We start from the raw sequence: 56998 nt of genomic DNA on the forward strand, positions 1-56998 counted from the left end.
GCGGGACGGCGAACACGCCACGAGTCAACGCGCTGGGGGCGGGTGGCCGCCCAGGCGGGTGGTCAGGGCGGCGGCGGTGGTCCGTACGGCTGCGGCCAGCGCCGGCCAGGTCTCCTGGGGGCGGCTCTCGCGGCGGAACGTCACCGTGATCGCCGCCGTCGGATGGCCGGTGTGGTCGAACGAGCAGGCCGCGATGCTGGCGAGGCCCTCGGTGATGTGGCCGTCCTCGGACGACCAGCCGCGCCGGGCGTCCTCGGCCAGGACCCGCCGCAACTCGCGCAGTGATGCCGGGCCCTGTCCCGTACGGTCCACGAAGGGCCCGGGGAACAGGGCCCGTACCTGTGCCGCGGGCAGGAACGCCAGCATGGAACGGCCGCTGGCGGTGAGCTGCGCCGGCATCCGTACGCCCACGTCCGTCACCAGCGTCGCGTGCCGCGGCGGCTGCTCCTTCAGCAGGTAGAGGGTCTCGGCCCCGTGCAGGACGCCGAGCTGGGCGATCTCGCCCACCCGGTCGACCAGCCGGCGCAGCAGCGGCCGGGCGAGGCGTTCGAGCGGGCCGTGCCGCAGGTAGGCCGAGCCGATCTCGAACGCCGCGACGCCCAGCCCCCAGCGCCGTTCCTCCGGTACGTACGCGACGAAGCCGTCCTCGGCCATCGCGGTCAGCAGGTGGTACGTGCTCGACCTGGGCAGTTCCAGGGAGCGCGCGATCGCCGAGGCGGGCAACGGCCCGGCCGAGGCCGCCAGCAGCCGCAGCACCGCCAGCGCCCGCCGCGCGGCCGGTACCTGTCCCATCGAGCCCATCCTCGCATTGTCTCGTATGTGAGACACAACGGCGTCGCAGGCCCTCCTTTCCGGGGGCGCTTGCCGTTGGAATGGTGGGTATGGCCTTTGCATGGGACGGACGGGGCGGCATGGCTGAGTCGGGTAGTGAGTCGGGCAGCAGTGAGCCGGGCGGCATGGGGGAGACGCACGTCGAGGTCGGGCCGGAGCCGCTGACCTTCGGCCGGGTCATGGCGGTGGCACGGAACGGCGCACCGATCGCGCTGACCCACGAAGCGGTCAAGCTGATGGCGGCGTCGCGGGCGCACATCGAGGAGCTGTCGGCGCGCCCCACGCCGGTGTACGGGGTGTCGACAGGCTTCGGGGCACTCGCGACCCGGCACATCGCTCCCGACCTGCGGGCGCAGCTCCAGCTCAACATCGTCCGCTCGCACGCGGCCGGGTCGGGCCCGGAGGTGGAACGGGAGGTCGTCCGGGCGCTGATGCTGCTGCGCCTGCGTACCCTCGCCACCGGCCGTACGGGCGTCCAGCCGGTCACGGCCCAGACGCTGGCCGCGATGCTGAACGCGGGGATCACGCCGATCGTGCACGAGTACGGCAGCCTGGGCTGTTCCGGGGACCTCGCGCCGCTGGCACATGTGGCGCTGGCACTGATCGGCGAGGGTCCGGTACGGGACGCGTCCGGCGAGCTGAAGCCCGCCGCCGAGGCCCTCGCCGCCGCCGGGATCGAGCCGGTCACGCTCGGCGCGAAGGAAGGGCTCGCGCTCCTGAACGGCACGGACGGGATGCTCGGCATGCTCGTCCTGGCCATCGGGGACCTGCGCCGGCTGCTGACCGCCGCCGATGTCGCCGCCGCGATGACCGTCGAGGCGCTGCTGGGCACCGACCGCGTCTTCGCCGCCGACCTGCAGGACCTGCGGCCGCATCCCGGGCAGTCCGCTTCGGCCGCCAACCTGCGCAAGCTGCTGGCCGCCTCGGAGATCATGGAGTCGCACCGGGGGCCGGACTGCACCCGTGTCCAGGACGCCTACTCGCTGCGCTGCTCCCCGCAGGTGAACGGGGCGGCCCGGGACACGCTCGCGCACGCCGAGCTGGTCGCGTCCCGCGAGCTGGCCTCGGCCGTCGACAACCCGGTGGTCCTGGCGGACGGCCGGGTGGAGTCCAACGGCAACTTCCACGGCGCGCCCGTCGGGTACGTCCTGGACTTCCTGGCCATTCCGGCCGCCGATCTGGCCTCGATGTCCGAACGGCGTACCGACCGGATGCTCGACCGGAACCGCTCGTCCGGACTGCCGGCGTTCCTGGCCGACGACCCGGGGGTGGACTCGGGGCACATGATCGCCCAGTACACGCAGGCGTCGATCGTCTCCGAGCTGAAGCGGCTGGCCGCGCCCGCCAGCGCCGACTCCATCCCCAGTTCGGCGATGCAGGAGGACCACGTCTCGATGGGCTGGAACGCCGCCCGCCAGCTGCGCCGGTCGGTGGACGGGCTCGCCCAGGTGATCGGGATCGAGATCCTCACGGCCGCCCGAGCGCTCGACCTGCGCCGCCCGCTGCGTCCCGGGCCGGCCACCGGCGCCGTCGTCGCGGCGCTGCGCGAGCACGTCCAGGGCCCCGGGCCCGACCGGCATCTGTCGCCGGAGATCGCGCTCGCCACCGATCTCGTCCGCGACGGGACGCTCGTCGCCGCCGCCGAGTCCGTCACCGGTCCCTTGTCTTAGAAGCACAGTCGTAAAGCCCTCTGTCCTAGAAGGAGGAGTCATCATGTCCGGACCCCGTCCCGTACGCGCGCCGCGCGGCCTGGCGCCGACCGCGACCAAGGGGTGGCCGCAGGAGGCCGCGCTGCGCATGCTGATGAACAACCTCGACCCCGAGGTGGCCGAGCACCCGGACGAGCTGATCGTGTACGGGGGTTCCGGCAAGGCGGCCCGCAGCTGGGACGCCTTCGACGGGATCGTCCGTTCGCTGGGCGGCCTGGAGGGGGACGAGACGCTGCTCGTCCAGTCCGGCAAGCCCGTCGGGATCTTCCGTACGCACGAGTGGGCGCCGCGCGTGCTCATCGCGAACTCCAACCTCGTCCCGCAGTGGGCGACCTGGGAGGAGTTCCGGCGGCTGGAGTCGCTGGGGCTGACGATGTTCGGGCAGATGACCGCCGGGTCGTGGATCTACATCGGGACGCAGGGCATCCTGCAGGGTACGTACGAGACGTTCGCCGCCGTGGCCGAGAAGCTCAGCCGGCAAGGCTCGGGCAACGGCCTGCAGGGCAGCGCGTCCCTGGCCGGGACGATCACGCTGACCGCGGGCCTGGGCGGGATGGGCGGCGCGCAGCCGCTCGCCGTCACGATGAACGGCGGCGTCGTGATCTGCATCGAGTGCGACCCGTCCCGCATCGAGCGCCGGGTCGCGCACGGCTACTGCGACCGGACGGCCGGCTCGCTGGACGAGGCGCTCCGGCTGGCCGAGGAGGCCAAGGCCAAGCGGGTGCCGCTGTCCATCGCCGTACTCGGCAACGCCGCCGACGTCGTACCGGAACTGCTGCGCCGCCACGCGCCGATCGACATCGTCACGGACCAGACCAGCGCGCACGACCCCCTGATGTACCTGCCGCGCGGCGTCGCGTTCGAGGACTGGGCCGCCGAGCGCGACAAGGACCCCGAGGGGTTCATCGCGAAGGCGCGCCAGTCGATGGCCGTGCACGTGGAGGCGATGGTCGCCTTCCAGGACGCGGGCGCCGAGGTCTTCGACTACGGCAACTCCATCCGGGGCGAGGCGCAGCTGGCGGGGTACGAGCGGGCGTTCGCGTTCCCCGGCTTCGTGCCCGCCTACATCCGCCCGCTGTTCTGCGAGGGCAAGGGCCCGTTCCGGTGGGCCGCCCTGTCCGGTGACCCCAAGGACATCGCGCGTACCGACAAGGCGATCCTCGACCTGTTCCCCGACAACGAGCCGCTGACCCGCTGGATCAAGATGGCGGGGGAGCGGGTGCGGTTCCAGGGCCTGCCGTCCCGGATCTGCTGGCTCGGGTACGGCGAGCGCGACAAGGCCGGGGCCGTCTTCAACGACCTGGTCGCCCGGGGCGAGATCAGCGCGCCGATCGTGCTGGGCCGCGACCATCTCGACTGCGGCTCGGTCGCCTCCCCGTACCGGGAGACCGAGGGCATGGCGGACGGATCGGACGCGATCGCCGACTGGCCGCTGCTGAACGCGATGCTCAACACGGCCTCGGGCGCCACCTGGGTCTCGATCCACCACGGCGGCGGCGTCGGCATGGGCCGTTCCATCCACGCCGGCCAGGTCTGCGTCGCCGACGGGACGGACCTGGCCGCGCAGAAGCTGGAACGCGTCCTGACCAACGACCCGGGCACCGGCGTGATGCGGCACGTCGACGCCGGCTACGACAGGGCCGTCGAGGTCGCCACCGAACGAGGCGTACGCGTCCCGTCACTAGAGCACTCCCACGAGCACGCCCCGGAGACAGGCGCGGCGGAGTCGTGAGCTTCGAGGAGATGTGGGCGGACCTGCTGCCCATCGGCCGTGACCCGGATTCCGGCGGTTACCACCGCTTCGCGTGGACGCCGCCCGAGCTGGAGTGCCGTGCCTGGTTCGTGGACGAGGCGCGCAAGCGTGACCTCGAGATCGAGACCGACGCGAACGGCAATCTGTTCGCCTGGTGGCTTCCCGCGGACAGCAGCCGCGGCGACGCCGTCCTGACCGGAAGCCATCTGGACTCGGTGCCCGGCGGCGGCGCGTACGACGGGCCGCTCGGGATCGTGTCGGCGTTCGCCGCGATCGATCTCCTGCGGGAGCGCCGCGTCCAGCTCGCGCGCCCCATCGGTGTCGCCGCCTTCGCCGAGGAGGAAGGAGCCCGCTTCGGCGTCGCCTGCCTGGGCTCCCGCCTTCTCAGCGGCGCGATCGCCCCGTACCGGGCCCGGGGCCTGCGCGACCGCGACGGCCACGCGTTCGCCGACGTCCTGACCCGCCACGGCCTGGACCCGGAACGGATCGGTCCCGACGACGACCTGCTCGGCCGCATCGGCTGCCACGTCGAACTGCACATCGAGCAGGGCCGCGCGCTCGACGTGCCGGTCGGCGTCGCGAGCGCGATCGTCCCGCACGGCCGCTGGCGGTTCGGCTTCACCGGCGAGGGCAACCACGCGGGAACCACGCACCTGAAGGACCGTCGCGACCCCATGCTGCCGTTCGCCCACCTCGTCCTGGCCGCCCGCCAGGCCGCCGAGCGCCACGGCACCCTCACGACCGTGGGCAAGGTCGAGGTGACCCCGAACGGCGTGAACGCGATCGCCTCCTCCGTCACCGCCTGGCTGGACGGCCGGGGCCCGGCCGACGACGCCGTACGGCGTACCGTCGCGGAGATCCATGAGGCGGCCCAGAAGGCCGCCCGCGAGCACGGCGTCACCGTCGACCTGGCCGAGGAGTCGTACTCCGAGGTCGTCGGCTTCGACACGACCCTCCGCGACCGCCTGGCCGAAACCCTCGCCCGGTCGGAGAACGCGGCGCAGCCCTCGGGGCCCGAGCCGTCCGGAGGCCCCGGGAGCGTCCGCGTCCTTCCCACAGGCGCCGGCCACGACGCCGGGATCCTGGCGTCCCGGCTGCCCACGGCGATGCTCTTCGTCCGCAACCCGACCGGGATCTCGCATGCTCCGGCCGAGCACGCGGACAGGGATGACTGTCTGGCCGGAGTGGAGGCTCTCACCATCGCGCTCGAAGAACTGGCAGGAGGGCTCGAAGAGCCCGCAGCCGGGCTCAAAGCGCCGGCAGCCGGGTAAAGAGTCCGATATGCAATGGCATGCCGAGTTTGCCTGGCTTGGTGACCAGGTGGCCGCCGATGTGCTCATCGAGGCCGACGGCGAGCGCTTCACCACCGTCACTCGTGGCGTCCCGGCCCCGCCGGGCGCGCTCCGCCTCGCCGGGCTCACCCTCCCCGGCCTGGCCAACGCCCACTCCCACGCCTTCCACCGCGCCCTGCGCGGCCGCGCTCAGGGAGGCGGCGCCCAAGCGAGCAAGATCCCCGCGGAGACCGGCCAGGGCGGGAGCGGGACGTTCTGGACGTGGCGCGACCAGATGTACAGGATCGCCGACCGTCTCGATCCCGACACCTATCGCGCCCTGGCGAGGGCCGTCTTCGCCGAGATGGCCATGGCGGGCATCAGTTGCGTGGGCGAGTTCCACTACCTGCATCACCGGCCGGGCGGCGCCCCGTACGGCAACCCCAACGCGATGGGCGAGGCACTGATCGCCGCCGCGGACGACGCGGGCATCAGGATCACGCTTCTCGACACCTGCTACCTCGCGGGTGGGATCGGGCAGCCGCTGACGGGCCCGCAGTTGCGCTTCAACGACGGCAGTGCGGGCAATTGGGCGCGCCGTGTCGACAGCCTGTACGAGCAGACCGACAAGGCGGGGCGCCTGCATGCCCGCGTCGGTGCCGCGATCCATTCCGTACGCGCCGTACCGCGCGAGCAGATCAGCGCCGTCGCGGGCTGGGCCAAGGACCACCAGGCGCCCCTCCACGTCCACCTCTCCGAGCAGCCCGCGGAGAACGAGGAGTGCCTGGAGGCGTACGGGATGACCCCGTCCCGGCTGCTGGCCGAGTGCGGCGCGCTCGGCGCCCGTACCGTCGCCGTCCACGCCACCCACCTCGCCCCCGAGGACATCGACCTGCTCGGGACCACGATGACCGGCGTCTGCATGTGCCCGACCACCGAACGCGACCTCGCCGACGGCATCGGTCCCGCCCGCGACCTGGCCCGTGCCGGCGCCCCGATCTGCCTCGGCTCCGACCAGCACGCGGTGATCGACCTGTTCGAGGAGGCCCGCGCGGTCGAGCTGAACGAGCGGCTGCGTACCCGCGAGCGCGGCCACTGGTCCGCCGGTGAACTCCTCGCCGCCGCCACCTGGAACGGCCACTACGCCTTGGGCTGGCCCGAGGCCGGGCGGCTGGAACCGGGCGCGTACGCCGACCTGGTCACCGTCGCGCTCGACTCCGTCCGTACGGCGGGCACGGTGGTTCCGGAGGGCTCGGCTCCCGGCACCGCGGCCGTCTTCGCCGCAGAGGCCGCCGTCTTCGCCGCCACCGCCGCCGATGTCCGTACGGTCGTGGTCTCCGGCCGGGAGATCGTCCGCGACGGCCGCCACCTGCTCGTGAACGACGTCCCGTCCGCCCTCCAGGAGGCCATCGCCAGCGTGACCGCGGAGCCCTCCGAGGACTGACCTCGGGCCGCTCCGGTGATGCGGTGATCAGGCCTGGGGATGCGGAGAGTGATATCGCCGTTTTCCCGCGCGGATGCCCCTGAATGTGGTTCTTTGCATGGTCGGGAATATTGGTTTGCACGGGGACGTGGGGCATGTTGCGACGTTTGATGCTATTTGTCGGTATTTTTATGACGGTGTTCGCCATGGTCGGGCCGGCACCGGCAATGGCGCAGGGCCCCGCTCTGGTGATCGACATGGCCGGCGTGCTGCGGACCTCCGAGGTGCGCCCCCATGCCGCGGCGCTGCCGGGTCCGGTACGGATCTACACCGCTCGGCAGCCGTCCACCCAGACCGCGTTCGGGACCTGGGTGACGAGCAAGCGGACCTCGTCGGACATGGTGGTGTTCGGGTACAACCCGACACTCGACTACCTCTACTACAGTGCCGGCCCGGCGTCGGGCGTCACCCGTTCGGACATGACGACGGCCACCGGAGAGTTCAACCGCACGGCCCGCTCCACGAGCGATCTGACCCTCAGCTTCACCGCGATGCTGAGATCGCTGCGCGCGACCGCGACGACGTCCTCGCCGACCTCACCGGAGCCCGGCCCTTCGAGCACCTACACAGGGGTGCCGGACACCGATATCGACACCGACGTCACCACCGGCGGGCGGCGCCGCGGCGGCGGTATCGGCAAGCTGATCATCTTCGGCGTGATCGCCCTGATCGTGCTGGCGGTCGGCGGCGTGGCCAAGCTCGCCAAGGGCGGTAGCAAGCCGGCGCCCCCGTACGGTCCGGGCATGCAGCCTATGGGCGGCCCCCAGCCTCCGATGCCCGGCGCTTCGTACCCGCCCCAGCCCGGTCAGGCGTACCCGCCCCAGCAGGGCGGGTACCCGCCGCAGCAGGGCGCCCCGTACCCGCCCCAGCCCGGCGCGCAGCAGCCGCCCCCACCCCAGCAAGGCGGTCAGGGCTGGCCTCCCCAGCAGCCCGCTCAGCCGGTCGGGCAGGGCTACCCGCCCGCGCCGCCCGCGGCTCCGGGGGGATACGGGCCTCCGCCCGCGCCGCCCGGGTCCGGCTACCCGCCGCCCCAGCCGCCGAGCCACGGAGGGCCTCCGCAGCAGGGCTGGTGAACTCCGCTTCGACCCCGCGCCGTTGAACGGCCGGGGTCGAAGTCGCTCAGGCCCCACGCGCGCCCGGAAACGTCTCGCATTTCAGACGATCATGGGCCCTGGATGCGGTGAAAGTAGCCCGTCCAGTGCGATGCTGGGCCGATGAGCGTGGTCATCAGGAACGTGGGGGAACTGGTCACCAACGAGCCCGGACTCGGGGACGGGCCGCTCGGGCTCGTACGGGACGCGGCGCTCGTCCTGGACGGGAACGAGGTCGCCTGGGTAGGGCCGTCGTCAGAGGCGCCCGAGGCCGACGAGGCGTACGACGCGGCCGGGCGCGCGGTGATGCCGGGCTTCGTGGACTCGCACGCGCACCTCGTCTTCGCGGGGGAACGGGCCGAGGAGTTCGCGGCACGGATGAGCGGCCGCCCGTACGCCGCCGGCGGCATCAGGACGACCGTCGCGAAGACACGGGCCGCCACCGACGAGGACCTGCGCGCCAACCTGCGGCGCCTGGTGAACGAGATGGCGCGCCAGGGGACGACCACGGTCGAGTGCAAGTCCGGCTACGGCCTCTCCGTGGAGCAGGAGGAACGGGCCGTACGGATCGCGTCCGAAGTCGTCGACGAGGTCACGTTCCTCGGGGCCCACGTCGTACCGTCCGAGTACGCCGACGACGCCGCCGGGTACACGCACCTCGTCGCGACCGAGATGCTGGCCGCGTGCGCTCCGCATGCGCGCTGGATCGATGTCTTCTGCGAGACCGGGGCGTTCGATGCGGACCAGGCCCGGGAAGTGCTGGAAGCGGGAATCAAGGCCGGGCTGATGCCTCGCATGCACGCCAACCAGCTGCGTCCCGGCCCCGGCGTACGCCTCGCGGTCGAACTGGGAGCGGCCTCCGCCGACCACTGCACCTTCCTCACGGATGAGGACGTGGATGCCCTCGCGGGCTCGGAAACAGTGGCGACGCTCCTCCCGGGAGTCGAGTTCTCGACCCGCCAGCCGTACCCCGACGCCCGCCGCATCATCGACGCCGGAGCCACGGTCGCGCTGGCCACCGACTGCAACCCGGGCTCCTGCTACAGCTCGAGCATGGCGTTCTGTATCGCGGTCGCCGTACGGGACATGCACATGACCCCCGCCGAAGCGGTCTGGGCCGCCACAGCGGGGGGCGCGCGGGCGCTGCGCCGTACCGACGTCGGACACCTGGCGGTGGGAGCCCGCGCGGATGTCCTGATGCTGGACGCACCCTCGTACATCCATCTCGCCTACCGCCCAGGCGTCCCCCAAGTCGCCGCCGTATGGCAGAACGGCCGGCAAACCGCGTAGCTAAAACACCGTGTAGCTAAAACACCGGTTTGTCGGCGGCGATCAGCGTGACGGTGGTGAGCGGGATCGGGAGCGCGATCGGTTCGATGTGGTCAAGGCGCAGCCCGGCTTGGTACAGGGCATGGCGCAGGCCGGCCGATGGTCTGGCGCTCTTGCGGAGGTGACCGGGCCACCGGCCTCGCAGGCGCGGCGCGGGGTGCCGGCGGGGGCGGCCGGGCCGGAGGGTGACCGTGGGCGGGGCCAGCGCGTCGCTGAGCGCGGCGTCGGCGATCACGATGGTGCCGCCGGGCGCGGTGACGCGGCCGATCTCGATCAGGCCCTGGGGCGGGTCGCGCCAGTGCCGCAGCGACAGGGTGCTGACGACCAGGTCGAAGACGCCGTCGCGGAAGGGCAGCGCTTCGGCGCGGGACCGGAGCCATACCGCTGCTGGAGCGCCCTGGCGATCGGAGGCCGCCCGCGTGAGCATTTCGGTGCAGGGGTCGATGCCGATCGTCGGCACGTCCGGGTAGTAGCGGGCGCAGGCGCTGGTCAGGCGCCCGGTGCCGCAGCCGACGTCCAGGATCTGAGTGGGACAGGGCATGTGGCGGCGGGCGTGGCCGAGTACCTGGTGGTGCACCGGCTCATACAGCACCCGCTGCAGTTGGCTGGTGTCGTAGCCGCAGGCCCACCGGGCAAAACTCGCCGGACGGCCCGGCGAGCCGCGCGCATCGGGCAGATCGGCCGGGTCGGACAGGGACGTCACCCGTTCAGCGTCTCACCGCCCGCCGTCCGGTCAACCCCCTGGAGAGGGCCGGCCTGCGTGGACGAGCGGCCGCAATGTTGTTTCTGGCCCTTGCCGGTGGGGTCCAGGCGCATCAGCGCGAGGTAGATGCACTCGAGGGCGGCCTGCTCGTTGGGGAAGTGGCCGCGGGCGCGGACGGCCTTGCGGATGCGGGCTGTCAATCCTGGCCCGACGTGGGTTTCTCAGAGGGCGATGGAGCGATGGCTGAGGGCTCGGTCGACGATGTCGGCGGGCGATGCCTCGGTCAGCTCGGGAGGCGGGTGGTAGATCAGGTCGTGAACGCCGGGATAGGTGACATTGGCTTGGAGGAGCCGCAGGTAGTAGTCGGAATCCGAGTCGGCGGCCAAGACCCTGCGGACGGTCTCGATGAGCTCGTCGCGGGTGATGTCAGGGACTCGTGGATATGCGGGTCGAGCGGCTTCCAGAGCGAAGTCTTCGAGGTCGCGCCAGCCGTGGTACTCCGCGAAGTCGGACCGGCCGTACTGATGGCCGGTCGAACTGTTGAAGGACGTGATCGCCTCGTCGGCGGGCCGGCCGGTGGCCAGGAGGTCGGAGATCCGTTCTATCTCCCGGCTGAGGTGTTCGAGGTGTTGCTGGTCCGCCGGAGGCGGCAGCAACTCGGGACGCAGATCCATGCCAGGAATTATGGGCCTTGCCGGACTTCGACGATCGGCGAGAGTGCCGCTGTGGCCGGAACGCCAATCTGGCCGGGCGTCGGTGGTCGAGGTCGCATACCGGCGCTCGACCCACTCCGCCCAGGCGGGCGAGGTCCCTTCGATCGCGAACGGGCCGGGGCCGTGAACGGGTGAGGGCGGCGGGTCGGCGAAGCCGAGAGCGGCCGGGGCCCGATGCACTCCGTGCAGAGCGCCCTGCTGACCGCCATCGCCTGGTCGGCCCGCAGCCACAGCAACATGCCGGCGGACAGATCTTGCGGCGACGTGGCCCGCGCCTATCCCGGCCCACGTGTGAAACGCGTGGGCCGGGTAGGGCCTATCCGTGCTGAGCGAGGCACCGAACGGGAGGCAAGGAATGGCGGATTTCCTGACCGATGTCAAGACCCTGCGGGACCGGGCCCGGCAGGAGATCGAGAAAGGGCCGATCACCGAGGCGTACGGCGCGGACCGCGACCGGGTGATCCAGGTCTGCAACGAGGCGCTGGCCACCGAGATCGTGTGCACGCTGCGTTACAAGCGCCACTACTTCACCGCGACCGGCATCCACGCCGAGTCGGTGGCGTCGGAATTCCTCGAGCACGCCAACGAGGAGCAGGAGCACGCCGACATGCTCGCCACCCGTATCGTCCAGCTGGGCGGCGACCCGGACTTCGCACCCGACACCCTCACCACCCGCTCGCACGCCGAGTACGGAGCCAGCCTCGACCTGGTCACGATGATCAAGGAGGACCTGGTCGCCGAACGCGTCGCGATCATGTCGTACACCGAGATCGTCCAGTGGCTCGGCAACGACGACCCCACCACCAAGCGCGTCTTCGAGCGCATCCTGGCGCAAGAGGAAGAGCACGCCGACGACCTCCGCGGCCTCCTGGAACGCCTCCCCAAGGACATCGCCTGAGCAGGGCCTGCGGCCGGTAGCCGGCGGATGCCGAGGACACGCACGACCGCGTCCTCGGCATGCGTGCTCAGCGTGGATGGCAGTCGTCGGCGGTGCCGACCAGGGCCAGGTGCAGGTGTACGGACGCGCCGAGCCAGAAACCCCAGCAGAGGTCGTTCCCGCACCGCAGTTCGTAGAGGGCCAGCCCGAAGCGGGTCTGCTCCGGGATCCGTACGGCCTCCTGGCCGGCCTGCGCTTTGATCGGCTCCCATTGCCGGTGTAGCCAGCCCACGGCGTCCTCCGGAGTGGTGGTCACCTGCCGAAGGCTCCGGGCGGGCTTGCGGAGCCAGTCGCGCACCGACTGGGGAGCGAGGTCGGTCATCAGGTCGCGCCGGGCCGCCTCGTCGGCGAACGCGCCGCCGTCCATCCGGGACACGTACGCGTGCCAGTGCAGGCCCAGACGCCGCCAGTCGTCCCGGCTCTCGTCGCGCCAGTACTCGTAGTCGAAGGGCATGTTCAGCGCTTTCGGCCCGGAGGGGCCCACCGCAGGGAGGCTGGGCGGGCCCCGGCTTCGGATGTCGTCAGATCTGGAAGTCGATGTCGAACTGTCCCGCCTTCGCCCCGGCGATGAAGCCCGCCCACTCGTGAGGCGTGAACTCCAGGGTCCCGCCCGTCTTCGTGTCCCGCACCGCGATCACTTCGGCATGGTTGGTCGCCACCTCGACGCACCTGCACCCGGAATCCTCCCCGTTGCACAGGGTCGACTTCCGAAAGTGGAACTGGCTGGACATTTCCGTGTACCTCCTGATTTCTTGTGGGTTTACCCGGCCAGCCGCATTCGAGTCAGGCCGGAAGGGGTAGGCGGCCTTCAGGGCTTGAGGCGAGCCCAGAGCCATTTGCCGCCTTTGGGATCGATCGTGTAGCCGGACTGCGCGGAGAGCGTGGCCACGAGCGTGAGCCCCCAGCCGCCGTTGTCGTCCCAGTTCTCGGGACTCAGATCGAGAGTGTCGAGCGTCAGCTCGGCAGGCGGCTTGCACGTCGGGACGCGGTCGCTGGGATCCCAGACCGCGAGGACGACCTCGCCCATGTGCTGGCTGACCTGGTACCTGATCTGCCTGCCGGCCGCCACCGCCACGGCGTTGTTGATCAGCTCGGACGCCACCAGGAATGCATCGTCCGAAATGTTTGAATAGCCCCACTTTTGAAGTCGGGCATGGGTGAGCGTTCTGGCCAAACCGGCGGCCGCTTTGGATGCCAGCATGGAGATCAGAAGGCAGTCGGACTTTGCTGTCATCACCTTGCCCCTCAGAGAGTGTTTCCTGTTTTCTCTCCCAAGGATGGCCCTCTGTGGTTAACCTCTTGTGTTGCTGTGAAAATCGGAAACACTGGAGGGGAAATGGTCAACGTTCGGGAGCCGCTCGACCCCAAGATTTCGCTCTGGCACTTCCTCGCGTACGTGCTGAGGTGCGAACGTGAGCGGCATGGCCTTTCGCTCACCCAGTGCGGGCAGATCATCGGGGCAGCCCGTTCGACTGTTTCTAATATCGAGGCGGCACGTCTCAAGATCGACGTACGCCAGGCCCAGAAGCTCGACGAGCGCTACGGGCTCCCGCGCCTGTGCGAGACGCTGCTGTGGTTCGCCCAGATGGGGCACGATCCGATGTGGTTCCAGCAGTACACGCAGTACGAGTCGCGGGCGGACGTCATCCGGGTCTATCAAGGCCAGGTCATCCCCGTCCCGCTCCAGACGGAGGACTACGCCCGTGCGTTCGTCGAACTCGGGGACAGCGCGGACGTGGAGGCGGCCATCGCGGCGCGCATGGCAAGGCAGAAGGCGCTGCTGACCCCCTCGAAGGGACCGATGCTCATCGTCCTTCTAGACGAGAACGCGCTGCATCGGCCCGTCGGTGGCCCGCAGGTCATGGCGGCGCAACTCCAACGACTCCTGGAGTTGGGTAGGCGCTCGAGAGTGATCATTCGAGTGATCCCAAGGAGTGTCGGCGCCTACGATGGTCTTGACGGGTCATTTCAGATCATGAGCCTGGAGAGCCGAGATATCGCTTATATCGGCGCATTGCGCGGTGGGCGTCTGGTGGAAGTCCCCTCCGAGGTTCGGGAGTTGGGCATGGACTTCGAGCGCATCGGGGCTATAGCTCTCTCCAGAGAGGAGTCTCGGGCTCTGATCGCGAAAGTGATGGAGGAATACCTTGATCCACAAATGGCGTAAGAGTTCGTACAGCGGAGGCTCGACCGACGAGGCATGTGTCGAGTTGGCCGGGTTGGCGGGCGGCGTAGGGGTGCGGGACTCGAAGGATCCGGACGGGGATCGGCTTGCGGTGAGCGGGTCCGCGTTCGGGCGGCTGGTGGAGCAGATCAAGCAGGGTCGGCTCGACCTGCGGTGAGCGTACGGAGCTGAGTAGTAGTGGGCCGCCGGTGGCTGCGTACCGGCGGCCCTGCGTACGAGAGGAGCAGATCCGTGATCTGGCGAAAGAGCTCTCACAGCGGAGGCGCCAACGATGCGACATGTGTCGAGTTGGCCGGGTTGCCGGGTGGCGTAGGGGTGCGGGACTCCAAAGACCCAGACGGGGACCGGCTCGCGGTGAGCGGGTTCGTGTTCGGGCGGCTGGTGGAGCAGGTCAAGCAGGGTCGGCTCGACCTGCGGTGAGCGGCGGCGTTGTCCTCCCCCGCGTCCGAGTCGCGGCTGACCTGCACAGACTGGTTGGGGAACAGGTGCCTAGGACACCCCGTATGGGCGATTCAGTCGGCGTACGGGTTGACGAAGAGATGGATGTGCTTGCGGCTGTCGCCGAAGTCGTTCACGGCGGACATCAGGGCTCGCCAGCCGTCCGGCGTCGCGGGGTACCGGTCGTCGACGAACGAGAATTCGGCTTCGCCCCTGCTGTTCACGGACGCGTCGAAGTACGCGCCTATGCCGTGCTCGTCGCGGACGTCCCAGTGGTACCCGGGGGTTTCCCGCACCTCGTACGACATATCGTCGTCGAACCGGCGGTGCAGTTCGGTGTAAAGGCGGTCCCGAGACGTACTGATGAACGCGGGCTTCGGCAGTTCACCGCCGGGGATCCTCGGTACGGCACCGGCGTCGCGGAGGGCTGCGGCCAGCCGGGCGTCGGCGTCTCCCCCGGGGTCGGGGACGCGGCCTCGTTCCCATTCCTGGATGGAGTACGGCACGGGACCGAGATCACGGCCTACGCGGAGGTCGTACAGCGTGCTCATCAGCAGGTCGATCGAGCGCAGCTTCGGATCGTTCGCGCGGTCCCGCCGGAGTGCCGCCAGCCGTTCGGCCGCCCGGGGGTCTCCTCCGGCGGCGCGGACGCGGAGGAGGGCGAGCGCCCTGTCGATGTCGCCGGCGTCGATGGTCCGGTCGACCATGGCGGCGGCCTCGTCGGGGGATGCGCGGACGATCTCGATGCGGTCCGGCCGGGACTCGAGGTCGGCGAGGTGCTCCGCCGCCCACCGTTCGGGACGGCGGCGCAGGACGGACAGGGCGTCCAGCGCGCTGCCCGAGACGATCATCAGCTCGACCAGGCAGGACGTGGTGAACCGGTCGGCCGCGTTGGGGTGGTCCCGGAGGACGCGCATGGCGTCGTCCATCCGGCCGTTCTTCAGAAACAGGCCGATCAGGGGGCGTGCGTTGTAGTCGTTCAGGGTCCCGGACTGCAGGCGGTACGCCTCGGCGGCCCCGGCGGCGTCACCCTGTTTGCGGCAGAGGTCCAGGAGCCGCTGCGCCGCGCCGGGGCTCCGCTCGGCGAAGGCGCGAAGCAAAGGGATCGCCTCTCGGTAGCGGCCCTGACGTTCCATCTCCGCGACCAGGGGTTCGGCCGAGGCGTAGCCGACCTGTTCCGGATGTCTCCGGACGGCGAGGTCGGCCAGCTTCCGGTATCCCTTGCGGCGCAGGGCGAGAATGATCCGGTCCGACACGTAGACGCCGCCGGACGACACATGGGCGCGCAGGTCGGTGGCGCGGTCCCGTTCGAGCAGCCACATGACCAGGCGCTCGGCCGCGTCCGGATCACCGGCCCTGGCCCGTTCCCGCAGCTCGTCGGTCCTGCCGTGCTCGGCCAGCAGGTACGCCAGCGAGCGGGCTGCCAGGGTCCGTTCCGCGGGCGGCTCCGCTCTTTCGGCGCAGTCGCGGAGCACGGCGATCGCATCGTCCACCCGGTCCCGGACGAGGAGCAGGTCGGCCACCTGCGCGGCCGCGGCCGCCTCGGCGATCCCGTGGTCGCGGAGGAGAGCCAGCGCGGCGGAGGAGTCATCACGTTCGATGTGCTCGGCGGCCAGGCCGTCGACACGGCGGCGGGCGTCGCCCGGCCGGAGTCTTGTACGGAGCCACTGCCACGAAACGGCCACAACCAGCGCCTCGCCTCACGTAGGTCCCGGCAATGACGCCATGGTACGGGCGTACGCGATCCGACACCGAGGGGGCAGGCGGCGGGGAGGGGGCCGGCTCGGACTCACGAACGGCTCGTACACCAATGCCGTACGGCCTCGCAGAGACTGCGACCAGCAAGAGTGCAAGGGTCGGGCTAAGGGCTGGGTCAGGGGTGGCTCCGGGGGATGCCTGATACCGGACGGCGGCGGTCCGATCGAAGATCGTGAACATGACGAGCCGCGAAGTTCGCCCCCCGAAGTTTTCCGTCCCTCCTCGGTACTCGAAGTTCTCTTCCGCAAGGCGGCGCCGGCTGGCGCTGGCAGTGGGAGCGGGTTTGCTCGCGAGCATGGCGGTGCCGTCGGCGGCTGGTGCGCTGGATAAGCCGGATTACGGTACGGCGCAGTTGCAGCGCGATGTGGACGCGCTGCGGGCAACGGGAGCGACGGGCGTACTGGCCGAGGTGAACACGCCTTCGGGGCGGCTGCGCGCGCGTGGCGGAGTCGCCGACCTCACCAGCCGCGGTCCCGTCGCCTGGGACGCCCGGCACCGGATCGGCAGTACGACCAAGACGTTCGTCTCGACGGTCGTCCTGCAACTGGTCGGCGAAGGCAGGATCGGCCTGGACGACACGGTGGAGCGATGGCTGCCGGGGGTGGTGGCGGGCAACGGCAACGATGGCGCGAAGATCACCGTTCGCCAGGTGCTCGGGCAGACCAGCGGCATCCCCGAGTACGCCGATGAGGTACCGCTCGAACGGGCCACCACGCCCGAGGAGTTCAAGCGCGAACGCTTCCGTACGTACAGGCCGGAGCAGGTGATCGCCATGGCGATGCGGCACGGGCCGGTCTTCGAGCCCGGTGAGCGCTGGGGCTACTCCAACACCAACTACGTCCTGGCCGGGATGATCATCGAGAAGGCCACGGGCGCTCCCTGGCAGCAGGCCGTCCATGAACGGATCATCGAGCGGCTCGCCCTCGGGCACACCGTCATTCCGGGGACGTCGGCCCACCTGCCGTCTCCGCGTCTGGCGGCCTACAAGCGCCGCGGTTGACCTCAAGGTTGGTTGAGGCTGGAGACTTCCCCTGTGTTGGTGTTCCGAACGTGGGGGGAGTGGTGGCATGCGGGTGGTACAGGCGTTGCGTTTCGGTGGACCTGAGGTGCTTGTGCTGGGGGACGTGCCGGAGCCGGTGGCCGGGCCGGGGCAGGTGGTGGTCGAGGTTTCGGTCGCGGGGATCACGTTCGTCGAGACGCAGATCCGGCGTGGTGTCGACAAGTGGCACGAGCAGCCTGAACTGCCGTACGTCCCGGGCGGCATGGTGGCCGGCCGGGTGGGGGCACTCGGGGACGGGGTGGATCCGAGCTGGTCCGGACAGCGGGTTCTGGCCGGAGTGGCGGCCGGTGGGTTCGCCGAACGGGCGGTGGCCGAGGTGGGCGAGCTGATCCCGGTGCCGGAAGGGCTCGGGTTGCCTGAGGCCACCGCCCTGCATACCGATGGCAGTACAGCTCTGGGGCTGGTCGAGGGGGCCCGGATCCGTCCCGGGGATTGGGTCCTGGTCGAGGCCGCGGCGGGCGGTGTCGGAAGTCTGCTGGTGCAGCTGGCTCAGGCCGCCGGCGCCCGAGTCGTCGGGGCCGCGCGCGGCGGGCGCAAGCTGGAGCTGGCCCGTGAGCTGGGAGCCGAGGTCGCGGTCGATTACTCCGGGACGGACTGGGCCGGGGAAGTGCTCAAGGCGACCGGTGGTGCGGGGGCGGATGTGGTGTTCGACGGTGTGGGTGGGGAGATCGGCCGGGCCGCGTTCGAGGTGACGGCGGCCGGTGGCCGCTTCTCGGTGCACGGCGCGTCCAGCGGCGAGGTGACAGAGATCGAGCCGGCGGAGGCGGGGCGGCGCGGGGTGGAGGTGATCGGGATCGAGCAGCTCTTCGGGTTCGGGCCGCGGATGGGCGAATGGGCCGGGAAGGTGATGGCCGATGCGGTCTCGGGACGGGTCCGGCCGATCATCGGGCAGACCTTCCCGCTGGAACGCGCCGCGGACGCGCACGCCGCGATCGAGAATCGCGGCGCCCTGGGCAAGACCCTGCTCCTGATCTGACCGCCCCGCGACGGCGCCGGTGGCCTATTTAGGCCACCTAAGGAGCTGCTCGCCTCCGGCCGCTATGGTTATCCAACTTTATTTCGGAACGTTGGAAGGCCATCAATGAATATCGACTTCAGCGCCGACGCCACCTTCTCGTGGTACGTCGTGGGTTTGCTGCTGTCCGGCGTCGTCATGCTCGGCCTGGCGGGTATCGGAGCCGGTCAGGGCGCCGGGCAGCGGGCGCTCAGTGCCGTGGCCGGCGCGGGCTTCCTCGGATACGCCGTCTATCTGGGGTTCATCTTCGAGGGCGGCGACTACTTCATGTTCTTCTACGCGTTCATTCTTCCGGTGCTTATGGTCTTCAAGTTCCTGGGGGCGGTGTTCGGCAAGCGCGAAAGCGCCTGACCCGCAGGAGATCCATGGGCGTGTGCGGTCGCGGGAACGGATTTCCGGCCCGCGGCCGACTCCCGTTCTCCAGAAAGGCCATCGCGGGCTACACCGAGCGGGAGTCCGTGCGGATGGCGTCCCACGCCTGAGTCAACGCCGGGCTGGGGCGGTGGGCCGGGGTCACCTTTCGAGTCGCTCGTGCGTCGGGTAGGTGGATGCACACGACGGGGAGGTGACGATGGTCGAGCAGTGGAGCGCTCACCACGCGGACAACGACGCGGGGAGCGACGCGGAGCGGGTCGCGGTCTTCCGGCGCGAGCGGCCGCAGTTGCTCGCGGTGGCGTTCCGCATCCTCGGATCGGACGCCGACGCTCAGGACGTGGTGCAGGAGGCGTGGATCCGGTACGCGCGCGCCGACGCCGGCCAGGTCCGCAACGTGGCGGCATGGCTCACCACCGTGGTCACGCGATTGTGCCTGGACCTGCTACGCCGTTCACGGGAGACGCCGGAGCCGCCGGAAGACCTGCCTGAACGTTCCGTGGACGGGGGTGGTCCTGAGGAGACCGCGCTGCTGGCGGGCGAGCTGACCGCGGTCTTCCTGACCGTCCTCGGTGAGCTGACGCCGCCCCAGCGCGTCGCGCTCATCCTGCACGACGCGTTCGGGACGCCCTTCGAGGAGGTCGCGCACATCCTGGGGACGACACCCGGGGCGGCCAAGAAGCTGGCCAGCCGTGCGCGTGGACGGGTGCGCCGGCCGAACAGGCCGCCTGACACCGACCCCCGTACGGCGCGTCGTGTGGTGAGTGCGTTCCTGAGGGCGGCCGAGCAGGGTGACATCGACGGCCTCGTCGAGGTACTCCACCCTGACGTGACGAGAGCGGCGGACCCGCAGGCCCTTCCGTCCGGCGCGGCGCAGCGGATCCGGGGAGTACGGGCCGTGGTCGGCGAGACGCGGGCGTTTCGGGCCAATGCCCAGCGGGCCCGCATGGTCACGATCGATGGGCGGCCGGGGATCGTGGTTCCGTCGGACGAAGGTCCCCGTATCGCGCTGGTCTTCCGGGTCGCGGCGGGCCGCATCGTCCACTACGACGTGATCGCGGATCCTCGACGCCTCGCCCTGCTCCGCATCGATCACTGAGTTGGAGGAGCGAGATGTTCATCGCCTACATCGTCGTCACCGTCATCACGATCTCGGCCAACGTCGCGATCGTCATCGCCGATCTGGCCAAGTCGAAGTTCGTGCTCGCCAATTCCGCGGAGGTGGGCCTGCCGCGTTCGTGGCTGCCCTGGCTGGCCGCGCTCAAGGCCGCCGGGGCGGCGGGGCTGCTTCTCGGGCTGCTCGGGGCGGACGTCATCGGGATCGCGGCGGCGGCAGGCCTCGTGGCCTTCTATGTGGGTGCCGTCGGCGCTCATGTGCGGGCGCGGGTCTTCTACAACGTGGCGTTCCCGGGCGGCTTCCTGGCTCTCGCCGTCGCGTCGCTGGCCTTCGCGATCACGCAGGGCTCCTGAAATCAGGGAGTCAATCGAGGTAGCGGCGGTTGACTCGGACCAGGGGCGTGAGGTCGCGGGTCACGTAGTCGGCTGACAGGACTTCGGCGACGAAGAGGATGTGGTCGCCCGCCTCGACGCGCCGGCGGGTCTCGCACTCCAGGGCCGCGAGTCCGTTCTCGGGGATCAGGGCCTCGGAGTGCGGGCCGCGGTGGTGGGGTTCGGCGGCGAGCAGGATGCGGGCGCCCGGACGGCCCTCGGCGGCGAAACGGCCGGCGAGGGCGCGCTGGGCGGTGCTGAGGACGGTGGCCGCCCAGCGGTCCTGGCGGGTCAGCACCTCGGCGAGATAGGAGTCCGAGGAGACGCCCACCAGGACCATCGGCGGGTCCTGGGAGACCGACATGAACGAGGAGATCGTGGTGCCGAGGTCGTCGCGGCCGTCCCGTACGGTCAGGACGACCACGCCGGTGGCGAAGCCCGCGATGGCCTCGATGTAGTCGGACGGCCCGGTGGAGGCGGCCGGGTTCAGCGGATGTCCCATGACCCCGGCAGGCTGAGCGGGCCGGCGGCGGGCAGGCCGAGGCGGGCGGCCAGGCCGCCGAGCGAGCCCCAGGCGTCGAAGCGCGCGGACGCGGCCGTACGGTCGTCGCTGGACTCGGGCGGGCGCAGCCGTTCCAGCGGCGAGGAGTGCGGGTAGCTGCGGATCGGCGCGTCGGCGGCCAGGCCGCCCTTCTTGCGGGCCAGGTCGAGCGCCAGGTCGAGGCCGCCCAGCTCGTCGACCAGGCCGTTGTCGCGGGCGTCGGCGCCGGTCCAGACGCGGCCGCGGGCCAGCTCGTGGACGCGCTCCTGGGAGAGGCCGCGACCCTCGGCCGCCTTGCCGGTGAAGTCGTCGTAGATCCGGTCGAGCGAGACGTTGACGCGCTCCCATTCGGAGTCGCTGAAGTCCTTCGTGGCGCTGAACATCCGGGCGTGCTCGCCCTCGGCGACGCTGCCGAGCCCCACGCCGACGCGGTCGAGGAGGTCGTTGACGACGGCCTTGCCGACGACCACGCCGATCGAGCCGGTGATCGTGCCGGGCTGGGCGACGATCGTGTCGGCCGCCATGGCGACGTAGTAGCCGCCGGACGCGGCCACGTTCCCCATCGAGACGATCACCGGCTTGCCGGCCTCGCGGGCCAGCACGACCTCGCGCCAGATCGCGTCGGAGGCGACGGCGGAGCCGCCGGGGCTGTTGACCCGGAAGACGATCGCCTTGATCCGGTCGTCGCGGACGGCGGCGCGCAGCGCGGCACCGATGGTGTCGGAGCCCATCGCGGGGCCCTGGCTGGGCAGCGGACCGCCACGGCCGCTGCGGCCGAGCCGGATCGGGCCCTGCCCGTTGACCAGCGCGATCGCGTCCTGCTTGCCGGGCTGCGGCAGGCGGCTCGCGAGGCTGTGGGTGCGGTTGTAGCGGGACACGAAGCGGAGCATCGCGTCGGCGCCGGCCTCCTTGCGGACGTCGGCGTACACCTCGTCGCGGTACGCGAGCTTGTCGACCAGGCCCGCTTCGAGGGCCTCGGGTGCCATCAGGGGGCCCTGGTCGGTGAGTTCCTGGACGCGCTTCTCCGTCAGGCCGCGGGCGGCGGCGATCGCGGCGGTGATCTGTTCGCCGAGCGAGGTCACCAGGCGCTGGGACGACTCCTCGTGCTCGGGCGTGTAGGCCTTCTCCATGAACGTGTTGGCCATGGTCTTGTACTCGTGCCGCTTGGCGAAGCGCGGCTGGATCCCCGCCTTCTCCAGCGCGCCGGCGAAGAACGGCTCCTCCAGCGCGACGCCGGTGAGCCCCACGTCCCCGGACGGCTGCAGGTAGATCCGGTCGAACGCGGTGGCCAGGTAGTAGGGGACCGTTCCGCGCCCGGACTCGCCGAACGTCTCGGCCCACGCCACGGTGAGCTTGCCCGCGTCACGTACCGCCTGGACGGCCTCGCGGAGCTCTTGGGACATCGCCAGCCCGAGGCCGTCGGTCACCTTGACGACGAGCGCCCTCACCCGGGTGTCGGAGCGCGCCCGGCGCAGCCCGTCCAGGACGTCCCGCAGGTGGGTGCGGCGCATGGACAGGAAGGCCGACACCGGATCGGACGGCGCGGTCTCGACGATCCCGTCGGTGAGATCGAGTTCCAGGATCAGCGGCGCGGTGCGCCGGTCACGGGCCTGCTTGATGACGTTGACGACTGTGCCGGGATCCACCATGACCCCAGCCTATGCGTTCGGTCGGCAGGTCCTCAGCCGGCGCTCTCCTCGTTGACTCGTGGCGTGTTCGCCCCTGGCGTCGCCTGTGGAGGCGAACACGCCACGAGTCAACGTGAGGGGGCGGTGCGGGCGAACGCCTGGTTGGCCAGGACGGATGCGGACGCCTGGGCCACCGGGCGGCCGGCCGCGTCGGTGATGACCGCGTTCGAGACCAGCCGGGTACGGCCGGGGTGCACGCAGGTGCCGGTGACCGTGTACGGCTCGCCGGCCTGGACGCCGCGCAGGTAGTCGACGTTGAGATTCAGGGTCAGCATCGGCATGAAGTGGTCGCAGGTACTGGAGCCCGCCAGGCACACCGCGTTGTCGAGGATCATCGCGATGTAGCCGCCGTGGACCGTGCCGCCGGGATTGGTCAGACGTTCGCCCGGGTGCCAGTCGATCTCCACCAGACCGGGCTCGGCCTTCCTGATCTTCTGCCCGATGTGCGTGTTGACCTCGGAGATCTCGGGGAACCGGCCCTCGCTCATCGCCTGGATGAGCTCGGCCCCCGTCAGCGTGTTCCACAGATCGGCGGTCGTGTCGATGCTCAACTGGTTCCCCTCTGATCAGGCCATTTCGCACCGAATGGTATTCGTTTCCGTTCGGGACGGCCTGGCGGGCCCCTGTGCCGTTCATCACCGGGGAGCGGGGACGGGCTAAGGTCACCGTCATGGGTGGCGACGGTGACGGCTTCGCGCGATGCGCCCAGGGCCATACGCATTGGGGCCGTTTCGGCGCGTCGGGGCTGCTGGCGTACCACCGCGATGCGGGCGGCGAGGTCAGCGTGCTGCTGCAGCAGCGCGCCTGGTGGGGCATCGGCGGCGGTACGTGGGGGATGTTCGGCGGCGCGCTGCACAGCCACGAGGACCCGGTGACCGGAGCCCTCCGCGAGACGGCCGAGGAATGCACGCTCGACACTGGCCATGTGACCGTGCACGGCGTCCGGCTGGAGGATCACGGCGGCTGGGGATTCGTCTCCGTGATCGGGTCCGTACCCGAAGTGGTGGAGGTACGGCCCGCGTCCCGGGAGACCAGCAAGGCGGCGTGGGTACCGCTGGACAAGGTCACCGACAAGAAGCTCTTCCCGCCGTTCGCGCGCTCCTGGCCACTGCTCCGGAAAGGCCTGCGGCGGCTGGTCCTGGTGGTCGACGCCGCGAACGTGGTGGGCGCCCGCCCGGGGGCTCGGTCGGGTGGCCGGGACGGGCACCTCGGATGGTGGAGGGACCGCGCCGGGGCCAATGCGCGGCTCCGCGACGACCTCGCCGCGCTGAAGGAAGGCGTCTCAGGACTGCCGAAGGAGTCGTTCCCGTTCGACACCTACTTCCCCGAGATCGTCCTGGTCGTGGAGGGCGAGGCGAGGCGGATCGCCGACGGAGCCGCGGACGAGCCCGCGGCCGGGGCCGGGGCCGTGAATGGGGCTGTGCGGGACGTTCGTGTGGTGGCCGCTCCGGATAGCGGGGACGACAAGATCGTGGAGCTGGTGAGTGAGGGACACGACCCGGGTGTGGTGCATCTGGTCGTCACCGCCGACCGTGAGCTGCGGGCCCGATGCGAGGCCGCCGGAGCGCATGTCGTCGGGCCCCGCTGGCTCCTCGGCTGCCTGCCCCAGACCTCCCAGCCTGGCTGATTGAGCCTGGTTGATACAGCCTGGCTGATACGGGCCTGGCTGATATGGGCCTGGCCGATTCGGCCAGGTCGATGGCGCGGCCGGTCTAGCTCGGCTTGCTGGGCTGTACGACCTGGTGGCCGGCCTCCTGGAGTGCCGTCGTGGCGTCGGCCATGCGGTGCTCGGGAACGAGGACCAGGTCGGCGTGGTACGTGGAGGCGACGAAGACCGGCAGCCCGGCCTCGGCGAGGGGGCCCACGATCGCGGCCAGCATCCCGGTCGCCGCGAGGTGGTGCGGCGCGTCGCCGTAGAAGCCGACCCAGCGCTCGGCGTCCACGAACGGCGGGACCTCCCGGATGGCGGTGAGGCCCTCGGGAGCCCGTACCAGCGCGATCCACTCGTCGTCCTCGGGGAACGTCGCGTTCGGGTAGTGCTCGACGACGAACTGCGATGGAACGATGTGAAGGCGTTGGGACGAGGGTGAGGTCATCCCGTCACCCTAATCGGGGACGACGATGCTGCTTTCTTCCGCGATGCCGCTTTCCTTCGCGAGGGTGCCGGTCACTGGCGGCACGGGTGTGGTCTCCGGTGTCAGGAACACCGCGCCCATCGGAGGTATGCGCATGATGGCCGATGCGGGCATGGCGTGGCAGGGCTCGTCGACCGCCTCGATGTGGCCCATGTTCCCCACTCCGCTGCCGCCGTAGTCGTAGGCGTCGGTGTTGAGGACCTCGCGCCAGGGGCCCGAGTGGGGCAGGCCCAGCCGGTAGTCCTCGTGCGGCCCGCCGGAGAAATTGACGACGCAGGCGATGACGGGTACCGCCGCGCCCTCCGACAGGGGAGTGCCGTACCGGAGGAACGACAGGGTGTTGCCGCCCGCGTCGTTGCCGTCGATCCAGCGGTAGCCCTCCGGGACGTTGTCGAGCGTCCACAGCGCCGGGTCCGAACGGTAGAGCGCGTTCAGGTCGCGGACCAGTTTCTGTACGCCGAGGTGGTTGGCGCCTTCGGCGGCGTTCTCCAGCAGCCACCAGTCGAGGGGGCGTTCCTCGGCCCATTCGGCGCCCTGGCCGAACTCCCCGCCCATGAACAGCACCTGCTTGCCCGGGTGCGACCACATGTAGGCCAGCAGGGCGCGCAGGCCCGCGAACTTCTGCCAGGTGTCGCCGGGCATCTTCGACAGCAGCGAGCCCTTGCCGTGGACGACCTCGTCATGGGACATGGGCAGTACGTAGTTCTCCGAGAACGCGTACACCAGCGAGAACGTGATCTCGTTGTGGTGGTAGTGCCGGAAGACGGGTTCGTGCCGGAGGTACTCCAGCGTGTCGTTCATCCAGCCCATGTTCCACTTGAAGCCGAAGCCCAGCCCGCCCAGATGGGTGGGACGGGACACGCCTGGCCAGGCGGTCGACTCCTCGGCCATCGTCAGGATGCCGGGGTTGCGCTTGTACGCGGTGGCGTTCATCTCCTGCAGGAACGAGATGGCCTCCAGGTTCTCCCGGCCGCCGTAGATGTTGGGCGTCCAGCCGCCCGACTCGCGCGAGTAGTCCAGGTAGAGCATCGAGGCCACGGCGTCCACGCGCAGCCCGTCGATGTGGAACTCCTCCAGCCAGTAGCAGGCGTTGGCCACCAGGAAGTTGCGGACCTCCGCGCGCCCGAAGTTGAACACCAGCGTGCCCCAGTCGGGGTGCTCGCCCCGGGCGGGATCGTCGTGCTCGTACAGGGCCGTACCGTCGAAGCGCGCCAGCGCCCACTCGTCCTTGGGGAAGTGCGCGGGCACCCAGTCGACCAGCACGCCGATGCCCGCCTGGTGCAGGCGGTCCACGAGGTGCCGGAAGTCATCGGGGTTGCCGAAGCGCGAGGTGGGCGCGTAGTAGGACGTGACCTGGTAGCCCCAGGACGGACCGTACGGATGCTCGGCGACGGGCAGGAGCTCCACGTGCGTGAAACCCATGTCGCTCACGTAGCGGGTGAGTTCGTCGGCGAGTTCCCGGTAGCTCAGGCCGGGCCGCCACGACCCCAGGTGCACCTCGTACACGCTCATCGGCTCCTGGATCCAGGAGCGCTCCTTGCGGCGGTCCATCCACTCGCCGTCGGCCCACTCGTACGACGAGGTGAACACGCGCGAGCCGGTGGCCGGGGGCAGCTCGGTGTACGCGGCCATCGGGTCGGCCTTGATCCGCCACTGCCCGTCCGCGCCGAGGATCTCGAACTTGTAGACGTCGCCGTCACCGACCCCCGGGACGAACAGTTCCCAGACCCCGGTGGAGCCCAGCGAGCGCATCGGGTACGCGCGGCCGTCCCAGTGGTTGAAGTCGCCCACGACCCGTACCCCGCGCGCGGTCGGCGCCCACACCGCGAAACCGGTGCCGGTGACCGGGCCGAACGCCGAGGTGTACGTGCGGACCCGCGCGCCCAGCGCCCGCCACAACTCCTCGTGCCGGCCCTCGCTGATCAGGTGCAGGTCCAGGTCGCCGAGGGTGGGCAGGTGCCGGTACGGGTCGTCCTGGATCCACTCCTCGCCGTTGGCGCCGCTGCCGTAGGTCACCGCGAGCCGGTAGTCGGGGACGGCGAGCGGGGCCTGGTCCTCGCCGTCGCCGGACAGGGAGGCGCCGGCGGGCAGCGTCCCGGCGAAGAGCCCCTCGTGGAAATGGCGCAGCTTGTGCCGGTCGCCGTTCGGGAGCACGACCTCGACCTTCTCCGCCAGCGGCCGCAGCGCTCGTACGGTCACCCCCGCACGCTCCGGATGCGCGCCGAGGACGCCATGCGGATCGTGGTGGTCGCCCCCGACCAGCTTCTCGATCTCCTCGCGCGTCACCCGTGCCATGAGATCATGGCCTCCTCGTTCCCGGGGTCTTGTACGCACCTAGGAGTGCCCTCGGAACGGCATAACTCACCTCTGCGGCGGCTCCGAAGATGCGCGTTCCGCGGCCGGATCCGGCGCGGGCGCCGCGAGGCCCGCGGGCGGGGCGGGCGGCGGCGGGGCCGGCGCCGCGGACGTGGCCGGACGCGAGCGCCACCGGCCGAAGCGGCGCATGGCGCGGTCGGCCATCCCGTACAGCGCCGGATTGCCGAGGATCACGTCGCGGCCGCGCGCCACCGGGGCGTGCCGGAGCCAGTGCGCCGCGCCCGCCGGTGAACGCCGCCGCACGACGCCCTCGGCGACCTCGATCGAATGCGTCCGGAGCTCCTGCTTGTAGCGCCACCCGACGGCCGGGCCCATGTCGATGTGCTGGACGCCGAGCGCCGCCGCCGCCTCGGCCATGTGCAGGTGCAGCACCAGGCCGGGCGAGAACTTGGCGTACTCCGGGTCGTACACCGGGAACCAGGTGACGAGCGTGTGGTCACTGCGCAGCCCGAAATGCCCCGCCACCGGCCTGCCGCCGGCGTAGAGCATGGACAGGACCCCGGCGAACCCGTCCTCGTGCGTGTGGTGCAGCCGATCGACCAGATCGACCACCCACGGCCGCGCGAAGCGGTCCGTACGGCCCATCGCGCGGTACTGGTCGGACTTCCACTTCCGTACGAGGGCCAGCGACTCGTCATCGCGCACGTCGAACGCGAAGGTCACCTCGCCGGCCTGGCGGCCCATCTTGCGTTCCTTGTAGCGCGTCTGCTTGACGACCTTGGAGCCCTTGTCGCGCAGCGCCTCGGTGAACCCGTCGAACCCGCCGCTCAGATCCATGACCGCCGAGTCGAGCCGCTTGGTCGCGTACGGGGCGAACCACGGCTGGTCCCGCACGAGCGTCCCGAACCCGTACGCCGCCAGCCCGCACGAGCGGAGCAGGTCCCGAGCGTCCAGTTCCAGACCGGGCGCGTGCACCAGACCCTGGCCGAGCGACAGCCAGCCGCCGATCGCGCCCGCCGTACCGCCGCTCGGGCCGAGGCCGCGGCCGTGCAGCTCGTACGGCAGGAATCCGACGATCTTCCCGCCCCCTGGCGAGCCGCCCTCCCCGGCACGAGAGCCCTCGGAGAGCACCGCGACGCGGGCGCCGTCGATCACCTGGTCCACCGCGACCGCGTACCCCGCCGACATGAACGGGTTGGCCAGGTGCGGCTGGGCGTCCTGCATCGCGCGCCACGCGGCCAGCTCGGCCGGGCCGAGATCACACGGACGGATCACCGACACATGCATGGCTTCTCCCGGGTCTGGGTCACTGCTGCTCGCGGGTCACTTTCGATACGTGAAGGGGAGCCGGGTGATGCCGTTGTCGAACGAGGACAGCAGGTACTCCGGCTCGCCGGCGGCGCGCAGCTCCGGCAGCCGGCCGTACAGCTCACGGAACATGATCTTCAGTTCCATCCGGGCCAGGTTGGCGCCCAGGCACAGATGCGGCCCTGGACCGCCGAAGCCGACGTGCGGGTTCGGCGACCGGGTGATGTCGAACGCGTCCGGGTCGGTGAACACCGCCGGATCGCGGTTGGCGGCCAGGTAGTAGAGCACGACCTTGTCACCGGCCTGGAACGGGTGCCCGCCCAGCTCATGGTCCTCCTTCAGGGTGCGCCGGAACTGGATGATCGGGGACGCGAAGCGGATCAGCTCCTCGATCGCACCGCCGATCCGGGCGTCGTAGTCGGCCAGCAGCAGCTCGCGCTGGTCCGGATGGTCGGTGAACAGCTTCAGGCCGTGCGACAGCGCGTTGCGGGTGGTCTCGTTGCCGGCGACGAGCAGCAGGTCGAAGAACGAGCCCAGCTCCCTCACCGACAGCCGTTCCCCGTCGGGGTTGGCGTTGACCAGCGCCGACACCAGGTCGTCCGCGGGGTTCTCGCGGCGGGCCCGGCCCAGCCTGGCGACCAGCCGGTGCAGGTCGGCGATGGCCCTGAGATTGCCGTACAGCAGCCGCAGCGTGCGCGGGCTGGCCAGCGAGCCGCGCACCCCCGAGTACTCGGTCATCGCGTCGATCCGGGACAGCACGTACGGGCGGGCCCGCTCCGGAACGCCCATCATCGAGCAGATCACGGCGATCGGCAGCCGGGCCGCCACCTCCTCGACGAAGTCGCGCGGTCCCTCGTCGGTACTTCCCCTGATCGTCCCGTGCTCGTTGTCCCCGCGTTCGATGACCCCGCGTTCGATGACCTCGTCGACGATCCGCGCGGCGGTGGCCTGGATGTCCTGCTCGATCCTGGCGAGCATCTTCGGGCTGAACGCGCGGGACACGATCCGGCGCAGCCGGGCGTGCCGGGGATCGTCCATGTTGACCATCGGCGTACCGAGGATCTTGGCCAGCCAGGGCGGCGGCTCCGGCGAGGTCGCGGCCGGCTCGCTCGAGAAGATCTTGGCGTTGCGGCTGGCCGCCACCACGTCCGCGTGCCGTACCAGCGCGTGGAAGCCCTTGCCGGCCCGGACGAACGGCACCCTCGGCTCGGCGAAGAAGACGGGCCGGTCCAGCTCGCGCAGCCGCGCGAAGTCCGCCAGCCGCTCCTCGGGCGGCCGATCCCAGAACGCCATGCTCACCAGGTCGATGCCGGATGAGACCGCATCGCGCGTCACCGTGTCTCCCCGTTCACCCGCGTCTCGCCGATCCACCCGTGCCTCCCGCCGACTCACGTCCGACGCTCACCCGGATCCCCGTTCACCGGCCGAGCCACTTGACCTCGTACGGGCCGAGGTCGATCGTCTTGCCGTCGATCTGCGGCCGCACGGCCTTCGCTGAGCCGTTGACCACGACCATCTGCTCGTCCTGCGCCAGCGCCCGTACGGCAGGATCCGAGACCTTGACGTTCACCAGCTCGGTCCCGGGCCGGAACCACCGGTTGAAGTTCTGCAGCATGGTCAGCGTGGGCGTCGCGCCGCCGCCCGCCTGGGCGCCCGACCACAAACAGCCAGGGCAGTCGGTGGCGGTCGTGGTCTGCGGGCTCCAGTAGAGGGCGCTGGCCGCGCCGCCGCGGACGAACTCCATCATCGCGGCCGTGTGCACCGCGTACCTGCGCTCCTTGGTCCAGTCGGTCGGTACCGGCTCGACGTACCACTCGGCCCACCAGACCGGCAGGTCGGGTTCCAGGGCGCGCAGCCACCGCGTCACGTCGGAGAACTTGGTCAGCGCCTGGAAGTCGTCGAGCTTGACCTGGCGCTGCACGGGCTGGCTGTGCCCGTCGGTGACGATGAAGTCGGCGCCCTTCTTGTGCTCGGACCAGTACTTGATGGCGTCGAGATTGCGCTGGTCCATGCTGCCCCACGAGCCCTTCAGCTCGGACGGCGGACCGTACTTCCCGCCGGGGGCGTTGCTGTTCATGACCATGTACGGGCCGCCGACGCGAATGTTCGCGTCGACCTTTTTCAGCGCGCCGTAGACCTTGTTGTAGAGCGTGGTGTAGCCCTGGTAATCCCAGCGGTTGCCGGGCGGATACCAGAACCCTTTGAACTCGTTCCAGACGGTGTAGTACTTCACCTGCGGATAGCGTTTGGCGACCTCGGCGGCCATCGCCGCGAAGTCGTCGAAGTGCTCGGGTTCCACGGCCAGTTCGAGCTTGGTCCAGTCGGTCTTGCCGGCCGGGCCGCCCTTCATCCAGTCGGGGGCGCAGCACAGCGTGATCACCGGGGCGCCCTTGGTCCGCTTGATCGTCTCCATCCGGCGGTCCAGCGAGGCCCAGTTGTACTCGCCGGGCCGCGGCTGCGGGTTGTCCACGCCCCAGCCCATGATCGGCGTGACCTGGACGACCGGGGTGCCGGCCAGATCGGCCAGCGCCTTCGCCGGGCCGCGTTCCCCGTCCACCGAGTTCTGCGTGTGGGAGAAACCCCAGGCCGGCCAGTCGCCCGGCACGCCCGCGCCGACGCGGGCGACCGGCCCCGACGCCGGTTCCATCTCCGGTTCCCCGGATCCGCCCGGCCCGCCGGTCAGCGCCACGATGATCGTGGCGGCCAGCAACCCGGCGAGCGCCGCCCCGAGTGCCACCAGGAACAGGCGCTGCCGGGGCGGGCGGCCGTGCCGTCCCTGCCGGTTTCGGAACAGCGCCGTACGGCCGGTACCGGTCCGCGTTCGGACGTCCAAGGGGCCCTCCTGAAAAGGGGCGGGCGAAGTCGCCGGAAGAACGATCCGGCACATTCGTTAGAACGCTGGGAACGGGGTCCGGGTTCGCCTTCCAAGCCCACGTTCTCTACATATCTGCCTTACCTCCCGGGAAGGGGAGCGGGCAACCCGCAACCGGACCAACCGGGCTCACCGATAAGCGATCAAGTGAATCGCGCAAAAGTGATCAAGGCTCGTCCCCAGAAATATGATCAAGGTCCGGTGTCGGCCGTCGGATCGGTCGCGCGCCGGAGGAGCCGCGGGAGTTTGTGACCGCACGGCCGCACCACTCTTCACGTGGGGGTCGCGCCGATGTGCGTACCGTGCGGTCACGTTTCTCTGGCCCGTGCGGTGACACTGACCGCACCGACCACGCCATCACTTCTCTCTTACCTGAGCGTCAGAGGTATCTGGCGCCCGTGTGGTCCCGATGTCCACATGCGTGCTCCCGGGATCACCTCGGGTGGCCGCCTGGGCCCGGTCCGCCCCCGTGTGCGGACCGGGCCGTACGGCCCCTCCCGGCACGGCCCGTCCTCGGGACGGCCGCTTCCGGCCTGATGTCACCGGTCGCCGCCGTTCCGCCTGATCTGGTCGAGCAGCAGTTCGCGCAGCCCGGCGGCGTCGTCGGCCGCGACCGTCATCGCGTACCCGGCCTGGAGCTGCGCGTCGGTGAGATCCCCGCTGCGGGTGGCGTACCAGCGACCGGCGTCGCTGCGCCACACCAGCCAGCCGGGGAACTCCCCCTCGATGGCCGTCTTCTGATCCTCGAAGTCGCCCATCAAGGTCGTCCTTTCCCCGAGGCGGTTCTTCTGTATACAAAAGTCTTACTCGGTCGAAGAGGTGTCAAGCTGTCCGTAAGCGGACCGTCCCCCTGGGGATAGCGAAGGGAGGGGAGCCGGAAGGCGGCACGGCGGGGAGCGGCGGCCCGGGATCGAACGACTCATCGAGCCGGGACGTGGACCCGGGGAAGGCGGGCTCGGGGGCATGAGCTCCGGGGGACGAGAGTCGGGGGACGAGAGAAGGTGATGCCCGGTGCCGGAACGTCCGGCCTACCTCCGTATTGCCGAGCTGCTGCGGGACCAGATCCGGGACGGCCGCTATGCCCAGGGCACGCGGCTGCCGACGATGGCGGAGTTGCGCACCGAACACGGGGTGTCGGAGATCGTCGTACGCCAGGCGATCGCGCTGCTGCGCGGCGAGGGACTCGTGGAGACCCGGCGCGGTGGCGGCACGGTCGTCAAGGTCGCGCCGCCGGTCCGCCGGGTGGCGATGGACCGCTACCGCACCGTGACGCGGCCGATGGCCGTTCCCGCGACCACCTTCACCCATGACCAGCGGATCTCCTGGGACGAGTACCGGCTCGACCGGGAGTTCACCCGGACCCGCACCGACCACGATCTGGCCGGGCTGTTCGAGGTACCGCCGGGTACCGAGGTGCTGCGCCGCAGGTTCGTCTTCTACGCCCGGGACGAGCCGCAGCAGATCTCGGTGAACTACCTGCCGTGGGACGTGGTCGGGGACACCCCGGTCGCCGACCCGGCGAACGAGCCGTGGCCCGGCGGCACGCTCGCCCAGCTCAGCTTCCTCGGGCATCCGCCGACGCGGGTGGAGGAGTCGGTCGGATCCCGGATGCCCACACCTGAGGAGGCCGAGACGCTGCGCATGAGCGGCGGTGTCCCGGTCCTCACCATCACCCGCCGGATGCTGTCCGGCCCTCGCGTCCTGGAGGTCTGCCGGGACATCGTCATCCCCGCCGACCGCGTCCTCCTCGACTACGCCATCGACCTCTAGCCGCAAGGTGGGTCAGGTGCGGTAGAGCCAGTCGTCTTCGTCGGGGTCGCGGCGGGGGAGAGGGAGGTCCTGGCGGGTCGCGTTCTCCGCCGGACGGGCCGGAGGTGGCGGGGTCGGCTGTACGGGCGGCGGCGGCCGGCGCGGCCGGCGTGGCCGGTGCAGGAGGCCGGTGGCGGCCGCGAGTGCGCTGAGCGCCAGTACGACGATCAGTCCGCCCCCGGGAGACCAGGCGCCCAGCATCAGCATCACCTGAGCCGTGCCGGCGACCGTGACGATGGCGGCGGCGGCCGCGACGATCAGCCGGCCGACCGGGTCGAGGCCGCGCATCAGCGTCCAGAACGCCGCGCCCGGCACGACGAACAGCAGCAGCAGGATCGGCACCGTCACGTGAGAACACCCGTCGCTTCAAGGGGCGGTGTCATTGGATGATCACGAACCTCTCGACGATGACCGCGACCACGCTGACGAAGAGGGGGATCGCCAGGACGGTCAGGGGGCGCAGCCCGCTCAGCCGGTCGGGTGGCAGCCGCAGCCGGCGCAGTTCGCGGGCGAGCAGCACGCCCAGCAGGACCGGCAGGTAGATCAGCCCGGCCGGGGTCCACGGCGACGAGCGCAGGCCGAGTCCGCTCGGCGGCGGCACCTGCGGAACGGGCTCGGGCGGTGGCTTCCGGAGCCGGTAGACGGCCGCGTCCCGGTCCGCGAAGACGGTCCGGATCTGCGAGTTCGCGGCCATCGCCTGCCGCGTCCGCGGCCCGTACTCGGGAGTGAGGCCGGCGGTGAGCACCTGGAAGTCCTCGTGGCTGCGGGTGGTGACGAAGAAGCCGCCGGGCCCCTGCTCCTTCATCCGCTCGATGATCTGCGAGACGTCGGCGGGATTCTTCCGGTCGGCGATCACGGGTGCGTACGTGAACCGCTCCCAGCTCCGGTACGACCAGGGCATCACCGGGGTGCCGCCGGTGAGATCCGGGTCGTCCGCGCTCAGCCACACCACCCCGATCGCGCCCTTGTGCTCGCGCAGCATCGCGTCGAACGCCTTCACGTCGCTCTGCCGGACCTGCTCGTACCGCTCGTTGCCGTACCGGACGGAGAGGAAGCCGCCGGTGAGCAGCAGGCCGAAGACGGCTGCCGCCGTGACGGCCGGCCAGTGCCGCCGGGTGCCGGTCCGCAGCCGTCCCAGCCACAGCCGTACCTTCGGGTCGCGTACGGCCGGTGCGTCGAACGGGGCGGGGAAGAACAGGTAGGCCATCAGCAGGCAGGCCGCCGGCAGCATGAAGAAGTAGATCCGCAGCGCGATCTCGCCGCCGTAGTTCTGCAGGCCGAACGACGAGAACGGCACCAGCATCAGCACCAGCGCCACCCGGTCGTCGATCCCGCGCGCGCGGCGGCGCAGCAGTCCCGCCACGGCCAGGCCCACGACCGACACGGCGATCAGAATCCGCAGCAGCTGGATGTCCTGCGTCGCCCCTGCCGCGTCGCCGATCCGCCCGCCGGTGCTCTGCTGGACGTTGGTGAACACCTTGCCGAGGTTGCCGAAGATCTCGTCCTTGCGGCCGGCCCAGTAGCCGACGGTCATGAAGCTGACCCATGCCGCGTACACGACACCGGCGATGAACGGCAGCCCGCGCAGGTTGCACCGGCGTACCAGGACGAGACCCGCGCAGGCGGCGGTCATCAGGAACGGGGTGAGCTGGTGCGCCGCCGTCCCTACCAGGAGGAGGACGAACAGCAGGATCAGCAGGATCGACCGTTCGCGGACCGGTACCGCTGGGGCGGGCAGCTCCCCAGGGTCCTTGGGGCCGAACAGCCAGTCGTAGAGGCGCCACGCCCCGCCACGGCGCTCCTTGGTGGCGGCGGTACGGCGCCGTCCCGCGCGCTGCGTCGTCTCGTCGTGGTGCCGGAACCAGTTGACGAGGATCGCCACGAAGAACAGGTAGAGCAGGTACGCGAACGCCTGCGGTGACAGGTAGTCCTGCCCGACCCAGTTGGCCGCGATGAACAGCCAGGCCGCGAGCCACTTGGCCCGCCAGGTCGCCCGCAGCACGCGCAGGATCAGGACGTACGGCAGCAGGTACAGCAGGTTGGTGATCGCGGGCGCCAGCCGCAGGACGGGCTCGATGTCGTTCTGGCCCGCCGCCTTCATCAGGAACGCGACGAAGGCGAAGAACCCGGGCGTACTGAACCGCGCGTCCAGGTTCCAGTCGACGGTCTCGTTCCGGGTGATGTACTCGATGAACCCGGCGGTCTGCCAGGCCGTCGGGAAGCGCGCGACCGGCTCCAGCGCGAGCGTCACGCCGTGCAGCGCCACGATCAGCATGGCGATCTGCAGCGCCAGCAGCATCCGGTGCGGCCTGGCCAGCGCCAGCGTGGCCATGAACGTCAGCACCAGCAGCACGGCGCCGGCCAGGGTGGCCACGGGCAGCACGCCGATCAGCCCGTACCCGTCCAGGGCCTCCATCTCGACCCCGCGCAGCGGGATCCAGAACAGCGCGAGGCCGAGGATCAGCGCCGCCGCGATGCCGATCAGCACCGCGCGGCCGGTCTCCGGGGCGGCGGGCGGGGCGGTGCTCGCCTCGCCCTCCGGCTGGTGTGCCGCACGAACCGTCACGTTCAAGAGATAACCCTCCCTCCGGCGGCCGGGGAAGGCCCCGGACGGTCGGAAGGTCCGGAACGATCGGACCGGTTGGCGGCAGGTCCGGAACCGCCGGCAGGCCCGGAACGGTTGGAACGGGTGGCCCGCAGCAGTCCGGGCAGCACGGTGGCCGCGACGAGGGTGTTCACGCCCACGATGGCCAGGCCGATGGTGGCCAGCCGGTCCGGCTGGACCACGATCAGGACCATTGCCAGCACCCCCGCGAACCGGACCGCCTGCAGCAGCGCGATCAGCCGGGTGCGGTTCTCCACCCGCAGCACCCCGATGTAGAGCTCGATCAGCGCCTTGGGCAGCACCGCCAGCGCCAGAATCTGCAGCAGCGGCGCGCCCCGGTCGGCGTACTCGTGACCGAAGAACCGCAGCCCGAACGGGGCCGCGACGACCACCAGCACCACCACCGGCGTCATCAGCGTCAGCGTGCGCCGCAGCGCCGCGCGCGCCGACTCCGCCAGCCGCTCCTGGTCGAACGAGCCCTCCACCGTGAGCGACAGGGACAGGGTGAGCGCCAGCAGGTCGAGCATCATGCCGAGCGCCCAGGCCATCTGGAAGTAGGCGTTGGTGGTGGAGCTGATGTGCGCGGCGACCACGACCGGGATCAGGCTGATGGAGGCGTACTGGAACGCGCCGCCGACGTACGCGCCGCCCACGTACTTCGCGACGTCGCGATGGGTCGGGCGGGCCCCGCGCCCGAAGTTGGCCCGGCGGTGCGCGGGGATCAGCCGCCCGAAGACGAACACGCTGACCGGGATCAGCATCACCGACGCCGGGACGAACCACGACAGCGTCACCCCGTCGCCCGGATACGCGCTCGCCAGCGCCACCAGCAGCACCAGCTTGGTCACGCCGAACGCCACGTTCACGATCGGTACCCAGCCCGCGTGCCGCAGCCCGGTGAACACGCCCTCCTGCTGGTTCCACAGGTTCCAGGCGACCGCCATGGCCACGAACCACAGCCCGGCCCGCCAGTGATCGAGATGCTGGAACGACTCGCCCCAGCGGTCGAGCGTCAGCAGGAAGCCGGCGGCGAGCAGCGCCGCCGCCACCGCACCGGTGCCGTAGCAGACCAGCACCAGCGCGCGGGTGTGCCGGGCGGTCTGCGGGATGAACCGGATCAGCAGGAAGTTGAGCATCGTCACGCTGCCGACGAACATGATCGCCTGGATCACGGCCCAGTTGCGGCCCATGTCGTCCGGCGCGTACAGCTTGGCGCCCAGCGCCCAGTACGCGAGCCCGAGCAGCCCGGTCAGGCCGCCGTTGGCGACCAGCGCGTAGGCGTTGCGGAACAGCGGATTGGACAGCTCGCGGCGCAGCCAGCCGGGCGCGGACGCCGGTGCCTCCTGCCGCCGTACGGCGATCAGCTGCGGATCGGTCACCGCGGAGCCATGCACGCGAGGCGCGGTCGCGGTGGGGACGGAGACGGGACTGCCGGTCACACGCTTGCCCGCCACACGCTTGTCAGGCGCGTGCTTGTCAAACGCGTGCTTGTCAAACACATGTTCGTCAGACACGGTGGGTCACCCGCCGGAGTCCGTAGCGGGTCCGCCGTACGGCGGCGTAGCCCCTCGTGAGCGCTCGGTCCTTGAGGTACGTCAGGGGGATCCCCTGCCCGGCGGCGACCCGTGCGAATGTGCCGGGCGAGATCGACGCGCGGACGGTCAACCGGGGAATCGCGAGCGCATCGCCGCCCGTGGGGGAGAGGCGATTCGCGACCGCGCAGGCGCTCTCGAATCCCGCCTCGCCGACCGCGCGCCGTACCCGTGCGCTGGAGTACCCGTACGGATAGGCCATCGTCGTGACGGCCGTGCCGAGCCGGTCCTCCAGCAGGGTGCGATTCCGTGCCAGTTCGTCGCGGAGCGCCTCGTCCCGGAGCTGGTCGAGCTGGGGATGGCTGTGGCTGTGCCCGCCGATCTCGACGCCTTCGGCGGCGGCCTCGGTCACCTGGCGCCAGGACATCATCGTGTCCAGCGGCCGGCCGGCCGCGTCCTGGCGGGCATCGGCCAGCCATCCCGTGGTGACGAAGACCGTCGCGGCGAAACCATGACCTGCCAGTACGGGCAGCGCGTGCGCGTGAAAGTCGGCGTACCCGTCGTCGAACGTGATCACGATCGGGCGACGTGCCTCCGGGGCGGCGGCCTCCACCGACCCGCCGGCCAGTGCAGAGAGCGGGACGGGGGTGAAACCGCCGTCGGCCAGCACGTCCATCTGCTCGGCGAAGGCGGCCGGGCTCACGGCGAGTGCCGCCGTCTCCCGTGGCGGGTGCTCGCGTACCGAGTGGTACATCAGCACGGGAACGGCGCCCGTCGCCTCGCTCCGTTCGGTCACCGGCGCGACTCCTTCGCGGCCCGTGTTGTGGTGGCGCGCGTGGCGGCACGTGTGGTGGCGCGTGCGGACTGGGCGGCCCGTGCGGCGCGGACGCCGACCGCGTAGCCCCAGGCCGTCCAGGCCAGGCCGACCGAGATGGCGCCGGCGCGGCCGAGGCCGGACGGATCGCCGCGGAACGTGGCGCCGACGCCGCGCACCGCGCCGCGCGGCAGGGTCTTCAGGGCGTGCGCCCGCTCGCTCGCGAGGCCGTCCTGGCTGCCGACGCTCCGCGTCACCAGGGCCTTGGACAGGCCTTCGGCGTAGCAGCGTTCGCGGAAGTACGAGAAGCGGGCGCGCTCGGACGGCACGCGATGCCAGATCACGGCATCGTCGTCGTACACCAGCTCGGATTCCGGGCTGCGCTGCCGCAGCCGGATGCAGAACTCGGTCTCTTCGCACCCCAGCGGCCGCTTGCCGAACCCGCGGCCGATGCCGCTGTCGAAGCCGCCCGCGATCGGGAACATCTCGCTCCGGAACGAGGCGTTCCCGCCCATCAGGTTGCGGACCGGGCCGGGCAGCAGGCCGCGGTACGTGCAGCCGACCGTCCAGTCGAACTCCTCGGGGAACCAGCGCGGCCGCAGTCCCGTGGACGAGGGCGTTATGGCAGTGCCATTCCGGGCGGGCGCCCCACCAGGCCCCTCCGCAAGGGCGACCAGCTCGGCCGAGGTCGTCGAGCCGGGCCACATCGGGAGGGTCAGGCCGCCCACGCCCGCGACGGCGGGGTCCGCGTAGTGGGTGGCGAACGCGGCGAGCCAGCCGGGAGCCGCCACCGCGTCGTCGTCCAGGAAGGCGACCACGTCACCGCGGGCGATCGCGACGCCGGTGTTCTTGCCGCCGGACAGGCCGCGGGCCTCGCGGTTCTCGACCACGACGGCGTCCGGCAGCGACCGCTTGAGGCGGTCGTGCAGCGCCGGGTTGTGGTCGACGACCAGGACGATCTCCTCGGGCGCGTGCCGCTGGGCGCGCACGGAGGCGACCGCGGCGTGCACGTCGTCCCAGCGCTCGTCGGTGTACGCGCAGATCACGACGGAGATGCGGGGGGTATCGGTCATCCTGTCCGTCCCCTCAATCGGGCGTAGGTCTTGAGGACGCGGTCGGCGCGCTTGTAGAGCGCCGGGTTGTCCAGAACGGCGCCACGCGCCTTGTTGAGCGGGGTGGCGCGGACCCAGTGCAGGCCGGCGCCGGCGGTACGGCGGGCGACCCGGCCCTCGGCGATGACGATCTCGCGGCCCTTGAAGCCCTCCTTGAACTCCTTGCCGCCGCGTCCCATCGCGATCTCGGTGACGCCGTCGTCCGCGCACCCCTGGGCCAGCCGGAGATGGCCGATCATGCCGGGGGAGTACTTGCCGAACCGGGTGTCGTACGCGGGGAACCAGCCGGCCATCACGGTGCCGGAACGCAGCCCGAAGTGCGCCGAGACGGGTTCGTCGCCGGCCCGCAGCACGCTCAGCACGCCGAAGCCGGTCTGGTGGAAATGCCGGACGAGGTCGACGATCCAGGGCCGCGCGAACCGGTCGGTACGGCCCGTACGCGTGTACTGGTCGGACTTCCAGGCCATCAGCCGGGTCAGGTCGGCGGTGTCGGCGGAGGAGAAGTCGTACCGGACCTCGCCCACGTCCCGGCCCAGCTTGCGCTCCTTGTAGCGGATGGTCTTGTGGGTCTTGGGCGCGGCCTTGCGCATCTCCTCCTCGAACGCGGCGAAGCCCCCGCCCAGGTCCATCACCGGCTCGACGCGGCGGACCGTGTGGAACGGCGCGAACGGCAGCTGGTGGGCCAGCAGATGGTCGAAGTCCCAGACGCCGAGCCCGCAGGCCCGCAGCAGGGTGCGGGCGTCCAGCCGCAGGTCGGACGGGGCGACGATGCCCTGCAGGTCGGTCAGGCCGAACCCGACCGGATGCCCGACGCCCAGCGGGCCCCGCTCGTACGGGAAGAACCCCGCGACCTTGCCGCCCTCCTCCAGCACGGCCACCCGCACGGAGTCGCGGAACCGGCCGACCCCGAGCGTGAACTCCGGGGACAGGAACGGGTTGGCGAGGTCAGGGTCGGTTCCCTGCAGTTCCCGCCAGCGCGCGACCTCGGCCTCGCCGAGGTCGTCCGGGCGGACGATCGTGATCTTCACCGCGGTGCCCTCCTGGAATCGCGCCGGTTTCTCTCTGCCGGTCACTGTCCGCCGGTCACTGTCCGCCGGGTCGGTCTGATCTCCGGGTCAGCCTGATCTCCGGGGTCACTCGGTTCCGGTCCGGCTGAAGGTGCCGGTCGTGCTCTGGGTGCCGGCTTCGGTGCAGGGGCCGGGCTGACCGGCGGTGCCGGCCGAGGCGAACGTGACCGGGGCCAGCCCGAGGGAGACCGGACCGGCCGCGACGGGGCCGGCCGGGACCGGGCCAGCCGGGACGGGGCCGGAGACCGGCTCGAGCGCGCCGCGGAACCGCAGCCGCACCATCGTCTTCAGCACCCGCCAGCCGTCCCGCCAGGTGTTGAGGTTGGACTCGCCGTGCCGGCGCTCGGTCTCGTGGCTGGCGACCTCGGCGATCCGCAGCCCGGCACGCACCGCGTTGACGCACATCTCGGTCTCGATCTCGAAGCCGGTGGACTCCAGCCGCAGCTTCTCCACGGCGTCCCGGCGCATCGCCACGAACCCGTAGCACAGGTCCGACCAGCGCTGCCGGTAGAGCCGGTTGGCCAGCGCGGTCAGGGTCGAGTTGCCGAGCCGGCGCAGTCCGGTCAGGTCGTCCGAGCCGCCCCCGCAGCCGTACCTGGTGCCCTTGACGAAGTCGAAGCCGCGGCACAGCAGTGCCAGGAACGCGTCGAACTCGGCCGGGTCCATGCTGCCGTCGGCGTCCAGCATGACGATCATCTCGCCGGTCGCCGCGGCCATCCCGGTCCGCATCGCGGTGCCCTTCCCCGTGGGCGGCTCGACGATGATCTTCGCGTCGGGCCGGACCGAGAGCACGTACTCGACGGTCCCGTCGGTGGACTCGCCATCGACGATCACGACCTCGTCCACCGCGGTCAGCCGCGGCATGAGCCAGCGCAGGTTGTCGGCCTCGTTCAGCGTCGGGATGACCGCGGTGACGGTCGGCCAGCGCCGCGCGGAACCGGCGGCGGAAGCGTCGGGTAGGGAAACGTCGTGCAGGCGGCCGACCCGCGGCGTGCGGGGGGCCGCCTTCAAGGTGCCGTCGACCCACAGGAAGGAGTCAGGAGTTTGCATGGGAATCCCCGTAAGTGGTGTGGCTTTCTTGCTCCGTTAGATGTCGGGTTCGCCCATCATGTTTGGAGAAAGTCGCACAGCACTCCCGTATGTTGCGCAGCGTCGCCTACGCACCCGGCACCGCTCCGGAAGGTAAGGGGACCGTCACGGAGCGCGTGACCTGGCATCTCACCGGTCCCGGCCCTCCCTCGGACCCCGCTGTCCAGCGGAAATGGGGAGCGAAAGCAAATGTTGATCTATGACCGTTTCCGGTCAGCGGGCGGCGGTCCCGGCACAATGATCAATAAAGGCGGCCGCACCGCTGGAAGCGGCCCATCAGAAGCGGCCGGAGAAGTCGGCGCCAAGCCGGTACTACCGCCAAGTAGGTACTACCTGGAACGGATGAATTCCGGGGACGGGGCCGTCATTCCGCCAGATGGGCGAGTGAGCGCAGTGGCACCGGGAGCCAGGAGGGCCGGTTCCGGGCCTCATATCTGATCTCGTAGACGGCCTTGTCCAGTTCCAGTGCCCGGATGAGCACGGCGTTGGCGGCGGGGTCGGCGCCGCCCGCCTCCGCGTACCCGCGGCAGAACGCCTCCCGGTTCCGGTCGGCCCAGGCCCGCGCGCGCAACTCCAGGCCCATCTCCGCCTCCGGGGACAGGGTCGTGTCACCGGCCGGCAGGAACCGCGCCGCGTACTCGAACGAGCGCAGCATCCCGGCGACGTCGCGCAGCGGATGCGCGAGCGCGCGGCGTTCCTGCGGCGTACGGGCGGGTTCGCCCTCGAAGTCGAGCAGCACCCAGCCGGTGTCGGCCCGCATCACCTGGCCGAGATGGAAGTCGCCGTGCACGCGCTGCAGCGGCAGCTCCGTCGCCTGGGCCGACAGCTCGTCGAACACGGCGGAGATGGCTCCCGCGTGCGCGATCAGCTCGGGGACCGAACGGCTCACCTCGTCCAGCTGCCGGTGCATGGCGCGGGCCAGCGCCCGTACCTGCTCGGCCGAAGCGACGGTGGTGCCGAACGCGATCGCCAGATCGCGGTGCACCGCTGCGGTGGCCGCGCCGAGCCGTTCGGCCTCGGCCGCGAAGTCGCCGCCCGCGGCGCCCGCGTCCAGCGCGGGACGCTCGCCGCCGGAGCTCCCGTGCGCGCCGCTCGTGCCGTACCCGCTCGCCGTGGCGGGTGCGCCGTCGCCGGGCATGCTGGCCGCGCCGGGACGGCCGGTGGTGTCCATGTAGTCGCCGGTGTCAGGGCCTCCGCCCGGGTAGCGGCCGTACCCGTCCGGTCCCGGATGGGCCAGCCAGTCGCGCACGCTGGTGATCGCCAGCTGCCAGCCGTCGGTGGCGGTACGCAGGTAGTCCGACAGCAGCGCCAGCGTCACCGGCTCCTCGCCGTCGCCGGGCGCCAGCTCGATCCAGCCGCGGACCGCGGCGATGTGCTCGCAGCCGGCCTCGGTCAGCGCGAGGTTGATCTCCAGATCGGGATTGATCCCCGGGGACAGCCGGCGGAACAGCTTGCAGATATAGGAGTCGCCGAAGATCAGCGAGGTGTTGCTCTGCTCGGCCGAGCCGGGCACGCCGGAGTCGCCCGCCCGGATGTCGCAGCCCGGTGCCCGATGGAACCGCAGCCGCCCCATCTTCGCCTCCCGCGCGATGCCGTCCAGCAGCACCCGGGTCAGCCCGGGATCGTGCGCGGCGTCGTACAGGTGCACGCCCCCCTCGGCCTCGCCGATCTCGGCGTGCCGCAACCGGTCGGGCAGCTCGTCGCGGGTGCCCACCAGCAGCTGGTAGCGGTCCCAGTCGTCGCCCTGCCGGACGTCCACGAGCAGGTGCCGCAGGCTCGCCCCGGCCCCGGCCCCGGCCCCGCTCGGCTCTGTTCCGGCCAATGCCCCTGTGCCGGCAAAAGACCCTGGGCCGGCCAATGATTCGGGGCCGGTCAGCGCCGTGTCGGTACCGATCGAGACCTCGCCGATCGCCCGGTCCTTGCCGGCGAACCAGCGCTGCCGTGGCAGCCAGTCGGCGAGCGGTGCGGTCAAGGCGCGGTCCAGCGGCCGCATGGCGTCATCACCTCATCAGCTCGTCCCCGGCGGATTCGGGCGGCGGCGGCAGGAGAAACCAGTAGAAGCCGTGGCCCGGCAGCGTCATCAGGTACGGCGCCGCGCCGATCGGCGGGAACCGTACGCCGCCCATGCACTCGATCGGCGCGGCGCCCCGGAAGCGGCGCAGGTCCAGCTCGACCGGCTGCGGGAACCGCGACAGGTTGTTGACGCACAGCACGGTGTCCATGCCGCCCCAGTGGTTGGCCTCGCCGTCGCCCATCTCGCGGACGAACGCCAGCACGCTCGGGTTGGACGCGGTCAGCTCCACGTACGCGCCGACGCCGAACACCGGATGGCGCTGCCGGATCTCGATCATCTTGCGGGTCCAGTGCAGCAGCGAGCCGGGGTTGTTGCGCTGCGCCTCGACGTTGACGGCCTGGTAGCCGTAGATCGGATCCATGATGACCGGCAGGTAGAGCCGGGCCGGATCGCACTGCGAGAACCCCGCGTTGCGGTCCGGGGTCCACTGCATCGGCGTACGGACCGCGTCCCGGTCGCCCAGCCAGATGTTGTCGCCCATGCCGATCTCGTCGCCGTAGTACATGACCGGCGACCCGGGCAGCGACAGCAGCAGCGCGGTGAACAGCTCCAGCTGGTTGCGGTCGTTGTCGAGCAGCGGGGCGAGCCGCCGCCGGATCCCGATGTTGGCCTTCATCCGGGGATCCTTGGCGTACTCGGTGTACATGTAGTCGCGCTCTTCGTCGGTCACCATCTCGAGCGTCAGCTCGTCGTGGTTGCGCAGGAAGATGCCCCACTGGCAGTTCTCGGGGATCTTCGGCGTCTGCGTCATGATCTCCGAGATCGGGTAGCGCTGCTCGCGCCGTACCGCCATGAAGATCCGCGGCATCACCGGGAAGTGGAACGCCATGTGGCACTCGTCGCCGCCGGCGCCCGGATCGCCGAAGTACTCCACCACGTCGGCCGGCCACTGGTTGGCCTCGGCCAGCAGCACCCGGTCGGGATAGAGGCGGTCCACCTCGGCCCGGACGCGCTTGAGGTACGCGTGCGTCTCGGGCAGGTTCTCGCAGTTGGTGCCCTCGCGCTCGTACAGGTACGGCACCGCGTCCAGCCGGAACCCGTCGATGCCCAGGTCCAGCCAGAAGCGCAGGACCTCCAGCATCGCGTCCTGCACGTCGGGATTGTCGAAGTTGAGGTCGGGCTGGTGGGTGAAGAACCGGTGCCAGTAGTACTGGCCGCGCACCGCGTCGTAGGTCCAGTTGGAGACCTCGGTGTCGACGAAGATGATCCGCGCGTCGGCGTACGCCTCGTCCGCGTCGGACCACACGTAGAAGTCGCCGAACGGCCCGTCCGGATCCGTGCGCGAGGCCTGGAACCACGGATGCTGGTCGCTGGTGTGGTTCATCACCAGGTCGGCGATCACCCGGATGCCCCGGGCGTGCGCCTCCTCGATCAGCTCCACGAAGTCGCCGAGCTCCCCGAAGTCCGGCAGGACCTTGGTGAAGTCGGCGATGTCGTACCCGCCGTCCTTGAGCGGCGACTGGTAGATCGGCAGCAGCCACAGGCAGTCGATGCCGAGCCACTGCAGATGGTCCAGCCGCTGGATCAGCCCGCGCAGGTCCCCGTACCCGTCGCCGTTGGAGTCGGCGAACCCGCGCACCGACACCTCGTAGAAGACCGCGGTCTTGAACCAGTGCGGGTCGCGCGGCGTGTCCGGGTCGAAGGCGTCCGGTACGGGCTCGTACGGCGTCTCGATGGCCTCCGGCGGGATCTCGGTGATCCCGTCACGCTCGGATCCGGGCGCCGTCCCGGGGATGGGCGCGGAGCCCCGCTCCGGTCCCGCGTCGTAGTCGGGCCCCAGGTCGTTCTGGGGTCCCGTGGCATATGCAGGCCCCGCGCCGTACTCGGGCGCGGCGGCCGGCACGGACGCCGTGTTGTGGTCGGGCCCCGGGTCGTGATCGGGGCCGGTGTCGAAGTCAGGCCCGGTGTCGTATTCGGGCGCGTCGTGTACGGGCGTGTCGTGTACGGCCACTGCCGCGGGGACCGGCCCCGGCCCCGGCGGAGGGGGGTGATTCGCGTCGCTCAACTCTTGTCTCTCCGCAGCGTGAGGATGTGGGCCGGCTGGACATGGGGATCGAGGCGTACGTAGTTGGACCGCCCCCAGTGGAAGCTCTCACCGGAGAGCTCGTCGATGACGTCGAATCCGGCGTCCTCGTCCAGGCCCAGGGCGGGCAGGTCGAGATGGACGGTCGCCTCCCGTTCCTCGAAGGGATTGAGGTTCACCACGGCGAGCACCACGTCGTCGAACCCGCTGAGCGGGGACGGCTCCTCCGAGCCGCCCGCCGCGTACACGGCCTCGCCGGCGTCGCGCCCGAGGCCGTGCGTCTTGGAGAAGGCGATCAGCTCGGGCTGGTCGGGATGGTGGAACCGCAGCCCGCGCAGGTTGTGCAGCGCGGGATGCGCCCGCCGGATCCCGTTGAGGCGGGACAGGAGCGGTGCGATGCTGCGCCCCTCCCGCTCGGCCTTCTCCCAGTCGCGCGGCCGGTACTGGTACTTCTCCGAATCCCGGTACTCCTCGCTGCCGGGACGGACCGGGGTGTTCTCGATCAGCTCGTAGCCGGAGTACACCCCCCAGGTGGGCGACAGCAGCGCGGCCAGCACGGCCCGGATCTCGAACGCGGGGCGGCCGCCGTGCACCAGGTACTCGTTGAGGATGTCGGGCGTGTTCACGAACACGTTGGGCCGCATGTAGGCGGCGGCCGGCCCGGCCAGCTCGCTGAAGTACTCCTCCAGCTCCTCGCGCGAGTTCTTCCAGGTGAAGTACGTGTACGACTGGTGGAAGCCGATCTTGGCGAGGGTGTGCATCATCGGCGGGCGGGTGAACGCCTCGGCCAGGAACACCACGTCGGGATCGGTCTCGGCGATCTCGGCCAGCAGCCGCTCCCAGAACGGGACGGGCTTGGTGTGCGGGTTGTCCACCCGGAAGATCCGGACCCCGTGCTCCATCCAATGCCGTACCACCCGCAGCACTTCGCGGTATATCCCCTCTGGATCGTTGTCGAAGTTGAGGGGGTAGATGTCCTGGTACTTCTTCGGCGGGTTCTCCGCGTACGCGATCGTGCCGTCGGCGCGCGTGGTGAACCATTCGGGGTGGGCGGAGACCCACGGGTGATCGGGCGCGCACTGCAGCGCCAGATCGATCGCGACCTCCATGCCGAGATCGCCAGCGTACGACACGAACGCGTCGAAGTCCTCGAGGGTGCCCAGCTCAGGGTGGATCGTGTCGTGCCCGCCCTCGGCCGCACCGATCGCCCAGGGCGACCCGGGATCGTACGGACCGGCCTCCAGGGTGTTGTTGGCGCCCTTGCGGAACATCCGGCCGATCGGGTGGATCGGCGGCAGGTAGACGACGTCGAAGCCCATCTCGGCGACCGCGGGGAGCCGCTTCATCGCGGTACGGAACGTGCCCGACATCGGGCCGCGGCGCCCCATCGGGTCGAACGAGGCGCCCTCCGAACGCGGGAAGAACTCGTACCAGGAGCCGATCAGGGCGCGCTCGCGGTGCACCACCAGCGGATGCCATTCGGTGGTCGTGCACAGGTCGCGCAGCGGGTAGCGGAACTCCAGGTCGAGCACGTCGGGATGGCGCGCGGCGTCCATCCGCTCGGCGGGCGGGACGGTGGTGTCGGCCATCAGTTCGGCCAGCCGGACCATCGTCTGGCGGTGCACGGCGGGCTGCTTGGCGGCGGACCGGGCGAACAGCGCCGCGCCTTCGGCCAGCATCAGCTCCACGTCCTGGCCGCGCGGGACCTTGATCTCGGCGTCGTGCCGCCAGTGCGCGATCGGGTCGCCCCACGCCTCGACCCGGTAGTGCCACAGCCCGGTCTCGGTCGGGGTGGCGGTGGTGGCCATCCGGTCGACGCCGTGCGGCTCGGTCTCGGTCATCCGCAGCGGGGGCCGCTTGCGGCCGTCCGGGCCGCGCAGCACCACCTCGGCGCCGAGCATCTCGTGGCCCTCGCGGAACACCGTCGCACTGATCTCGAACGTCTCGCCGACGACCGCCTTGGCCGGCCAGCGCCCGCATCCGACCAGCGGTTCCACGTCCATGATGGGGATGCGGCCCAGTCGCGGCTTCCCTCGGCGTGCGGACGTCCCGGACCTGACCTGCATGCGGCATCCCCTACCCGACGGTGAATTCCAAAACGTCCATGCCCGCGAATCGACGGCTACCGTCCTGTAGCTTGCGATAACTTTGCGTTACTGATCCAGTGCTTAACGAAGACGCCCTTTTCCGGCCGTTGCCACGTACCGGCATTGGTGTTCGGAATGGGTGCTCGGCGTGCGCCCGGGCGGCTCGAACGGCCCGCGCCGGCGGGCGGCTGACCGGGACCGGCCAGGGCGGCGCACACTCCGTGGGACGAATGCCCGGAATGCGGGACACGCGGCGATCATTGCGGCGGGGTTGCTCCGTTTGCCCGTTCTTGACGAAGATCGGTCCCCGAGGTGACGGTCTCGTCGCGTGACTCGCGTTCACCGGCGTGACGCGTCTAGCGTGACGGTACGTGAAGGCCATTCGACGATTCACCGTACGTACCGTCCTGCCGGAGCCGCTCCGCGGGCTCGAGGAGCTGATCCTCAATCTGCGCTGGTCCTGGCACCACGAGACGCTGGACCTGTTCCGTTCGGTGGACCCGGCGCTGTGGGAGTTCGTCGGGCACGATCCGGTGCGGCTGCTCGGCGAGGTCTCGGCCGACCGGCTCGCCCGGCTGTCCGGCGACCGCCGGTTCCTGCGCCGCCTGCAGGACGCGACCGAGGAGCTCAACGACTACCTGACGGCTCCCCGCTGGTACCAGGAGTACGGCGCCGGCCTGGACGCCGAGTCCGGCGAGGCCGGGCCCGGTGCCGGGGCCGCGCCGCGTGCCATCGCGTACTTCTCGCCGGAGTACGGGATCACCGCCGCGCTGCCGCAGTACTCCGGCGGCCTGGGCATCCTGGCGGGCGACCACCTCAAGACGGCCAGCGACCTGGGCGTGCCGATCATCGCGGTCGGGCTGCTCTACCGGCACGGCTACTTCTCGCAGTCGCTGTCGCCGGACGGCTGGCAGTTGGAGCACTACCCGGCGCTGGACCCCAACGGGCTGCCGCTCGCGCTGCTGCGCGAGGACGACGGGACGCCGGTACGGGTCACGATCGGCCTGCCGCACGGCCGCGACCTGCACGCCCAGGTGTGGCTGGCGCGGATCGGCCGCGTACCGCAGCTGCTGCTCGACTCCGACGTCGAGGACAACGACGCCTCCGCGCGCGACATCACCGACCGGCTGTACGGGGGCGGCGGCGACCACCGGCTGCTCCAGGAGATGCTGCTGGGCATCGGCGGCGTCCGGGCGATCCGCGCGTACTGCGAGATCACCGGGTATCCGGCGCCCGAGGTCTTCCACACCAACGAGGGCCACGCCGGCTTCCTCGGCCTGGAACGCATCCGCGAGCTGGCCGCGGAGGAAGGGCTCGGCTTCGACGAAGCTCTGGAGGCCGTACGGGCCGGGACGGTGTTCACCACCCACACCCCCGTGCCGGCGGGCATCGACCGGTTCCCGCGCGAGCTCGTCCAGCGCTACTTCGGCGGCGTCAACGAGGAGGAGGACGTCCCGGTCGAGCGGATCCTGGAGCTCGGCGCCGAGACGTACCCCGAGGGCGACCGCACCGTGTTCAACATGGCCGTCATGGGGATGCGCCTCGCGCAGCGCGTGAACGGCGTCAGCGAGCTGCACGGCCAGGTCAGCCGCGAGATGTTCGGTGGCCTGTGGGGCGGCTTCGACACCTCCGAGGTGCCGATCGGGTCCATCACCAACGGCGTGCACGCGGGCACGTGGGTGGCGCGCGAGGTCATCGACCTGGCGGCCCGCGAGGTGCCCGCGGTCGTGGAGTCCGGTCGCGGCTGGGACGGCGTACGGCGCGTACCGGCGGGCGACATCTGGCGGGTACGGCGCCTGCTGCGCGAGCGCCTGGTGCACGACGCGCGCCGCCGGCTGCGCGAGTCGTGGCGGCGGCGCGGTGCCAGCGAGGCCGAGATCTCCTGGATCTCCGAGGCCCTCGACCCGGACGTGCTGACGATCGGGTTCGCCCGGCGCGTCCCCTCGTACAAGCGGCTCACGCTGATGATGCGCGACCCCGAGCGGCTGCGCGAACTGCTGCTCGACCCCGACCGGCCGGTGCAGATCGTCATCGCGGGCAAGGCGCATCCGGCCGACGAGGGCGGCAAGCGGCTGATCCAGGAGATCGTCCGGTTCGCCGACGGCGAGGACGTCCGGCACCGGATCGTGTTCCTGCCCGACTACGACATGGCGCTCGGCCGCTCCCTCGTCCAGGGCTGCGACGTGTGGATGAACAACCCGTTGCGCCCGCTGGAGGCCTGCGGTACGTCCGGGATGAAGGCGGCGCTGAACGGCGGGCTCAACCTGTCGATCCGGGACGGCTGGTGGGACGAGTGGTACGACGGCCAGAACGGCTGGGCGATCCCGTCCGCCGACGGCCTGGCCGCCCCCGACCGCCGCGACGCGCTGGAGGCCGCCGCGCTGTACGAGCTGATCGAGGACCACGTCGCGGTGACGTTCTACGACCGCGACGCGGCCGGCCTGCCCCGGCGCTGGCTGGAGATGGTCAAGCACACCATCGCCACCCTCGGCCCCAAGGTGCTGGCGACCCGGATGCTCCGCGACTACGTCGAGGACTACTACGTCCCCGCCGCCAGGTCGGCCCGCGCCATGGCGTCCGACGAGTACACCGGCGCCCGTTCCCTGGCCGCGTGGAAGCAGAAGGTGCTCAAGGCCTGGCCCGGCGTGGCGGTCGAGCACGTCGAGTCGAACGGCGAGGACAGCCCGCACGTCGGCGCCCGCCTGTCGGTACGGGTGATGGCCGACCTGGGCGGCCTCGACCCGTCCGACGTCGCCGTGGAGGCCGTGTACGGGCGGGTCGACCCGTCCGACGCGCTGATCGACCCGTCGTACCTGGAACTCGGCGACGGCGAGCCGATCGACGGCGGCCGGATCCGCTACGTCGGGGAGGTCCCGCTGACCCGCAGCGGCGCGTTCGGCTACAGCGTCCGGGTCGTACCGCGCAACCGGCTGCTGGCGGGACGGGCCGAGATGGGCCTGATCGCCCTTCCGCCCGCCCCGCACGGCATGACCAACGGCAACCTGCGCTGACGACGGCTACGCGCCGGCGTCCTCGTCCTCGTCGTCGTCGTCCGGTGGGTCGGGCACCTGCCAGGCGGCGACGAGGGTGGGCAGTGCCGCGGTCGTGAACAGCAGTGCCATGAACAGCAGCGCCGCGGCCGCGCTGGGCACCTCGTTCATGTAGTCCGCGTCCGGCAGCGCCTGCATCACCACGAAGAAGGTGATGAAGATCAGCAGGAGGGTCAGCCGGTGCGCGATCGCGTGCGCCCGCAGCCGGTCGCCGCGCTGCCGCTCGTCCAGCAGGTGTTCGGGCAGCCCGACGGTGCCCCGGGTACCGACCAGCAGCGCCTGCCACAGGACGATGCCCGCCAGCAGGACCACCCCGAGGATCACGAAGCAGGTGATCATCGCAACGTTGCTGGGCGCGAGCGTCCACGAGACCCCCGCGTTCACCCACAGCAGGCCCAGCAGCGCCACCCCGATCCAGACCAGCCGGCGCCTGCCGCTCCGACCGGCGTACCAGCGCGCGGGCTTCTTCTGCATCAGCTCGAGCAGCTGCGCCTCGCGCTTGTTGCGGGGTTCCATCCTGACTCCTTAACTGCTCGTGCTCGTACTGCCGAGCCGGGGGAACGGCTCCAGCGAGAAGACCACCTCGACCGGTACCTCGAAATAGGCGGCGATCCGTAGCGCGAGATGCAGGCTCGGGCTGTACTCGCCGCGCTCCAGGTACCCGATCGTCTGGTAGTGCACCCCCAGCGCGGTGGCCAGGTCCCGGCGCGAGACACCGCGCTCGGCCCTCAGCACCGTGATCCTGTTGTGAACGTTCTCTTTGTCGGCGGACACCGCGTCAGTCTCCCGTCAGAAGGCGCCCTGGGCCGCCCTTCCGCAGCCCGGTGGTCCGGACGACCGGCTCGCTCATGCCTCCACTCCTTTCGTACGACTGCGGTCAACGATAGCAGGAGTACTACATTCCATCGCAAGTGCAGGATGTTCGGTAGTAGGCGAGCGACAGGGGTCGGTGACGGAGGCCGGCGACAGGCGGGGCGGGAACGCAGACCGGCCGGGCTGGCAGGATGGGCGGGTGCGTGCACCGACCTGGCCTCCGCGGGGCCGGACGGCCGACGCGGCGCTGGCCCTGGCCGCCCTGGTCGTCGTCGCCGCCGGGACCCTGCCGAACAGCGCGAGCGGCGTCGAGCGCGGCCTCGTCCCGTGGGCCGGCTGGCCGCTTCTCGTGCTCACATGCGGGTCGCTGTACTGGCGCCGCAGCCATCCGGTGGCGGTGCTGCTGCTCACCATGGCCGCCTGCGGCGTCTACTACCCGCTCAGCGAGCCGGACGGCCCGATCATGCTGGTGTTCGTGATCGCGCTCTACAACGCCGCGGCCCAGGGACGGGTCTGGGTGGCCGGGATCGTCGGCGCCGTCTCGATGGTGGTCACGATGTTCGGCGAGATCCGCAGCGAGGTCAACCATCTGGAGGACGCCGGGCTGTGGCTGATGGCCGGCTGGTTCGTCGCGGTCGTCGCCGTCGGCGCGGTCGTGCACAGCCGCCGTGCCTACCTGCGCGAGGCCGACCAACGCGCCCTCGCCGCCGAGCACGGCCGCGAGGAGGAGGCCCGCCGCCGCGCCACCGAGGAACGGCTGCGCATCGCCCGCGAGGTCCACGACGTCCTCGGCCACAACATCTCGCTGATCAACGTCCAGGCCACCGCGGCACTGCACGGCGGCGACCCCGTCCGGAACCAGGCGGCGCTGGAGGCGATCAAGCAGGCCAGCAAGGAGACCCTGCGCGAGCTGCGGACCACCCTCGGCATGCTGCGCCAGGTGGACGAGGAGGCGCCCACGACCCCGGCGCCCGGGATCGCCCGCCTGGACGATCTGGCCGAACGCACCGCAGCCGCCGGCCCCGCCGTCCGGATCGAGATCGAGGGGGAGCCGAGGCCGCTGCCGGCCGAGACCGATCTCGCCGTCTACCGGATCGTCCAGGAGGCCCTGACCAACGTCACCCGGCACTCCGACGCGACCGAGGTGACGGTCAGGATCCACCACACCGACGCCGACGTACGGGTGGAGATCGGCGACAACGGCTCTCCCGTACCGGCCGAGCAGAACGGCGGCGGGGTCGCCGAGCCGATCGGGACCGGCAGCGGACTGGCCGGCATGCGCGAGCGCGCCGAAGCCCTCGGCGGAACCTTCGACGCCGGGCCGGACGAGCACGGCGGTTATCGCGTCCAAGCCAGCCTTCCATCCCCGGCATCGGGGGACGGGGCGCGCTAGGGCACCTCGCTCCGGTGTTTCCGACCGCCGGTCCGTCAGCCCTCGGAGGCGAGTGCCTCGTACGCGGGCTCCAGTATGTCGACGAGATCCCGGCGGCGCACCCGCACCGCCGGCGGCGTCGCCACCCGCAGGATGAACCCGGTAGGGACGGGCGGCGCGGGCGGCCGCTCTCGAAGCCGGGCCAGTCCGGACGGCGGCGCCCAGAACCCGGCCGCGGTCAGCGGCTCTCCCTCGGCCGCGAGGGGATCGGCGTCGATCGGGCCGGACCCCGGCCTCCGCCGCAACGCCGCCAGCAACTGCTCCTTGGTACGCCCGTTCCAGGCCAGGATCAGGAACGGATCCTCGTCGAACTCCTCCGCCAGCAGGTACAGGACGGCCGCCGCGTGCTTGCACACCTCGCCCCAGTCGGGACAGCTGCACATGATGTGCAGGTCGTCCGCCGACCCGGGGAACAGCGCGATGCCCAGCTCGGCGAACACCCACTCGATCTCCGGTGGCATCTCCCCGGCCAGCAGCCGCGCCTGGAACACCGCCCGGGACGCCAGCTCCTCCTCGGCCCGCCGCCAGCCCGCCTCCGAGATCGCGTCGATCCCGACGGCCACCTCGTACGGCTCCGCGACCGATCCCTGCACCCGCGCGGTCACCTCGTACGGCCCGACCCGGAGATCGATGACCTGCCCCTTGCGCGCGTACGACCGGCCCCGCTGGAGCCGTCCGGAGTCGGCGAACGACTCGACCACGTCGATGAACCGGCGCGACCACCACTCCGCCCCGATCGACCCGCGCCGTGTCCGCGCCTTGATCCCGTCCGCCTCGATCGGCTCCCGCCACGGAAAGTCGGCCATCAGTCGCTCACCCTGCCCTCGCTGGGGGACGGCCCCGCATCAGTCACTCACCCTGTTCTCTCTGGGGGGACGACCCCAGGCCCCCGGTCGCGACGGCGCGCATCAGTCGCTCACCGCTTCGGGCGACAGCCGCAGCACCTCGCGGAGGTCGGCGACCGACAATTCGGTGAGCCAGTCCTCGCCGGTGCCGACGATGGAATCGGCCAGGGCCTTCTTGCGTTCGATCATCTCGTCGACCCGCTCCTCCATGGTGCCGACGCAGATGAACTTGCGGACCTGGACGTTCTTGGTCTGGCCGATCCGGAACGCGCGGTCGGTCGCCTGGTCCTCGACCGCGGGGTTCCACCAGCGGTCGACGTGCACGACGTGGTTGGCGGCCGTCAGGGTCAGCCCGGTGCCGGCCGCCTTCAGCGACAGCAGGAAGATCGACGGCTCGGTGTCGTCCTGGAAGCTCCGGACCAGCTCGTCGCGCTGGTCCCTGGACGTCCCGCCGTGCAGCCACAGGACGGGCCGTTCGAGCCGGGACGCCAGGTAGGGGCGCAGCATCGAGCCGAACTCCGCGTACTGGGTGAAGACCAGGGCCTTCTCGCCCTGCTCCAGGACCTCCGCGCAGATCTCCTCGAGCCGTTCCAGCTTGCCCGACCGGCCGGGCAGCCGCGAGCCGTCCTTGAGCAGGTGCGCCGGGTGGTTGCAGACCTGCTTGAGCTTGGCCATCGTCGCCAGGACGAGACCGCGCCGCTGCTTCTCATCACTCTCGGCGATCTGCGCGAGCATGTCGTCGAGCGTGGCCTGGTAGAGCGAGGCCTGCTCGGTGGTGAGGTTGCAGTAGACCTTGATCTCCTGCTTCTCCGGCAGGTCCGAGATGATCGACTTGTCGGTCTTGAGGCGGCGCAGCACGAACGGCTGGGTGGCCCGGCGCAGCGCCAGCGCGGCCCGCTCGTCGCCGTTCCGCTCGATCGGGATCGCGAACCGTTCACGGAACGCCGAGCGCGGCCCGAGCAGCCCCGGATTGGCGAACTCCATGATCGACCACAGCTCGGTCAGGTGGTTCTCCACCGGCGTGCCGGTCAGCGCGAGCCGGGTGCGGGCCGGAATGCTCCGTACGGCACGGGCCTGGCGGGTGCCGCTGTTCTTGAGCGCCTGCGCCTCGTCGCAGACGACCCGGCCCCACTCGATCCGCGCGAGCATCTCCGCGTCGCGGGCGGCGGTCCCGTAGGTGGTGATGACCAGATCGGCCCGCGCGACGGCCTCCACCAGCTCCTGGTCGCGATGCCGTCCCGTCCCGTGGTGGATGTACACCCGCAGCTTGGGCGTGAACCGCGCCGCCTCCCGCTGCCAGTTGCCCACCAGCGACATCGGCCCCACCAGCAGCGTGGGACACGGCACCTCGGGCCCGTCCCGCTCGGCCGCCAGCAATGCCAGAGTTTGGGCGGTTTTTCCGAGTCCCATCGAGTCCGCCAGGATGCCGCCCAGGCCGAGGCGTTCGAGGAAGGCGAGCCAGGCAAGGCCGCGTTCCTGGAACGGGCGGAGGGTGCCGTTGAAGCCCTCCGGGGTCGTCATGGGGGTGAGGCGGCGGTCGGATTCGCCGCTCAGCAGGTCGCCGAACGTACCGTCGGCGTCCACCTCCACGAGGGGGAGGCCCTCGTCGCCGGCGTGGATGACGGCGCGCATCGCCTCGGCGGCGGTCATCGTGCCGCGGCGGGGATGGCGGAGGAAGTCGAGGGCCGCCTCCAGCTGCTCCTCGCCCAGCTCGACCCACTGGCCGCGCAGCCGTACGAGGGGCGTCTTCAGGCGGGCCAGCTCCTCGAGCTCGGCCTCACCGATGGCGGCGTCGCCGATCGCCAGATCCCAGCGGAAATCGACCATGCCCTGCAGGTCGAAGCCGGACGACGCGGCGGCGCCGGAGCCCTCGTCCTGGGTACGGGTCGTGAGCTTCATGCCCAGCTTGGCCTTGCCCGCCCACTGGGGGAGCAGGACGCCGAAGCCGGCGGCCGACAGCAGCGGGGCCGCCTGGCGCAGGAAGCGGAACGCGCCCGCGGTGTCGAGGGTCAGCTCGTACGGGGTGGTGACGTCGAGCGCGGGGGACATGTCGGGGAACAGCCGCAGCGCGCGGCCGAGGCCGGCCAGCAGCGTCTCCTCGGCCTCGGGGATCGAGGTGGCCTCACCGGCCCAGACCATGGACGCGGGGACGTAGAGGCTCGGGTCCTCGGTGCCCTGGAGTGCGAACTCCACGCGCCAGGAGTCGCTCGGCGGGTCTCCCTCGAACGTCCAGGTTGCGGCCGCCTCCACGGCATCCGGCTCGCCGTCCCCGCCGGGCTCACCGGACTCACCGGGGCGCGGCTCGGCCAGGCGGAAGCAGACGCGCAGGGGGCCGGCGGGGCGGCGGGACGCGGCGGCCCAGGCGTCCAGCTCGGCGATGAGCTCGCCCGGATCGTCGCGTGCCTCGCGGGCGACCTCGGGGGACGGGCCGGTGAGGGCCTCCACCCAGCGTTCGGCGAGGGGCAGGCGGTCGGGGACCTTGCCGCGGCGGGGCGGGAGGAGCGGGTGCGGGACCACGCCCCGTACGGCGGTGTCGACCAGGCCGGACAGGGCCTCGCGCAGGACCGTGGCGGCCGGGCGCCCTCCGCCGGCGGCGCGGCACGCGGACGGCATCGCCTCGACGAGGTCGTGGAAGCGGGCCACGTCGTCGAGCACGGGGTGCCAGCGCGCCATCAGGTCGCCGTCCTCGCGCAGCAGGCGCGGCAGGACGCGGCCGCGCTCGGCGAGGTGGACGGCCTCGTCCGCCAGCAGGCACAGGTAGCGCAGGTCGGTGCCCGGAATCACATCGGCGGCATGCTCGGCGGACTGGAGCAGGGCCATGGCCGGGAACGGCTCCAGCACCAGCGCGGGCACCCGCCACTCGCGCAGCTCCGGCTCGGCGTCGGACGGGCGGGGCCCCAGCTCGGCCGAGGGCGACGGGGCGCCGCCGATGGTGGGGAGCGTCATCGTCAGCTCGACCCGGATGGCGCCGCCGACGAGCGGCTCGTAGGACGTACCGGCGAAGTCGCGGCTCGCGAACGGGTGCGTCGCGGCGGGCGCGGCAGGGTCCTGCGCGGAGCCGGGGTCGTACGGTCCCGTGCGCTCGGCCCACAGGCACAGGGCGCCGCCGTGCCACGTGGCGTGCGCGACGAGCATGATGAGAATCCCCTGGTTGTGCAGCTGAGATGGCCGGTCAAGAAGGTACCAGCGGGGTGTGACAGGGCATGCGGTTACGCTCGTGCGTGCAGCGATCAAGACGGAGCGGTCAATGGGAGGGCGTTGTGGAGTTCGTACGGGTTGAGGTCGAGGACGGCATCGCGACGATCCGGCTGGACCGGCCGAAGATGAACGCCCTCAACGCGCGGATGCAGACCGAGCTGATCGAGGCGGCCCGCGAGGTGACGCAGGACACCACGGTCAGCGCGGTGATCCTGTACGGCGGGGAGAAGGTGTTCGCGGCCGGCGCCGACATCAAGGAGATGGCCGGGATGTCGTACGCGGAGATGTCCAGCGGGCACTCCCGGCTGCTGCAGGACTTCGCCAAGGCGCTGGCCGGGATCCCCAAGCCGGTGATCGCCGCGGTGAACGGCTATGCCCTGGGCGGCGGCCTGGAGGTGGCGCTGACCGCCGACTTCCGGGTGGCGGGCGAGGGCGCCAAGGTCGGCCAGCCG

Annotated in this window: 51 protein-coding genes (1 of these 51 cut by a window edge); 20 read left to right on the forward strand and 31 right to left on the reverse strand. The window is 71.0% G+C overall.

Annotation, left to right across the window (positions count from 1 at the left end; all coding sequences use genetic code 11):
• Positions 1–24: 24 nt before the first annotated feature.
• Positions 25–792 carry an IclR family transcriptional regulator gene (locus tag ACH34Q_RS41675; protein ID WP_395988736.1) on the reverse strand — a complete coding sequence of 256 codons (768 nt, stop codon included), beginning with the start codon at positions 790–792 and terminating at the stop codon, positions 25–27.
• 164 nt (positions 793–956) lie between these two features.
• Here ACH34Q_RS41675 and hutH point away from each other — a divergent pair, with 164 nt between their 5' ends.
• The 6 genes from hutH to hutI all read left to right on the forward strand — a co-directional run bounded on the left by hutH (position 957) and on the right by hutI (position 9428).
• On the forward strand, positions 957–2501 hold the full coding sequence (gene hutH / locus ACH34Q_RS41680) for a histidine ammonia-lyase (RefSeq protein WP_395988801.1): 1545 nt from the start codon (positions 957–959) through the stop codon (positions 2499–2501).
• 43 nt (positions 2502–2544) lie between these two features.
• Positions 2545–4272 (forward strand): urocanate hydratase, encoded by a 1728-nt coding sequence (hutU, locus tag ACH34Q_RS41685; protein WP_395988737.1) that lies wholly within the window; start codon positions 2545–2547, stop codon positions 4270–4272.
• Complete coding sequence (locus ACH34Q_RS41690; RefSeq protein ID WP_395988738.1) at positions 4269–5564, forward strand: allantoate amidohydrolase; 1296 nt, start codon at positions 4269–4271, stop codon at positions 5562–5564. Before hutU ends, ACH34Q_RS41690 begins: the two co-directional genes overlap by 4 nt.
• Positions 5565–5574: 10 nt before the next feature.
• Complete coding sequence (locus ACH34Q_RS41695) at positions 5575–7008, forward strand: formimidoylglutamate deiminase (RefSeq protein ID WP_395988739.1); 1434 nt, start codon at positions 5575–5577, stop codon at positions 7006–7008.
• Positions 7009–7178: 170 nt separating this feature from the next.
• Complete coding sequence (locus tag ACH34Q_RS41700) at positions 7179–8120, forward strand: hypothetical protein (RefSeq protein WP_395988740.1); 942 nt, start codon at positions 7179–7181, stop codon at positions 8118–8120.
• 141 nt (positions 8121–8261) lie between these two features.
• Positions 8262–9428, forward strand: coding sequence for an imidazolonepropionase (hutI, locus tag ACH34Q_RS41705; RefSeq protein ID WP_395988741.1), 1167 nt, complete (start codon positions 8262–8264; stop codon positions 9426–9428).
• Positions 9429–9444: 16 nt separating this feature from the next.
• Here hutI and ACH34Q_RS41710 read toward each other — a convergent pair whose 3' ends face one another.
• From ACH34Q_RS41710 to ACH34Q_RS41720, 3 genes are read right to left on the reverse strand one after another with little or no spacing between them, the layout of a single operon-like run.
• Entirely contained in the window at positions 9445–10170 is a 726-nt protein-coding gene (locus ACH34Q_RS41710; protein ID WP_395988742.1) for a class I SAM-dependent methyltransferase, read from the reverse strand.
• Positions 10167–10370 (reverse strand): hypothetical protein, encoded by a 204-nt coding sequence (locus ACH34Q_RS41715; protein WP_395988806.1) that lies wholly within the window; start codon positions 10368–10370, stop codon positions 10167–10169. Before ACH34Q_RS41715 ends, ACH34Q_RS41710 begins: the two co-directional genes overlap by 4 nt.
• Positions 10371–10391: 21 nt before the next feature.
• Positions 10392–10844 carry a hypothetical protein gene (locus tag ACH34Q_RS41720; RefSeq protein WP_395988743.1) on the reverse strand — a complete coding sequence of 151 codons (453 nt, stop codon included), beginning with the start codon at positions 10842–10844 and terminating at the stop codon, positions 10392–10394.
• 394 nt (positions 10845–11238) lie between these two features.
• On the opposite strand from ACH34Q_RS41720, the gene ACH34Q_RS41725 reads away from it, so the two are divergent.
• Positions 11239–11781, forward strand: coding sequence for a bacterioferritin (locus tag ACH34Q_RS41725; RefSeq protein ID WP_395988744.1), 543 nt, complete (start codon positions 11239–11241; stop codon positions 11779–11781).
• A gap of 67 nt (positions 11782–11848) precedes the next feature.
• Here the strand turns inward: ACH34Q_RS41725 and ACH34Q_RS41730 are convergent, their stop codons facing one another.
• From ACH34Q_RS41730 to ACH34Q_RS41740, 3 genes are all read right to left on the reverse strand, one after another.
• The gene (locus tag ACH34Q_RS41730) at positions 11849–12274 is read right to left on the reverse strand and encodes a hypothetical protein (RefSeq protein WP_395988745.1); all 426 of its coding nucleotides are present in this window, start codon (positions 12272–12274) and stop codon (positions 11849–11851) included.
• Between the two features lie 67 nt (positions 12275–12341).
• Positions 12342–12656 carry a DUF397 domain-containing protein gene (locus ACH34Q_RS41735; RefSeq protein WP_395988746.1) on the reverse strand — a complete coding sequence of 105 codons (315 nt, stop codon included), beginning with the start codon at positions 12654–12656 and terminating at the stop codon, positions 12342–12344.
• The gene (locus ACH34Q_RS41740; RefSeq protein WP_395988747.1) at positions 12629–13054 is read right to left on the reverse strand and encodes an ATP-binding protein; all 426 of its coding nucleotides are present in this window, start codon (positions 13052–13054) and stop codon (positions 12629–12631) included. Before ACH34Q_RS41740 ends, ACH34Q_RS41735 begins: the two co-directional genes overlap by 28 nt.
• Before the next feature lie 102 nt (positions 13055–13156).
• Between ACH34Q_RS41740 and ACH34Q_RS41745 the strand changes: the two genes are divergently transcribed.
• The 3 genes from ACH34Q_RS41745 (at position 13157) to ACH34Q_RS41755 (ending at position 14425) form a co-directional block, all read left to right on the forward strand.
• Positions 13157–13987, forward strand: coding sequence for a helix-turn-helix transcriptional regulator (locus tag ACH34Q_RS41745; protein ID WP_395988748.1), 831 nt, complete (start codon positions 13157–13159; stop codon positions 13985–13987).
• 43 nt (positions 13988–14030) lie between these two features.
• Positions 14031–14162, forward strand: coding sequence for a DUF397 domain-containing protein (locus ACH34Q_RS41750; RefSeq protein ID WP_395988802.1), 132 nt, complete (start codon positions 14031–14033; stop codon positions 14160–14162).
• Between the two features lie 74 nt (positions 14163–14236).
• Positions 14237–14425, forward strand: a complete 189-nt coding sequence (locus tag ACH34Q_RS41755; RefSeq protein ID WP_395988749.1) for a DUF397 domain-containing protein — start codon at positions 14237–14239, stop codon at positions 14423–14425.
• Between the two features lie 92 nt (positions 14426–14517).
• Here the strand turns inward: ACH34Q_RS41755 and ACH34Q_RS41760 are convergent, their stop codons facing one another.
• A complete protein-coding gene (locus tag ACH34Q_RS41760; RefSeq protein WP_395988750.1) occupies positions 14518–16128 on the reverse strand; it encodes a tetratricopeptide repeat protein in 1611 nt (536 codons plus the stop codon).
• Positions 16129–16496: 368 nt separating this feature from the next.
• Between ACH34Q_RS41760 and ACH34Q_RS41765 the strand changes: the two genes are divergently transcribed.
• From ACH34Q_RS41765 to ACH34Q_RS41785, 5 genes are all read left to right on the forward strand, one after another.
• Entirely contained in the window at positions 16497–17201 is a 705-nt protein-coding gene (locus tag ACH34Q_RS41765) for a serine hydrolase domain-containing protein (RefSeq protein ID WP_395988751.1), read from the forward strand.
• A gap of 67 nt (positions 17202–17268) precedes the next feature.
• Positions 17269–18237, forward strand: a complete 969-nt coding sequence (locus ACH34Q_RS41770; protein ID WP_395988752.1) for a zinc-binding dehydrogenase — start codon at positions 17269–17271, stop codon at positions 18235–18237.
• 105 nt (positions 18238–18342) lie between these two features.
• On the forward strand, positions 18343–18627 hold the full coding sequence (locus tag ACH34Q_RS41775; protein ID WP_395988753.1) for a hypothetical protein: 285 nt from the start codon (positions 18343–18345) through the stop codon (positions 18625–18627).
• A 220-nt stretch (positions 18628–18847) separates the two neighbouring features.
• The gene (locus ACH34Q_RS41780; protein WP_395988754.1) at positions 18848–19747 is read left to right on the forward strand and encodes a sigma-70 family RNA polymerase sigma factor; all 900 of its coding nucleotides are present in this window, start codon (positions 18848–18850) and stop codon (positions 19745–19747) included.
• A 14-nt stretch (positions 19748–19761) separates the two neighbouring features.
• Positions 19762–20118, forward strand: coding sequence for a DoxX family protein (locus ACH34Q_RS41785; RefSeq protein ID WP_395988755.1), 357 nt, complete (start codon positions 19762–19764; stop codon positions 20116–20118).
• A 10-nt stretch (positions 20119–20128) separates the two neighbouring features.
• Here ACH34Q_RS41785 and ACH34Q_RS41790 read toward each other — a convergent pair whose 3' ends face one another.
• From ACH34Q_RS41790 to ACH34Q_RS41800, 3 genes are all read right to left on the reverse strand, one after another.
• A complete protein-coding gene (locus ACH34Q_RS41790) occupies positions 20129–20638 on the reverse strand; it encodes a flavin reductase family protein (protein WP_395988756.1) in 510 nt (169 codons plus the stop codon).
• Entirely contained in the window at positions 20623–22326 is a 1704-nt protein-coding gene (gene sppA, locus ACH34Q_RS41795; RefSeq protein ID WP_395988757.1) for a signal peptide peptidase SppA, read from the reverse strand. Before sppA ends, ACH34Q_RS41790 begins: the two co-directional genes overlap by 16 nt.
• Positions 22327–22433: 107 nt before the next feature.
• Positions 22434–22916 (reverse strand): PaaI family thioesterase, encoded by a 483-nt coding sequence (locus tag ACH34Q_RS41800; RefSeq protein WP_395988758.1) that lies wholly within the window; start codon positions 22914–22916, stop codon positions 22434–22436.
• Between the two features lie 119 nt (positions 22917–23035).
• Here ACH34Q_RS41800 and ACH34Q_RS41805 point away from each other — a divergent pair, with 119 nt between their 5' ends.
• On the forward strand, positions 23036–23992 hold the full coding sequence (locus ACH34Q_RS41805; RefSeq protein ID WP_395988759.1) for an NUDIX domain-containing protein: 957 nt from the start codon (positions 23036–23038) through the stop codon (positions 23990–23992).
• A gap of 85 nt (positions 23993–24077) precedes the next feature.
• On the opposite strand, the gene ACH34Q_RS41810 is transcribed toward ACH34Q_RS41805, so the two are convergent.
• The 6 genes from ACH34Q_RS41810 to ACH34Q_RS41835 all read right to left on the reverse strand — a co-directional run bounded on the left by ACH34Q_RS41810 (position 24078) and on the right by ACH34Q_RS41835 (position 31754).
• Positions 24078–24461 (reverse strand): ACT domain-containing protein, encoded by a 384-nt coding sequence (locus ACH34Q_RS41810; protein WP_395988760.1) that lies wholly within the window; start codon positions 24459–24461, stop codon positions 24078–24080.
• Between the two features lie 9 nt (positions 24462–24470).
• Positions 24471–26795: a 1,4-alpha-glucan branching protein GlgB gene (gene glgB / locus ACH34Q_RS41815; RefSeq protein WP_395988761.1), complete on the reverse strand. Its 2325-nt coding sequence runs from the start codon at positions 26793–26795 to the stop codon at positions 24471–24473.
• Positions 26796–26861: 66 nt separating this feature from the next.
• A complete protein-coding gene (locus ACH34Q_RS41820; RefSeq protein WP_395988762.1) occupies positions 26862–28103 on the reverse strand; it encodes a GNAT family N-acetyltransferase in 1242 nt (413 codons plus the stop codon).
• 36 nt (positions 28104–28139) lie between these two features.
• The gene (locus ACH34Q_RS41825) at positions 28140–29417 is read right to left on the reverse strand and encodes a cytochrome P450 (protein ID WP_395988803.1); all 1278 of its coding nucleotides are present in this window, start codon (positions 29415–29417) and stop codon (positions 28140–28142) included.
• Positions 29418–29541: 124 nt separating this feature from the next.
• Positions 29542–30957 (reverse strand): xylan 1,4-beta-xylosidase, encoded by a 1416-nt coding sequence (locus ACH34Q_RS41830; RefSeq protein WP_395988763.1) that lies wholly within the window; start codon positions 30955–30957, stop codon positions 29542–29544.
• 578 nt (positions 30958–31535) lie between these two features.
• Positions 31536–31754: a hypothetical protein gene (locus ACH34Q_RS41835; RefSeq protein WP_395988764.1), complete on the reverse strand. Its 219-nt coding sequence runs from the start codon at positions 31752–31754 to the stop codon at positions 31536–31538.
• Positions 31755–32007: 253 nt separating this feature from the next.
• On the opposite strand from ACH34Q_RS41835, the gene ACH34Q_RS41840 reads away from it, so the two are divergent.
• Positions 32008–32766, forward strand: coding sequence for a GntR family transcriptional regulator (locus ACH34Q_RS41840; RefSeq protein WP_395988765.1), 759 nt, complete (start codon positions 32008–32010; stop codon positions 32764–32766).
• Between the two features lie 12 nt (positions 32767–32778).
• Here the strand turns inward: ACH34Q_RS41840 and ACH34Q_RS41845 are convergent, their stop codons facing one another.
• The 10 genes from ACH34Q_RS41845 to ACH34Q_RS41890 all read right to left on the reverse strand — a co-directional run bounded on the left by ACH34Q_RS41845 (position 32779) and on the right by ACH34Q_RS41890 (position 47124).
• Positions 32779–33153 carry a hypothetical protein gene (locus ACH34Q_RS41845; protein ID WP_395988766.1) on the reverse strand — a complete coding sequence of 125 codons (375 nt, stop codon included), beginning with the start codon at positions 33151–33153 and terminating at the stop codon, positions 32779–32781.
• Between the two features lie 31 nt (positions 33154–33184).
• The gene (locus ACH34Q_RS41850; RefSeq protein WP_395988767.1) at positions 33185–35371 is read right to left on the reverse strand and encodes a hypothetical protein; all 2187 of its coding nucleotides are present in this window, start codon (positions 35369–35371) and stop codon (positions 33185–33187) included.
• 2 nt (positions 35372–35373) lie between these two features.
• Entirely contained in the window at positions 35374–36789 is a 1416-nt protein-coding gene (locus tag ACH34Q_RS41855) for a lipopolysaccharide biosynthesis protein (protein WP_395988768.1), read from the reverse strand.
• A gap of 127 nt (positions 36790–36916) precedes the next feature.
• A complete protein-coding gene (locus ACH34Q_RS41860) occupies positions 36917–37738 on the reverse strand; it encodes a polysaccharide deacetylase family protein (protein WP_395988769.1) in 822 nt (273 codons plus the stop codon).
• Positions 37735–38829 carry a glycosyltransferase family 2 protein gene (locus ACH34Q_RS41865; protein WP_395988770.1) on the reverse strand — a complete coding sequence of 365 codons (1095 nt, stop codon included), beginning with the start codon at positions 38827–38829 and terminating at the stop codon, positions 37735–37737. Before ACH34Q_RS41865 ends, ACH34Q_RS41860 begins: the two co-directional genes overlap by 4 nt.
• Entirely contained in the window at positions 38826–39896 is a 1071-nt protein-coding gene (locus ACH34Q_RS41870) for a GNAT family N-acetyltransferase (RefSeq protein ID WP_395988771.1), read from the reverse strand. Before ACH34Q_RS41870 ends, ACH34Q_RS41865 begins: the two co-directional genes overlap by 4 nt.
• Before the next feature lie 105 nt (positions 39897–40001).
• Entirely contained in the window at positions 40002–40985 is a 984-nt protein-coding gene (locus tag ACH34Q_RS41875; RefSeq protein ID WP_395988772.1) for a glycosyltransferase family 2 protein, read from the reverse strand.
• 403 nt (positions 40986–41388) lie between these two features.
• Entirely contained in the window at positions 41389–43017 is a 1629-nt protein-coding gene (locus ACH34Q_RS41880; protein ID WP_395988773.1) for a phosphotransferase, read from the reverse strand.
• 7 nt (positions 43018–43024) lie between these two features.
• Entirely contained in the window at positions 43025–44773 is a 1749-nt protein-coding gene (gene treS / locus ACH34Q_RS41885) for a maltose alpha-D-glucosyltransferase (RefSeq protein WP_395988804.1), read from the reverse strand.
• 326 nt (positions 44774–45099) lie between these two features.
• Positions 45100–47124: an alpha-1,4-glucan--maltose-1-phosphate maltosyltransferase gene (locus ACH34Q_RS41890; RefSeq protein WP_395988774.1), complete on the reverse strand. Its 2025-nt coding sequence runs from the start codon at positions 47122–47124 to the stop codon at positions 45100–45102.
• A 455-nt stretch (positions 47125–47579) separates the two neighbouring features.
• Between ACH34Q_RS41890 and glgP the strand changes: the two genes are divergently transcribed.
• Positions 47580–50219, forward strand: a complete 2640-nt coding sequence (gene glgP / locus ACH34Q_RS41895; protein WP_395988775.1) for an alpha-glucan family phosphorylase — start codon at positions 47580–47582, stop codon at positions 50217–50219.
• Positions 50220–50225: 6 nt separating this feature from the next.
• On the opposite strand, the gene ACH34Q_RS41900 is transcribed toward glgP, so the two are convergent.
• Positions 50226–50774 (reverse strand): hypothetical protein, encoded by a 549-nt coding sequence (locus tag ACH34Q_RS41900; RefSeq protein ID WP_395988776.1) that lies wholly within the window; start codon positions 50772–50774, stop codon positions 50226–50228.
• Between the two features lie 9 nt (positions 50775–50783).
• Complete coding sequence (locus ACH34Q_RS41905; protein WP_395988777.1) at positions 50784–51032, reverse strand: helix-turn-helix transcriptional regulator; 249 nt, start codon at positions 51030–51032, stop codon at positions 50784–50786.
• A 238-nt stretch (positions 51033–51270) separates the two neighbouring features.
• On the opposite strand from ACH34Q_RS41905, the gene ACH34Q_RS41910 reads away from it, so the two are divergent.
• Positions 51271–52464 carry a sensor histidine kinase gene (locus tag ACH34Q_RS41910; RefSeq protein ID WP_395988778.1) on the forward strand — a complete coding sequence of 398 codons (1194 nt, stop codon included), beginning with the start codon at positions 51271–51273 and terminating at the stop codon, positions 52462–52464.
• Between the two features lie 35 nt (positions 52465–52499).
• Here the strand turns inward: ACH34Q_RS41910 and ACH34Q_RS41915 are convergent, their stop codons facing one another.
• On the reverse strand, positions 52500–53309 hold the full coding sequence (locus ACH34Q_RS41915; RefSeq protein ID WP_395988779.1) for an SWIM zinc finger family protein: 810 nt from the start codon (positions 53307–53309) through the stop codon (positions 52500–52502).
• A 102-nt stretch (positions 53310–53411) separates the two neighbouring features.
• The gene (locus tag ACH34Q_RS41920) at positions 53412–56483 is read right to left on the reverse strand and encodes a DEAD/DEAH box helicase (RefSeq protein WP_395988780.1); all 3072 of its coding nucleotides are present in this window, start codon (positions 56481–56483) and stop codon (positions 53412–53414) included.
• Positions 56484–56551: 68 nt separating this feature from the next.
• On the opposite strand from ACH34Q_RS41920, the gene ACH34Q_RS41925 reads away from it, so the two are divergent.
• A protein-coding gene (locus tag ACH34Q_RS41925; protein ID WP_395988781.1) for an enoyl-CoA hydratase/isomerase family protein crosses the window boundary here: on the forward strand, positions 56552–56998 show its 5' portion. 390 nt of this gene lie beyond the right edge of the window; 447 of the gene's 837 nt are visible here — the first part of the coding sequence; it begins with the start codon at positions 56552–56554; the stop codon falls past the right edge of the window.

The sequence above is a fragment of the Actinomadura sp. 9N407 genome (assembly GCF_044326315.1).
GTDB lineage: Bacteria > Actinomycetota > Actinomycetes > Streptosporangiales > Streptosporangiaceae > Spirillospora.

Bases quoted from the DNA above. Each gene is read 5' to 3' on its own strand.
- hutH (WP_395988801.1), top strand. From the start codon at position 957: ATGGGGGAGACGCACGTCGAGGTCGGGCCGGAGCCGCTGACCTTCGGC.
- ACH34Q_RS41745 (WP_395988748.1), top strand. From the start codon at position 13,157: ATGGTCAACGTTCGGGAGCCGCTCGACCCCAAGATTTCGCTCTGGCAC.
- ACH34Q_RS41890 (WP_395988774.1), bottom strand. From the start codon at position 47,124: ATGGACGTGGAACCGCTGGTCGGATGCGGGCGCTGGCCGGCCAAGGCG.
- ACH34Q_RS41740 (WP_395988747.1), bottom strand. From the start codon at position 13,054: ATGACAGCAAAGTCCGACTGCCTTCTGATCTCCATGCTGGCATCCAAA.
- ACH34Q_RS41765 (WP_395988751.1), top strand. From the start codon at position 16,497: ATGGCGGTGCCGTCGGCGGCTGGTGCGCTGGATAAGCCGGATTACGGT.
- ACH34Q_RS41915 (WP_395988779.1), bottom strand. From the start codon at position 53,309: ATGGCCGACTTTCCGTGGCGGGAGCCGATCGAGGCGGACGGGATCAAG.
- ACH34Q_RS41700 (WP_395988740.1), top strand. From the start codon at position 7,179: ATGACGGTGTTCGCCATGGTCGGGCCGGCACCGGCAATGGCGCAGGGC.
- ACH34Q_RS41875 (WP_395988772.1), bottom strand. From the start codon at position 40,985: ATGCAAACTCCTGACTCCTTCCTGTGGGTCGACGGCACCTTGAAGGCG.
- ACH34Q_RS41770 (WP_395988752.1), top strand. From the start codon at position 17,269: ATGCGGGTGGTACAGGCGTTGCGTTTCGGTGGACCTGAGGTGCTTGTG.
- ACH34Q_RS41785 (WP_395988755.1), top strand. From the start codon at position 19,762: ATGTTCATCGCCTACATCGTCGTCACCGTCATCACGATCTCGGCCAAC.
- ACH34Q_RS41720 (WP_395988743.1), bottom strand. From the start codon at position 10,844: ATGGATCTGCGTCCCGAGTTGCTGCCGCCTCCGGCGGACCAGCAACAC.
- ACH34Q_RS41730 (WP_395988745.1), bottom strand. From the start codon at position 12,274: ATGCCCTTCGACTACGAGTACTGGCGCGACGAGAGCCGGGACGACTGG.
- ACH34Q_RS41835 (WP_395988764.1), bottom strand. From the start codon at position 31,754: ATGGGCGACTTCGAGGATCAGAAGACGGCCATCGAGGGGGAGTTCCCC.
- ACH34Q_RS41735 (WP_395988746.1), bottom strand. From the start codon at position 12,656: ATGGCTCTGGGCTCGCCTCAAGCCCTGAAGGCCGCCTACCCCTTCCGG.
- ACH34Q_RS41880 (WP_395988773.1), bottom strand. From the start codon at position 43,017: ATGCGGCCGCTGGACCGCGCCTTGACCGCACCGCTCGCCGACTGGCTG.
- sppA (WP_395988757.1), bottom strand. From the start codon at position 22,326: ATGGTGGATCCCGGCACAGTCGTCAACGTCATCAAGCAGGCCCGTGAC.
- ACH34Q_RS41825 (WP_395988803.1), bottom strand. From the start codon at position 29,417: ATGGCGTTCTGGGATCGGCCGCCCGAGGAGCGGCTGGCGGACTTCGCG.
- ACH34Q_RS41695 (WP_395988739.1), top strand. From the start codon at position 5,575: ATGCAATGGCATGCCGAGTTTGCCTGGCTTGGTGACCAGGTGGCCGCC.
- glgB (WP_395988761.1), bottom strand. From the start codon at position 26,795: ATGGCACGGGTGACGCGCGAGGAGATCGAGAAGCTGGTCGGGGGCGAC.
- ACH34Q_RS41820 (WP_395988762.1), bottom strand. From the start codon at position 28,103: ATGCATGTGTCGGTGATCCGTCCGTGTGATCTCGGCCCGGCCGAGCTG.
- ACH34Q_RS41900 (WP_395988776.1), bottom strand. From the start codon at position 50,774: ATGGAACCCCGCAACAAGCGCGAGGCGCAGCTGCTCGAGCTGATGCAG.
- hutU (WP_395988737.1), top strand. From the start codon at position 2,545: ATGTCCGGACCCCGTCCCGTACGCGCGCCGCGCGGCCTGGCGCCGACC.
- ACH34Q_RS41920 (WP_395988780.1), bottom strand. From the start codon at position 56,483: ATGCTCGTCGCGCACGCCACGTGGCACGGCGGCGCCCTGTGCCTGTGG.
- hutI (WP_395988741.1), top strand. From the start codon at position 8,262: ATGAGCGTGGTCATCAGGAACGTGGGGGAACTGGTCACCAACGAGCCC.
- ACH34Q_RS41780 (WP_395988754.1), top strand. From the start codon at position 18,848: ATGGTCGAGCAGTGGAGCGCTCACCACGCGGACAACGACGCGGGGAGC.
- ACH34Q_RS41775 (WP_395988753.1), top strand. From the start codon at position 18,343: ATGAATATCGACTTCAGCGCCGACGCCACCTTCTCGTGGTACGTCGTG.
- ACH34Q_RS41810 (WP_395988760.1), bottom strand. From the start codon at position 24,461: ATGACCTCACCCTCGTCCCAACGCCTTCACATCGTTCCATCGCAGTTC.
- ACH34Q_RS41805 (WP_395988759.1), top strand. From the start codon at position 23,036: ATGGGTGGCGACGGTGACGGCTTCGCGCGATGCGCCCAGGGCCATACG.
- ACH34Q_RS41865 (WP_395988770.1), bottom strand. From the start codon at position 38,829: ATGACCGATACCCCCCGCATCTCCGTCGTGATCTGCGCGTACACCGAC.
- ACH34Q_RS41790 (WP_395988756.1), bottom strand. From the start codon at position 20,638: ATGGGACATCCGCTGAACCCGGCCGCCTCCACCGGGCCGTCCGACTAC.
- ACH34Q_RS41725 (WP_395988744.1), top strand. From the start codon at position 11,239: ATGGCGGATTTCCTGACCGATGTCAAGACCCTGCGGGACCGGGCCCGG.
- ACH34Q_RS41675 (WP_395988736.1), bottom strand. From the start codon at position 792: ATGGGACAGGTACCGGCCGCGCGGCGGGCGCTGGCGGTGCTGCGGCTG.